Here is a 56,314-nt window from a genome sequence, read left to right as displayed (position 1 = left end):
GAAACTGAACTTCTGCCGTCACTACCTCTTTTAACTGAACAACCACCTCCATTTAAATCGAATAGACATTCATCTAAATGGTAATATTCCCAAAATTTAGAACCTAAATCTTTATCAAGTTCCTTTTTACGTTTTTCCCAAAAAGGGCCAGCCAGTTTTTCCATTTGGCCTTTCATAAGTTCTTCTGCTTCGCGTTGGCTTTTACCGCCTTTTCTGTAAGCATTTAAAACCGAACTATCAACGCCATAACATGCAACATCTTGCACTCTGTCGCTTTCATCTCTAACCCAAATACAATTTCTCGCAGGCCATTCTTTTAGGAATTCTTCGCTAGCTTCATTCCATTTGTAGCCTTCAAATTCAAGATCAGATTTAACAACTTGATAGGCATCATAAGCATATGAAGCAGCACCAACATAAGGAACAGCTTTTAGACCAAGTTTTGCGCCTGCTTTTACCAGGCCAAATGCGCCTGATAGGACGGCTTTTCGGGATACTCTAGCTTCTAACGTTACGGGGACAGTTGAGGCAGATCTAAAGCCAGTTGATACGTCACGGACAGCTAGGGATTTACTGGAATTTTCATGATAAAACATATTCCCACCCATACCACCACGACCATTATCTAAATACCGCCAAGTTCTAACGCCATTTTGATTAAAACCGCCAGTCGAAACACGTACTCTACCATTTGGTTCAACAACTAATTCAGCATGAGCTTTAAAATTAAATCCTAATAGAATAACGGCCATAATAATAAGCCGTAGAAATTTGACCATCATAGAACTCTTTGCATTCAAAGCCATGTTCTAAAAACTGAAATTTTAAAAACGAGCCATCTTCAAAAAAAACTAACATATCATCAAGATATGTTCGATTTAAGAAATATTGAGATGCACTTTTTACCATGTTCTTAAAATCAGAAATTGGATAAATTTCTTTAAGTCTGAACATTTCAGCTATAAACACATGACACAATTTTTCATTTAAATAATTGGGATTCGTATCTTTTTTAAATCTCAATTCTTCTTCTGAAATGTAAAACATAATACTAACTTTCATAATGGTTGCTGAAAGTTAGATTTTGCCATTACCCGAATAGGGTATCAATCCTTGAATAAAATCGCCCCTATCAAAACAGGTACTGCCAGTCCCAAGTAAAAATAGTAATCCATCATTTGAGAACCCTTTTTAAAATGGATACAAAATACACAGAGGCCATCACGCCGAATAAGAGCCATCCTGTATCCAAACCGCTTTTTAAATTGTCACTTGGATCGCATTTAGGTAAATCGGCTTTAATCGTCTGTCCGTTCAGTTTCCATACTGTGCCGTTGTATTCAGGTTTGATAATTTTGCCGTCTTGGGTTATTTGAGGTACTACCAAGCTGAAATAGACGTTTTCAGCTTGGCTTTGCTCAAGACATTTATTCCCGACTTGGTAGTACATCTTAATTACCTATTAACGTAACAAGCGTTTCACAATGGCAATTACGAACAGCGCTGCAAAAACGCCGACAACCAGCCATCCTGCTTCAAGGCCGTCAGCTTTGGCAGATTCAATACCTGTTTTTGCGCCTTCGGGCAAAGCGGCATAGGCTTGTGTAGCAAAAGCCAGAGGAGCAGCGGCAACAACGGCCAGTTTTGCGCCGTATTTACGGCAAGTGTTCATCAATTTCATGATGTTTTCCTTAACGAAATGTTTAAAAAAATGTGTTTGCGGGCTATGTGAAGGTTTTAGAGACCGCCCGCCGAGCCTCTTAAACTTAATCTTCTTTTGTATAAAAACTGAAAATTAAAAATTCTCCACCAATTTCTTCAATCGCCGAACTGAAAGCGTCTTCATAACTTTCATATTGACCGGCAGATTTAATGTTTGGCGTAAAGCCAATATCGCCGAATGGATCGGGATAGATGAATTCATGATTTTCGAGTTCTTGAACAATAAATTTTTGCTGATACTTACTCATGATTCAGCCTTTCTTAGGCTTTGGGCGTTGCGCCTTTAACTTGGAAATCAAGCAATTTAGGAACAAGGCCTTTACCTGTTGATTCCATTGCTACGGTTACATCAACCGCGCATGGGAATTTGAGATTTTTCAGCTTTTCGAAATTATGGCTATCGCCAAATTTCATGCTTGCCGCGGTAAAGCCCACAGCATTTCCGTTTGACGGCATGGGGCTGGCTACCAAAACAGTGCAAGAATCGATTTTGTTACCGTCAATTTCGCCTTTGAATTGTTTTGCTCCCAACAGGGTTGCTGAATACGTGGTTACTTGGCTTTGCTCAAACATTTTGAATTTCCTTTACTTGTTTAAAAAATTTGAAATAATTTTCTCTTCGAGTTCGATTTCTCGAATGTGTTGTTTTTCCCTGTCTTGTGGGAATGCGGTTTCTTTCTCATCAAGCAAATCATCAAGTAATGTTTGCATGTTCAAATCATCAATTGCTTTTTGCTCTTCGTGTATATACTGGATCTTTTGTGTCTGATCTCTACAGTCGTATTGTTCAGGTTGTAAACCTTTGGGATAACCTTCAATGCCTTTTACAAGTTCATCGACAATTTTTGTATCATCCCAGCCTATATCACGGAGGAAATTAACCATCTTTCCAACCTGATTACGCGCATGAAACAGTTTGTGATCGAAAGATAAATTTACTGTTTCTGTCTTGGCATCCATCCGCTTAGCTTCTGTTTTGAATATCGCCGAACATATCGGGTAAGCACCACCAAGATACGAACCGGGATAAAGCAAAACATCTAAGGGGATTTCTATATCGCCTGCCCGAAATTCAGTTTCAAACCTGACCCATGGACTGTTGACATCGCCAAATTGTTTTCCTTTCTCATAGACACGTGTAAATTTAGAATTTCCGCGTTTACCTACATAAAAGGTTTTGCCGCTACCATCATCATTGCGCCATGCAGTACCGCGGCATTCACTTTTTGGCCTCATGTTATGAACATCAAAATGACCGTTATCATGATCAAGTAATGCTTGATCGGGCGTGTATTCGCCGTTAAAAAAATCATGGGCCACATCAACACGGGTAATTTTTGGACGTATGCACTTACTTAAAAACTCGTACAATCGGTTTTCCCAACCGGGTATAGCAGCCTGACAACCTGTACCATTCAATTCAACCAGCATTGTTTCTCGCTGACCGCCGTAATGAACCTTGCCGTATTCAACGTTATCCGGGCCTAGTTGGTAACAGCTTTTATAGAAAAACTTTCCTTTAAACGGTAGTTTTTGGGTAATGCCAAAACCTAAAATTTCTTCTAACAGCTCGCTATACTTCACAACGAATTCCGTATCGGATACCAATCCTTTACCTGTTACTTTCGGCAAACTGTCTTCGTGAATTGTGAAAGTGATTTGGTCAATAAATGCGCCGTCATCCCTTCCTCTTCTTAACGGTATTTCAATGAATTTACCTTTTCCATCCGATACGAAATGGCTGAAATATTCAAATTCGAAGTCTTGGTTCTCCGATTTTTCCGCACCCTTCGGATTAGGGGTTTTATTTTGCTCCCCCCCCCTATTAGCCTAGGGGGGCAGCCTTCGGCGGTTGTCGCAGCCTTGCCGTCCGCTGACGCGTCCGCCATATCCGCGACCACCGCCACGGCTTTATCTTCCAAGGCTTTCACGGTTGCATTCCTTATCCATCAGTTCTTTTACAAACAATCTGCCGCATTCATACGCTTCGTTTTCGGTTTTTTGTTTCAAAGTCGGATTGCGGATAGGGAAACAAACTGTTTTGATGCATTGGGATTCGTTGTCTTTATCCTTGAACACTTTCAAGATGTATGCTTTCGGGAAAGATAAGGGTTCGGGATTGACGGTATAGAAAATAAACATGATTAAGCCCCTTCACTGGCTATAGTTAAGGGGCTTTACAAGAATTAAAAATATGCGCCCCTGATGGAACGCAATATATAAGGCCGTCTGAAACTGATTATTTCGTTTCAGACGGCCTTTTTCTGTTTTAATAAATAATGTTTTTTCCGTAGCTCTCTAATATTTCTTTGATTTTCAAAATGGTTTCTTTGGGCGGTGGATGTACGCCTTTTAACTTGTATTCGTCACCGCACAAAGCCCATTTATGTGCGCCCAATTCGTGATACGGCAAAAGCTCGACCATTTCGACATTATCCATATCACCGATAAACTCGCCCAATAAATGCGCCGATCGCTCATCATCGGTATAACCGGGAACAACCACATAACGCACACGCGTCGGCTGATTGCGTTCGGCAAGATAACGCGCAAATTTCAGCGTTTTGGTATTGGGAATACCGACGAGTACTTTATGAATTTCAGGATCGATTTGTTTTAAGTCGAGCATGACCAAATTGGTATGATCTAGCAAATCATCCAAAATCGAATCATAGTGCAAAGCATAGCCATTACTGTCGAGACAGGTATGGATATCGTGTTCCCGGCAGGCCGTAAACCAATCGCGTACAAACTCATATTGCAATAACGGCTCGCCGCCGGTTGCCGTTACACCTCCGCCTGTCGCACGCAGATAATGACGATAGGTCATGACCTGCTTCATCACGGTTGCCACATCCAATTCCTGCGCCTGCTCGGTATGCAAATCCCAAGTATCGCGATTATGACAATACAGGCAGCGCATCAGGCAACCTTGCAAAAAGAGCACGTAGCGCAAACCCGGACCATCGACAGCACCGCAAGATTCAATCGAATGAATAATACCTTTGCCGTTATAGTGACGGTGGCCAAGGTCTTTCAGTTCCGGCTCGGGGGTAATGGCAAAAGTCGTGGACATAGTGTTCGGCTCAAAAATGTTTTTGCTTATATGGATTGTACGATAATAAAGGCCGTCTGAACATTTCAGACGGCCTTGGAGCTTTGTTTCAAAACAAACCAAATGCAAATTTAGCTTCTGGTTTGTTTCGCCACCCGATTACATGGTTTCTGTGAATGTACGGGTAATCACGTCAAGCTGTTGTTCGCGGGTCAGCGAGTTGAAGCGAACCGCATAACCGGAAACACGAATGGTCAACTGCGGATATTTCTCCGGATTGTGCATCGCATCTTCCAAAGTCTCGCGATTCAATACGTTGACGTTCAAGTGTTGGCCGCCTTCCAAAATACCGTCTTCATGGTGGAAATAACCGTCCATCAAACCGGCAAGGTTGCGTTCGCGAGAATGCTCGTCTTTACCCAACGCGCCAGGAATAATGGAGAAGGTATAGGAAATACCGTCTTTAGCAAACTCAAATGGCAGTTTGGCTACAGAAGTCAATGAAGCGACTGCACCGTTGACATCACGACCGTGCATCGGGTTTGCACCCGGACCAAACGGAGCGCCAGCGCGGCGGCCATCCGGAGTATTACCGGTTTTCTTACCGTAAACAACGTTGGAAGTAATGGTCAGTACGGACTGAGTCGGAGTGGCGTTGCGGTAAGTTTTGTGGGTTGCCACTTTTTTCATGAAGCGTTCTACCAAGTCGCAGGCGATGTCGTCCACGCGGTCGTCGTTGTTACCGAATTGTGGGTATTCGCCTTCGATTTCGAAGTCAACAGCAATACCGTTTTCATCGCGAATCGGTTTCACTTTGGCGTATTTGATGGCGGACAGTGAGTCGGCAGCTACAGACAAACCGGCGATACCGCATGCCATCGTACGTTTCACGTCACGATCATGCAGCGCCATCAACGCGGCTTCGTAGCTGTATTTGTCGTGCATGTAGTGAATAATGTTCAGCGCAGTAACGTATTGGGTTGCCAACCAATCCATGAATTTGTCCATGCGCTCAAAGACAGTGTCGTAGTCCAAAACTTCGTCCATAATCGGCTCGGTTTTCGGACCAACTTGCTCTTTAGATTTTTCATCCACGCCGCCGTTGATTGCGTACAGCAGAGTTTTAGCTAAGTTAGCACGTGCGCCGAAGAACTGCATTTGTTTGCCGACCACCATCGGGCTGACGCAGCAGGCAATGGCGTAGTCGTCGCTATTGAAGTCAGGGCGCATCAAATCGTCGTTTTCGTATTGGATGGACGAAGTATCGATGGATACTTTGGCGCAGAATTCTTTAAAGCCTTGCGGCAGTTGTTCTGACCACAATACAGTGATGTTTGGCTCAGGAGACGGGCCCATGTTGTACAGGGTATGCAGCACGCGGAAGTTGGTGCGGGTTACCAAGGTACGGCCATCCAAGCCCATACCGCCGATGGATTCGGTTGCCCAAATCGGGTCGCCGGAGAAGAGTTGGTCGTATTCGGGCGTACGCAGGAAACGGACCATACGCAGTTTCATCACCAAGTGGTCAATGAATTCTTGAGCTTGGGTTTCGGTAATCACACCGTTTTTCAGGTCGCGTTCGATGTAAATATCCAAGAATGAAGATACACGGCCGAAGGACATCGCTGCGCCGTTTTGAGATTTAACGGCAGCGAGGTAGGCGAAGTAAGTCCATTGGATCGCTTCTTGTGCATTTTTTGCAGGGCCGGAAATATCGTAGCCGTAAGAAGCCGCCATTTCTTTCATTTGGTTCAATGCTTTATATTGCTCATTGATTTCTTCGCGGCGGCGGATCACTTCTTCCAAGTCCACACCGTTTTCCAAATCGGCTTGCAGTGAGTTGAACTGGTTGAGTTTGTCTTTCATCAAGAAGTCGATACCGTACAATGCCACACGACGGTAGTCACCGATAATACGGCCACGGCCATAAGCATCCGGCAGACCGGTAATCACGCCTGATTTACGGCAACGGCGGATATCGGGAGTGTAAACGTCAAACACGCCTTGGTTGTGGGTTTTGCGGTATTTGGTGAAAATTTCGCTGACTTCGGGATTCAATTCAACGTTGTACACTTTGCACGCGTCTTGCACCATTTTCAAACCGCCAAACGGCATGATAGAGCGTTTCAAAGGCTCGTCTGTTTGCAGGCCGACGATGGTTTCCAAATTTTTGTCGATATAGCCTGGAGCATGGCTGGTAATACCGGAGACGATTTGCGCGTCGATTTTATACGGCTCGTGCGTACGGTTTTCAACCTTGATGCCTTCCATCACTTCCGCCCACAGCTTGGTTGTGGCTTCGGTTGCTGGTGCCAAGAAAGAGGCATCGCCTTCATATGGCGTGTAGTTTTTTTGAATAAAATCGCGGACATCTACGTTGGTTTCCCAGTTGCCACCGACAAAACCTTCCCAAGCGGCTGGACGTTGCTGAACATCATTTGACATATCAAGCTCCTAATTTTATTGAAAATATAGACTGTAAATTTTCTGAAAGGATAACATCAATACCCATTTATTTACAGGGGTTTTTATGAAATAAAATTACAGATTTGGTTTTTCTTGATTTACGTCAATGAGAATAATTGTTACTTGGCACTACATCTCAGTTTCCAAACACTCGCGTTAAAAAACGGCGTAAAATACAAAATTCAGCCCTGAAGACAGACGTCCTTCAGGGCTGAATGTTTATTGCATTTATATAAAAGGCCGTCTGAAAATTCAGACGGCCTTTTATTCACTTAATCAATCAAGCAAACGGGTGATGCAAAACAATGGTTTCTTCGCGATCAGGACCGGTTGAAACAATAGCCACAGGCGCACCGCAAACTTCTTCAATCCGTTTCAGATAAGCTTTAGCGTTTTCAGGCAGCTTGTCGTACTCTTTCACGCCGAAAGTCGACTCGCTCCAACCCGGCATAGTTTCATAAATCGGTTTGCAGGTTTCTACCGCATCAGAGCCGCAAGGCAGAATGTCGGTTTTGCTGCCATCAGGCAATTCATAACCTACACAGATATTGATGTTTTCAATACCATCCATCACGTCCAGCTTGGTAATGCACATGCCGGAAATGCCGTTAACTTGAATAGAGCGTTTCAGAGCAGCCGCATCAAACCAGCCACAACGACGCGCACGACCGGTTACAGAACCGAATTCATGGCCGCGTTCAGCCAAGCCTGCGCCCACTTCGTCAAACAATTCAGTCGGGAATGGACCGGAACCCACGCGAGTGGTATAGGCTTTAACGATACCCAAAACGTAATCCAGCATTTGCGGACCTACGCCTGCACCGGCAGAAGCTGCACCAGCCAAGCAGTTGGAGGAAGTGACAAACGGATAAGTACCGTAGTCGATATCCAGCAACGTACCTTGAGCACCTTCAAACAACAGGCTTTCGCCTTTGCGGTTTTTCTCGTTCAAAACACGGGAAACATCGGTAATCATCGGCGTAATGCGCGGTGCAACTTTTTCAATGACCGCCATCACATCTTCAACTTTTACCGGCTCGGCATTGTGCAGGTGTTGCAACTGGACATTGTAATAAGCCAAAACAGCTTCCAGTTTTTCAACCAGTTTTTCAGGGTGTAACAAGTCCACCACGCGAATCGCGCGACGGGCAACTTTATCTTCATAAGCCGGGCCGATGCCGCGACCGGTTGTACCAATTTTGCTTTTACCGCGGGAAGCTTCGCGTGCTTGGTCAAGCGCAATGTGGTAAGGCAGAATCAATGGGCAGGTCGGCGCAATTTTCAGACGGCCTTTAACGTTTTTCACACCGGCAGAGTTCAATTCGTCGATTTCGCCCAACAATGCTTCAGGAGAAACGACAACACCCGAGCCGATGAAGCAGTCCAAAGTCTCATGCAAAATGCCGCTTGGAATCAGGCGCAAAATGGTTTTTTTGCCACCGACGACCAAAGTATGGCCGGCATTGTGGCCGCCTTGGAAACGTACTACACCGCTGGTTTCTTCCGCCAGCCAGTCAACAATCTTACCTTTGCCTTCATCACCCCATTGGGCACCGATTACGACAACATTTTTAGCCATAGCCATCTAACCTTATTTCAGATACAAAATTTCAAAATAAAACTCAATCGTTCAAAGCGATTACTTTCCAAACGCCGTTTACCTGTTTCAGACGGCCTGTAACCTCTTCTGAACCGTTATAGCCGATACCGTAATCGATAACGACACATTGTCCTTGTTCGCGCAAAGCATCTAACGCTTCTTGAGCCGCAGGCATGTCTTTTACATCGACAGCCACCACGGATTCTCGTCCGATAGCAGGAAGGCGGCCGATAAAGCTGCGCAAATCAAAACTGAATCCAGCAGCAGGACGCGCACGTCCGAAGTATCCGCCCAATCCGTCATAACGGCCGCCGCGTGCTACGGCATCATGACGGTTTGAACCATAAGCCGCGTAAAGCAAACCGGTGTGGTAATTGTCAACGCGCAGTTCCGACAAATCGATATGCACTTTTTGATTTGGGAACGCATCGCATACCGCCTGCAATTCATCCAAAGCCGCACTGACTGCGGACAATTCCGGTAATTTCTCACGAGCCACAGTCAGCACTTCACGACCGCCGTACAGTCGGGGCAACAGTGAAAACGCTTTTGCCCACATGCCGTCGAGTTTCCACTCTTTGACCAACTGGCTGACAGCCTCGGCATCTTTGTCCTGCATCGATGACAGCAGGATTGCCGATTGCTGCTCATCCAAATGCGCGGCATTTGCTAAAGCACGGAATACGCCGATATGACCCAATGAAAGCAAAACTTCGCCCATGTCGGCAATCTTCATGCTTTTCAGCATCAAATCAATCAATTCGATATCCGCTTCAATGCCTTCCAAGCCGTACATTTCCGCACCGGCCTGCAAAGGCTCGCGCATATTGAGCAATCCGTCAGGCCGCGCATGAAGCACCGAACCGGCATAGCATAAACGGTTGATACCTTGATTGGCGGAAAGCAAGTGGGCATCAATACGCGCCACCTGCGGCGTAATATCCGCGCGGATACCGAGCTGACGACCGCTGAGCTGATCGACGACCAAAATGGTTTTCAAAGACAAACCGGCATCGATATGCGTCAATAAGGAATGGCTGTATTCCATCAATGGCGGTTGCACCAATTCATAACCATGCACGCGGAACAAAGCCAATAGCCGCTCACGGGCGCTTTCCAGTTGTCGGGCATTGGTCGGTAACACGTCGGCGACGTGTTCAGGAAGCTGCCAAGACTTCATGAGAATCTACCTCTGTTTTTTTGTAAACATAAAGGGCTGATTAAATTTAAAACCAAATCAGCCTGACGACTGAAATTTTCCTGAATGCATCAACGGCAAATCCGATGCGGCTTCAACAAAACTGATTTTAAATTTAAACAGCCCCTGAGTAACGGCTTCAAACCGTCGAGTTATTAAAATCAGACTTTACCATATTAAAACGAATTTTGCACCCTGTTTACAGAGAGCGTAAAAAAACATTAAAAACAAAGGCCGTCTGAAAACCAAATGCATAGCTGCATCATTTTCAGACGGCCTTAATTCATGCCTGAACAACCCGACGCTTAGCGCCAGTAACGCCACCAAGGCATATCGTCAGATCGCCATTCGTGTTGCAAGAACGGGCTTTGCGGAAAGTTGGTTTCCAAAACGCGGCGTGTATCGGCAGCCAGTTGCGGCTTGTCCAGTTTTTTGTACGCCAATTCCATCATCGCCAAAGCTTCTTCGACGTAACGGGTATTTTGGTAACGGCTGACGATTTTTTGCGCACGGTTGGCTGCTGCGACATAAGCACCGCGTTTCATGTAATAACGCGCCACAGATATCTCGTTACCGCCCAACGCGTCCACCAGCTTGGCCATACGCTCGGTTGCATCGGCAGCGTATTTACTGTTTGGATAACGTTGAACCAACTCGGCAAACGCCTGATAAGCATCGCGGTTGGCTTTCGGGTCGCGGTCGGACCAGTCTTGAGAAGCCAGTTTGTTCAAGAAAGACTGGTCTTCGTTAAACAGGACCAAACCTTTCAAGTACAACGCGTAGTCCATATTCGGATGTTGCGGATGATGGCGTTGGAAACGCGCAATGGCAGCCAAGGCTTTTTCCGGCTCATCGTCTTTATAATAGGCATACGCCGTATCCAACTGGGACTGCTGTGCATAGCGGCCGTTTGGAAAACGGGACTCTAAAATTTCGTATAACTTGACAGCTCGCGTATAATTGTTGCTGTTCAATTCGTCTTGCGCTTCGGCATAAAGCTTTTCCACACTCCAATCTTGAGTAATTTGGGCGTCTTTATCGATTGTGCCTTTATTTGCGCAGGCACTCAGTGCCAAACCTAAAGAAACTACTAAAAGAATTTTTTTCATGCAGAATACTTCCTTTGATAACGAAGCCGATTATAGCGATGATTTAGACTTTCCGTCATCCCCTGAAACAGAAAGTTGTGTTAATTTGACCGTTCCGCTCGAAATGGCGGGCGGAAGGCTGGATGCCGTATTGGCCAAACTCATGCCCGACTACTCGCGCAGCCGCCTGAGTTCGTGGATTAAAGAGGGTGCAGTCATTGTAAACGATAAGCCCGCGCAATCCAAAGATAAAATGATAGGCGGTGAATTGATTGCCGTTACGGTACGTCCGAGCGAAGAAAACCTCGCGTTCACACCCGAACCGATGGATTTGGACATCATTTATGAAGACGATACCGTCATCGTCATCAACAAACCGGCCGGATTGGTCGTCCATCCTGCCGCAGGCAACTGGAGTGGCACCCTGCTCAACGGCCTGTTGGCGCACTGTCCCGAATTAAGCCAAGTGCCGCGTGCGGGCATCGTACACCGTTTGGACAAAGAAACCAGCGGTCTGATGGTGGTCGCTAAAACCCTGCCGGCGCAAAACTCATTGGTTCAGCAGCTTCAAGAGCGCACAGTCAAACGCATTTACCGCGCAGTCGCCAACGGCATTGTTCCTTTCGACGGCAAAATCGAAACCCAAATCGGCCGCGATCCGCACAACCGCCTGAAAATGGCAGTCGTCAAATTCGGCGGCAAACCTGCCATTACCCACGTCAAAGTGTTGGAACGTTATTTGGCACACAGCTACATCGAATGCTCGCTCGAAACCGGCCGCACACACCAAATCCGCGTTCATATGCGCGAAGCCAACCATCCGCTGGCCGCCGACCCTGTTTACGGCAACCTGCGCCATCCATGTAGCGACGCAGTTAAAGAAGCCATCAAAGCCCTCGGCGCGCGCCAAGCCCTGCATGCCTACCGCTTGAGCTTTGTCCATCCGAAAACCGGCGAAACCGTTTCCTTTGAAGCGCCTATACCTGACGATATGTACCACCTGCTTTCCGTCCTGCGTCTGGAAGCCGGTTTGGATTCGTCCCTAAGCAACGAGGAAGAATGGCAAGAAAAATTCGGCACAGACGATGACGACGATTGGAATGAAGACGACTACGATGTCGAAGTCGTTTATGTAAGGGATTAAACCCATATTTTTAGACGGCCTAAAATATTATTTCAGGCCGTCTGAAATCAATCCGTTCCAATATTCAGCGATTCAAAGATTATGAAAACCATCACAGATACCCTAAACCTCGCCCCGCAAGGCAAGAATTTTTTGACTGCCGACTGGCCTGCTCCTGCCAATGTTAAAACGCTTATTACCACGCGCAACGGCGGTGTCAGCGAAGGCGTGTACCGCAGCCTGAATGTCGGCTCACACGTCGGCGACGATCTGGAAGCCGTGCTTCGCAACCGCGAAATCGTACAGGAACAAGTCGGCCTACCCGTTGCCTACCTCAATCAAATCCACAGCACCATTGTTGTAAATGCCGCCGAAGCGTTAGGAAATACACCCGACGCCGATGCCTCGGTGGATACAACGGGAACAGTCGCTTGCGCTTCGATGACTGCCGATTGCCTGCCTGTCTTGTTTTGCGACAAAGCAGGTACAGTCGTTGCGGCGGCTCATGCAGGCTGGCGCGGTTTGGCCGGTGGTGTTTTGCAAAACACTATTGCAGCAATGAATATCGAGCCGTTGGAAATCATGGCCTATCTCGCCCCTGCCATCGGCCCTGATGCGTTTGAGGTGGGACAAGATGTATTTGATGCGTTTTGCACCCCTATGCCGGAAGCTGTCGATGCGTTTGAAGACATCGGCAGCGGCAAATACCTTGCCGACATTTACGCTTTGGCGCGCATGGTTCTGCACCGCGAAGGCGTGAACATGATTTATGGCGGCACCCATTGCACCGTCTTGGAGCGCGATACTTTCTTCTCCTACCGCCGCGACGGGCAAACCGGCCGCATGGTCAGCCTGATTTGGTTGGAAAAATAAGATTTGCGCCATCAAAAACAAGGCCGTCTGAAATACTTTCCGTTTACGGTTTCAGACGGCCTAAACATTATTCGTTATAATCCGACGATACCGTAACCGGTTTCAACGAAGGAATATCCAATGAAAAAAATCCTATTGCCTGCACTCGCTCTATTGCTTGCCTCTTGCGGTTTTCACCTGAAAGGCACAGGCGTGACTTCGCAGCCGCTGCCTTATCAAAACTGGCATGTAGAAGGCGGAGCCGTCATGCAAAAAGCGCTGGAAAATGCCTTACGCCGTGCCGACGGTCATCCGGTTAGCGAAGCCGAATCACAAATCACCCTGCGCGTTGTCGACTTCCAAAAACGTCGCGATATCTACACCATCACCCGCGCCGCCGCGATCAACGAATACCTGCTGGCCATGACCGTCAAAGTCCAAGCCTTCCGCAACGGCGAGCCGGTTGGCGAACCGATAGAAGTTAAGGTTCACCGCACCATGGACTATGCCGACAGCGAAGTTTTGGGCAAACAGGAAGAGGAAGAAACCATCTGGTCTGAAATGCGCATCGACGCCGCAGATCAAATCGTCCGCCGCCTGACTTTCCTGAAGGCGCAATAATGGCTGCCGCGCCCATTGAGAGCCTGCACTCCGATACGCCGCTCAAACCGTTGTACATCATCCACGGCGAAGAGGATTTGTTGCGCATCGAGGCTTTGGATACGCTGCGCGCAGCCGCAAAAAAACAAGGCTATCTCAACCGCGAAGTCTATACCGCCGAAAACAATTTTGACTGGACCGAGCTATTACAAAGTGCCGGCAGCGCAGGTTTGTTTGCCGATTTGAAACTGCTGGAAATCCACATTCCCAACGGCAAACCTGGCAAAAACGGAGGTGATGTCCTACAAGCCTTCGCCGAACGCCTGCCCGAAGATACGGTTACGCTCATCCTCCTACCCAAGCTTGAAAAAGCGCAAATCCAGTCCAAATGGTTTTCTGCATTGGCAGGCAAAGGCATCGTCTTAGAAGCCAAAGCCGTTGCGCCACATGCTTTGCCGCAATGGATACAGGGCCGTCTGAAACAGCAGGGTTTGGATATCGAACCTGAAGCACTCGCCCTTTTTGCCGAGCGCGTCGAAGGCAATCTTTTGGCCGCCCGTCAGGAAATCGAAAAACTCGCCCTGCTCCATCCCCAAGGCCATTTAATCAATATTGCCGACGCAGAAGCCGCAGTTGCCACCGTCGCCCGCTTCGACGTATTCCAACTGGCAGGCGCATGGATGAAAGGCGATGCTCTGCGCGTTTCCCGTTTGCTGGACGGTTTGGAAGAAGAAAGCGAAGAGCCGGTTTTGCTGTTGTGGGCAGTTGCCGAAGACATCCGCACCCTAATCCGCCTGACTGCCGCACTCAAGCAGGGCCAAAACATCCAAAGCCTGCGCAACAGCCTGCGCTTATGGGGCGACAAGCAGACTCTTGCACCGATGGCGGCTAAACGCATTTCCATCAACCGCCTGCTCGACGCGCTCAAAACCTGCGCCAAAATCGACCGCATCATCAAAGGCGCGGAAGAAGGCGATGCATGGACCGAGTTCAAACAGCTCGTTACCTCGCTGGCTGCTTGAAACCGTTGCCACGCGTCAAGAAACTTGCACGCAATACGCCCCAAAAACAGAAAATACTGTAAAATAGCGTAAACTCAAATTCAGGCCGTCTGAACCTCGCATTTCAGACGGCCTCTTCCAGCAAAAAACAAGGAAACATCAACCATATGGATAATAAAACCAAACTTCGCATCGGCGGTCTGGCCCTGCTGTCCACTGCCGTATTAAGCCTCATCATCGTTCTGATCGTCGATTCATGGCCGCTGGCCATCCTGTTGGCCGTCATCATCGTGGCCGCTGCCGCAGGCGGTTTTGTTTGGACTTCACGCCGTCAGCAACGCCAATTCCTCGAGCGCCTGAAAAAATTCGACATCGATCCGGAAAAAGGCCGTATCAACGAAGCTAACCTGCGCCGCATGTACCACAGCGGCGGCCAACATCAAAAAGACGCAATTACCTTGGTTTGCCTGTCACAAAAATGTTCCGTTGACGAAGCGCACGCCATCTTCAAAAAACGTCCGACCCGTCAGGAAATGAACCAAATGGCTGCCCAACAGGCACGCGGTCAAAAACGTCCACATCGCTAATCCCGACAGTAACAGGCCGTCTGAACATCCTATCCCGTTTCAGACGGCCTGTTTTTATTTCCATCAAACCCATTTCCGTTTCCATCGCATTATGACCCGTCTTCCTACCGCCCCACTCAAACGCCGCCTCGCCGCACTGGTTTACGAACTTCTGCTGACCGGTGCCGTTACCAGCATTGCCGCCCTTGCAGCCGGCATTGTCGCCATCTTTCTCAATCCCGTTTCCACGCGCCTGTCTATGCTGACAACCTGTCTGATTCTGTTCTACGCATGGTGGCTCTACTTCCGCGCCAACTGGCACAAAAAAGGCCAAACCCTTGCCATGCAGACATGGAAAATCGGCTTAGCCGATAAAAACGATACCCAGCCGCTCCTGCCGCAGCTGCGCCTGCGCTTTATTTGGGCAAGCATTTTTATTGTCTTTATTCCCCTGTTTGCCTACGCCGGATTGCGTCATCTGCTCAATATCCCGCCCAAAGGTGCATTCGGCGCCGCGCTCATTTGGCTCATCCTGCCATGGGGCTTCGCCCTGTTCCATCCCGACCGCCAGTTCCTCTATGACTTCTTGGCCGGAACAAGGCTGGTGGATTTAAATCAGAAGAAAACAAACGAATAAAATCCAAAAGCGGCTCAAGCTCTAAATAAAATAAAGGCCGTCTGAAACTCCAGATAAGTTTCAGACGGCCTTTAATCATAACATCAAGCAATGATTATTCTTGCCAACGTTTGAACACCAGCGAAGTATTGACGCCGCCAAAAGCAAAGTTATTGCTGACCACATAATCGGTTTGAATCTCACGTCCGCCAGTTTGGATGTAATCCACCTTGCCGCAACGCGGATCGATGTTTTCCAAATTGACAGTCGGCGCAAACCAACCATTGTTCATCATTTCGATGGTAAACCAGGCTTCCAATGCGCCGCACGCGCCGAGTGTATGTCCGAGATAGCTTTTTTGTGAACTCATCGGCACAAAACCAAACACTGCCTCAGTCGCCAATGTTTCGGCAATATCGCCTTTTTCGGTCGCTGTACCGTGGCCGCTGACATAGCCGACTTTATCAGGCGTAATACCGGCGTCTTTCAGCGCAAGCTCCATACATTTTTGCATGGTCTCTTTTTGCGGCTGGGTAACGTGGCTGCCGTCGCTGTTTGCACCATAGCCGACAAGCTCGGCATAGATTTTCGCACCGCGCGCACGGGCGTGTTCTAATTCTTCCAATACAAAAATGCCTGCACCTTCGCCGATGACCAAGCCGTCTCGAGCGTTGTCGTAAGGGCGCGGGGTCAACTCAGGTTCGCCGTTGCGGCGACTGGCGGCATAAAGCGAATCAAATACATACACTTCGGACGGACAAAACTCTTCGCCGCCGCCGGCCAGCATCATATCAATCAGGCCGTATTTAATCGCTTCGTAGGCATAACCAATGCCTTGGCTGCCGGAAGAACACGCGCTCGAAGTCGGGATAATGCGGCCTTTTAAGCCGAAGAAAATACCGATATTGGCGGCAGTCGTATGCGGCATCATACGCACATAAGTATTGGCGTTGAAATTACGCGATGTGCCGGTGAGCAAAAGTTCGCCCATATCGCCGATGTCTTTGGTACTGCCGACAGACGAACCGCACGCCACGCCCATACGGCCGTCTGTAATGCTTTCATCACCCAGCAAACCCGCATCCGTCAAGGCTTGTTCCGCCGCATCGACACACAAATGCGATACGCGACCCATGCTTCTAAGCTGCTTGCGCGTCCAGTGTTCGGGAGGAGAATAGCCTTCAATCGGAGCACCCAGTTGCGCTTCCAATTCAGGAAAGCGTCCGCTCCAGTCCATGTATTTGACCGCGTTTTTTTCGGCTTTAAAGGCCGTCTGAATACTTTGCCAATCACGGCCGAAAGCGGTAATACCGCCGATACCTGTTACTACGACTCTTCTGGTATTCAACACAAACCTCCGTTCACAGCAATCACTTGGCGCGTAATGTACGCCGCTTTTTCATCCATCAAAAAGCGCACCGCATGCGCCACTTCCTCGGGCAATCCCATACGCGCGGCAGGGACGGCCTTTAAGATTTCTTCAACAGGCACGTTCTCATCGATAATATCGGTATCGATAAGGCCCGGTGCCACGCAGTTGACGGTAATTTTGCGTTTTGCCAACTCAACCGCCAAGGCCTTTGCTGCGCCGATCAAGCCCGCTTTGGACGCGCTGTAATTGACCTGACCGCGGTTGCCCGTCAAACCGGATACCGACGCCATGCACACAATCCGTCCGGCTTTGCGGCGGCGGATCATCGGCATGGTCAAAGGGTGCAACACATTATAAAAACCGTCCAAATTGATACGCAGCACCAAGTCCCAATCATCATCAGTAAACGCAGGAAACGCATTGTCGCGCGTCAGGCCGGCATTCAGCACCACGCCGTAATATGTGCCGTTTGCCTCAATGTCGGCAGTCAGAATTTCACGGCAGGCTTCGCGGTCGGACACATCAAACTGCAACACGCGCGCATTTCTACCCAATGCACGGATTTCTTCCGCTACAGCTTCCGCTTCATCACGGCGGCTGCGGCAGTGGACGACAATATCAAAGCCGTCCTGCGCCAAACCAAGCGCGACGGCTTTACCGATACCGCGATTAGACCCTGTAATTAAAATAGTTTCACTCATACGTTTTCTCACTATATCGACAGGCCGTCTGAATCTTTGTCTTTTCAGACGGCCTTGTAAACGGTTTAAATGACTTGACCGTCTTTCGGACTGTACACATTTAAAGAAGCTTTTGCCAGTAAACCGTCCCGCGGCAACAGATGCTTCACATCTTCCGGCGCATCCGTCCAGCGCAACTCGCAATCAAACACGCCCATGCCGCCCAAATCCTGAATGGACACATGCGCCCTGACTTCCAGCTCAGTACCGACAGGCACAGAACCGGCAAACAAATCCAGCTTGCGCGTTCCCAATAAAAAACCCAAACGTACAGGCTCTCCGGCCTTTAAAGCCTCAATGCCTGCAAACGCGCCTATGCCCTGCGCCATCAATTCCATATAAGCCATAGACGGCAACACACCGTCCTGCAGCAAAATATGCTTGTCGCCAACCGGCGCACGGCAAACTGTGTAGTCATCGCCAAATTCTTTCACACAGTCGATAAGCACCATATGTCCGCTGTGCGGAAGCAGCGAAGCCACATCATAAATCGGGGCACTCGGTATTGAAGGCATAAAATGTCATCCGGGAATAAATTACGTTACAATATGCATTATAACAGAGCCTAGCTTTTACTAACTCATTTCATTACAATGTATGAGAATGTAAAACATTGAAAGACATCATGCCTCAAAACGTTTGCCGTTTCAGCTTCAATGTCGCCGCATGGCAGGCCTCCTCCAGCAAGATCAGTACGCCGGAGCAATGGCAGGACTGGGCGCAGGGAAAACTCGATACCGCATCCCTGCCGGAGTGCAAACCCGCGCTCTCCTTTTTGCCGCCTATGCAACGCCGCCGCTTGGGAAAAGCGGCACGCTTGGTTTGTGATGCCGCATGGAATCTGGCCGACCAATATCCCGAAAGCGTACCGGTTTACGTTTCGCACGATGGCGAAAGCAACCGCAGCTTTGAATTGTGGCAAGAGCTTTTGAACACGCATACCGTCTCGCCGACCTCATTCGGCCTGTCCGTTCACAACGCGACGATTGGGCAATGGTCGATGTTGCGTAAAGACATGAGCGAGCATACCGCGTTGGCCGTTGCCGCCGATTCCTTTGAAACCGCGCTGACCGAGGCATTCGCGCTTTTGCAAGACGGCGCGCCATCCGTTTTAGTAATTGTCGCTGATGATCCTTTGTCTGAAGACTATCCCGTCTTGGCTACACGTGCACCGTTTGCCTATGCATTGGCACTGGTCATCACCAAAGGCGAAAACTATACCTTAAGCTTGGAAACCACATCCGAAAGGCCGTCTGAAAACCCTAACGATACAACAGTCGAGCCCTATTGGAGCAGCTTGGAGTGGGTACGCTTCCTGCTTTCAGACGGCCGACAACACACGCAACACTATGCCGGTAGAAACTGGCACTGGCAGAAAAACGCATGAAGACTTTAGACTATTTCCGTCGCTTTTTTGCCACATTCTTCGGCTTCATCCTCTTCGGCGTTGCAGGCGTATTGTTCAAAATCGCACTTTTGCCCTATACGCTCAAATCGACCAAAGGCGACATCAAACGCCAACTTGAAGCAAGACGCATGATAGGCAGAGTTTGGCGTTTCTTTGTCGGCTACCTGCAATGGTCGGGCGTATTGAGCGTCCGTTTCAACGGCTTGGAAAAACTCGGCAAACCCGGTCAGCTCATTCTTGCCAACCATCCCTCGCTTTTGGATGTCGTCTTGCTGATCAGCCATTATTCGGAGCCGAACGTACTGGTTAAAAAAGACCTGTTGCACAACCCAAGCATGAAAAGCCAGATTATCGCTTCAGGCTACATCCCCAACGACGAAAGCATGGAAATGCTGGAAGAAATCGATGCCGTGTTCAAAAGCGGACAAAGTTTGCTGATTTTCCCCGAGGGCACGCGCACAGGTTGGGACGGACAGGTTAAAATGCACCGCGGCGCCGTATCACTCGGTTTGCGCAGTGCATCAGTCATCACGCCCGTGTGCATCAAGATGACGCCACCCAATTTTAAAAAAGGGCAACCGTGGTACAAAATCCCGCCACAAAAAATTCATTATGAAATTACCGTCGGCGACGACATCCTGCCGGAAGAATGGCTGGCAGAAAAACCCCTGCCCATCGCCGCACGCCGTTTAAACGAATACCTGCAAGACTATTTCACAAGGAAAACCACATGAGCAATTTAGAAAACCAAATCAAACAATTAATCATCGACAGCTTAGGTCTGGAAGACATTACCGTTGCTGACATCGGCAGCGAAGATCCGCTTTTCGGCGACGACGGCCTAGGTCTGGATTCGGTTGACGCATTGGAACTTGGTTTGGCCGTACAAAAAACCTTCGGCTTCCAGCTCGACGGCGAAAACGACAACCTGCGCGAAAACTTCGCCAACGTCAAAACTTTAGCCGAGTTCGTCAAGAGCCGCCAAGCATAAGGGAGAGAAAAGATGACCGAACAAGAAGTACGCACCCTGCTGACCGATGCACTGGTTAACCTGTTTGAAATCGAACCGGAACGCATCAAACCCGAAACCAACCTCTACGAAGATTTGGAAATCGACAGCATCGACGCCATCGACCTTATCGACCACATCAAACGCGAAACCGGTCGCAAACTGCAAGCCGAAGACTTCCGCAATGTGCGTACCGTAGAAGACGTGGTTCAAGCAGTTTTGAAAGTACAACAAGATTCCTGATTCCGCTTTGAATCAGCATATTTTCAGACGGCCTTTTGTGTCAAATATAGGGTAGAAAGGTCGTCTGCAAATGCTCTTATCCATCAAACTGTACAAATATTATATTTTTACAATTAATTTCCAACTTAACATCAAAAGGAAAAAATGTGAAAGCATTACTCCAAAAAAACGGATTCATTCATTATCAATCTGATATTGAATACTCTAATGAAGATTATTAAACATTAATTAACGAGATTAATTTCTTAATTGTTTCCATCAGGATGGAGAACCTTTTACTTTTGCACATTTAGTTCAACGTAACAGTAATGCAAGCGGAAGAAACAACTACATTGGGAAAATAAAATGCAGTAATAAAAAGCTAACAGAAATTTCAGAAAAAGATTTTATAGATACATTCGTTTTAAAAAATTTTTAAAAAGTTTTGCCGTTTACGACAACGCAGTAAGTCATTATGCTGACCATTTAACCAAAAGCGATCCTACTAGCGGACCTGCTCAAAGAACGATGATATTAATTGACTTTTCTCTCACAAAACAAAATATTTAATACGAATTTAATAATTTTTTAACTGGAGAGTTATTTATATGGAATCATCTTTATCATCGATCTTTATTGTTCTTGCATTGTTATCTACTGGTTTCCTATCTGGTAAATTTCTTGCACTCCCCCTTCGACAAATCCTACTCAAACCCTTGTCCTTTATTGTCCTGCTGCTGCTCTTTTTCATGGGCTATGAGTTTGGCGGCGTCTTTACCGACCCGAATCTGGGCGCGGACATCGTCAAATATGCCCTGCTGTTCGCACTGATTATCAGCGCGTTTACCTTGATTGCACTTTATCGCAAACCCGAAGCCTCGACTGCTTCCACGCCGTCGGGCAGCTTTATCAAACCCTTTTACGGCTGTTTCAAAGCCTTTGCTTTTTTTGGTTTGGGTGTCGCGGCATTTGCCTTTTTCGGGCGACAGGTCGGCAATCTGCCCATCGACAGCACCCATATCCTCTATCTGCTGATTTTCATGGTTGGCATGGACTTGGTTCATTTCCAGCTTGGCGGATTCGGACGTAGGATTTTCCTGCTGCCGCTTCTAACCGTTGCTGCAACCGCCGCCGCGTGTTTCGTTTTTTCGCTGTGTTCGCCCTATTCGTTTGCCCAAAGCCTGGTATTGTCGGGCGGTTTCGGCTGGTTCTCCCTTTCGGGTCCTATGGTTGGAAAAGCGGTATCGCCCGAAATGGGTGCGGCAGCGTTTATGACCGATTTTTTCCGCGAAATGATCAGCATCGTCTTCCTGTATTTCTACGGACGAAAGCAGCCTATGGCGGCAATCGGCATTTCCGGCGCAGCGGCAATGGACTCCGCCCTGCCCTTTGTCAAAGAAAACTGCCGCGCCGAATACATCAAATACGCCGTCGTCAGCGGCTTTATCTTGACCCTTGTCGCACCGTTTTTTCTGTCCGCCGCCATTGCCATGCTGAACTGACCCTACTATTTTTCCAAACAACTTTCAGACGACCTTTCCCTCTCCCTAAAACCCAAAAGTCGTCTGAAACCGAACACCATTATGAAAACATTAGGAAAACTCCTGCTGACCCTCGCCAGCCTTGCCTATCCGCTCCTATGGTATTACGGCAGGGAAAACGGCGCATTTTTTTGGCTTGCCGCCGCCATGTGCATCCTGTGGCTGATACGCGCCGCCATGCCGCAAACCACAGCCCAACGCATTACGGCGATTATCCTTGCCGCCTTTTTCGCCGCGATACTGGTTTTCAGACGACCCGACTCGATGTATTGGTATCCCGTCGCCGTCAACGCGCTGATGCTTGCCGTTTTCGGCGGCAGCCTGTTTGCCAAACAAACCGTTATCGAACGCCTCGCCCGACTGCAACACCCCGACCTGCCGCCCGAAGGTGTGCTGCATACCCGCCGTGTCACTAAAATCTGGTGCACGTTCTTTATCTTCAACGGCGCAACCGCCGCCATTTTGGCAGGCTTACAATATTACGACTGGTGGGCGGCTTATACAGGCATCGTGTCTTATGTGTTAATGGGAATCTTATTTGCCGGAGAGTGGATTTATCGGAAATTGGTTTTGAAGGTTTAATCCATTAAAAATATTTCATTAATTATCAGCCTTTTGTAGACAGACAAAACGGCAAAACCGATCGCTTACTCCATTGCTTCAAAAGAAGTGAAAGCCATTCATTGGAAGAATGGCAGGCAAATGATTACGAATTGGTACGCCAAACGACAAACAAACAATACGATGAATGCTTGAACCAATTCAAAGAAGATACCAAGGCAAATACATCAAAATTATAAAACCTTAGAACCATCATGCACCTAACCCGAATCCTATCCCCCGACTTACCCCAACACGACCTTATCGCCGCCCATCCGAATTGGACGCGTGCTGATTTCAACCGTGCGGTTTTCCGGCTGTCAGGCCGTCTGAAACAGGCAGGCATGCAAACGGCCACGTTGTGGTTTGACGATGCCGCGCTGTTTGCCTGTGCTGTGTTGGCAGTGTGGCATTCTGGCGGAAAGGTTTTATTGTTGCCCAATTTGGCGCAAGACAATTTGGAATGGGGGAAAACGGCAGAGGCATTTTTAACAGATTCAACAGATAAAAAGCTATCTTCAGACGGCCTGAACATCTGGCACTTGCCTGATGTATTGACCCAAACAGAATCGGAAGGACTGAGCACCTATCCTGAAAACCATCTGATTCCCGACCATGCCGAAGCATGGCTGAAAACATCGGGCTCCAGCGGCGAAGCGCAGATTATTGTGAAAACCGCCGCGCAAATGCAGGCAGAAGCCCTGACTTTGGCAAATACGCTGCCATTTGGACAACACAGTGAAACCGTGATCGGCAGCGTGATTCCGCAACATCTTTATGGCTTTACGTTCCGCTTCGCACTCGCACTGACAATGGGTTGGACTATGGAGCGACAGCAGGCGGTTTATCCGGAAAACCTGCTTTCCAGCACGGCCGCACACGATAAAGTGGTTTGGATTGCCAGTCCGGCCGTGCTCAACCGCTTGGGCAAAAACCGCAACTGGCAGAGTATCGGCCATAAAATTGCAGGCATTGTCTCGGCCGGCGGCGCATTGCCCGTAGCCACAGCGGATTTGCTTCAACAGGCTGCCGTGCGCCCGTTTGAAGTCTATGGCAGTACCGAAACCGGCGTGATTGCCTCACGTTGCGAACGCCAAGAATGGCAGCCTTTCGAAGGCGTGGAAATCGGGCAAAACGAAGAAGGCGCACTTTGGGCTTCTTCGCCTTGGTCGCCCGAACGCCGCCAAACCGCCGATTTGATCGAACCGCAAGATGACGGTTTTCTGTTACTCGGTCGCCAAGACCGCATTATTAAATTTGAGGACAAACGCGTGTCGCTGACCCAAATCGAACACGAACTTTTACAACACTCTTGGATTGCCGACGCCCATTGCGGCCGCCATCCGCAACATCAGCGCATCGCCATATGGGCGGCATTGAACGCAGACGGTATCGCCGCCTTGCGCGAGAAAGGCCGCGCTGCGGTTGCCGATACACTCAAACGCCATCTGGCCGCCACGCAGGACACCATCGCCCTGCCGCGTTACTGGCGTTTTACCGACAACCTGCCGCGCAATGCCCAAGCCAAAATCGCTGCGGCGGATTTTCAGACGGCCTTTACCGTTGCCCAAACTTCGCCCATTTGGTCGAAAACATCATCTGACAATGAAAACAATACCGAAACCTTCATCGGCCGCGTGCCTTTGGATTTGGTTTATTTCGGCGGCCATTTTGCCACCTTCCCGCTGGTTCCCGGCGTGGTCGAGCTGCAATGGGTGCGCAACCTGATCGCGCCCAAGCCATGGGGCAAACAGCGCGTCATCCGCATCGAAAATCTAAAATATCAGCAGTTCATCCGTCCTCATGATGAAGTGTCGGTGGAGCTGAAATACGATGAAGGTAAAAATAAACTGAGCTTTAAAATCAACAACGGAGAGCATCCGTGTGCATCAGGACGGATTGTGTTTGAGGCCGTCTGAATATACTTATTAACTTTTTAGTGGAAAACCAACAATATGCAACTCTTCCCTGCCCTAGAACAACGCTATTCCCACGAACACCAGTCTGCAGGCGAGGCTCAACGTCTGGCTCAAGAAATCGCTTTTGCACCGATTGTGTTCCAAGTTTCCCGCCTGATGGTGAAATTTGGCATTCTGGATTTGCTGAACGACCATCCAGACGGCCTCACTCAAGCCGAAATCGCTGAAAAAGCGAAAATCAGCAACTACGCGGCACAAGTCCTGCTGGAAGCTTCGCTGTCTATCGGCACTGTTTTGACTCGCGACGACCGCTATTTCATCAGCAAGGCCGGTTGGTTTGTCCTCAAAGACAAAATGGCCCGCGTCAACATGGATTTCACGCAGGAAATCTGCTACCAAGGCATGTTTGATCTGGAAAAAACCCTGCAAACCGGCAAGCCCGAAGGCCTGAAAGTATTCGGCGACTGGCCGACCATTTACGAAGGCTTGTCTTCATTGCCAAGCATCGCGCAGGAAAAATGGTTTGCATTCGACCATTATTATTCCGACAACTCCTTCTCCGAAGCACTCAACACCGTGTTCGCCAAACCGGTCAAAAAACTGCTCGATGTAGGCGGCAATACCGGCCGCTGGGCGGAGCAATGCGTCAACCACAATGCCGAAGTCGAAGTAACCATCATGGATCTGCCGCAACAAATCGGCTTGATGCGCGAAGCGACTAAAGGCAAAAACAGCGCAGACCGTATCCACGCTCATCCGGCCAACCTGCTTGATCCTGAGATTCCGTTCCCGACCGGTTTTGACGCGATCTGGATGAGCCAATTCCTAGACTGTTTCACCGAAGAACAAGCCACCAGCATTCTTCAACGCGCCGCTGCATCTATGAGCGAAAACACCAGTCTCTACATCATGGAGCCTTTCTGGGACAGACAACGCTACGAAACCGCCGCCTACTGCCTGACCATGACCAGCCTGTATTTCACTGCCATGGCCAACGGCAACAGCAAAATCTTCCATTCTGAAGACCTGATCCGTTGCGTTGAAAAAGCCGGATTGAAAGTAGCGGAAATTTCAGACGGCATCGGCCGCGGACACAGCATCCTGCGCTGCGTTAAGGCCGTCTGAACAATCATCTTTTAAACCCTAAAAAGCAACCGACCCCAACAGCCATTGCAGCTATCGGGGTCGGTTTGTTTTTGGGTGTCCGCCTTAAAACATCAGCCGCGCAACATCCATACTGCGCACACTAAAGCAATCGCCACCAACAAAGCGGCAAGCAGTTGTCCCATTCCGGCCAATTTAGGCTGCTTAGCATCAATGGTTTTAAAGCCGCTCATCATCGGCGTAATCAAATCCTGTTTTTTCACAAAGCGATACAGCAAAACAGCCGCGATATGTACAGCCGCCAAAACGGCCAAAATATTAAAGAAATTGACATGGATTTTTCGCGCCAGCGTACCGGCGTGTTCGCTGACCAAATGATTCAAAAAACCGGAATTGGTAAACGTATTTTCATCGGCGGCAAATAAGCCTGTGGCCGTCTGAAAAACCAAGGCGGCCAATAAAGCGATGACCATCAGCGCGCCCAAAGGATTGTGGCCGACCAATTCGTCTTCAGACATTTGACCTTGCGTATAGCGGCGGATTTCGGAAAAAGGACGCACAAAACGGCTGAATCTTGCCGTATCGCTGCCCCATATCCCCCAGCACAAGCGGAAAACCACCAAAGCCAGCATCAACAAGCCGCCGCGCAAGTGCCATACCAGCATATCGCCGCCTCGGGTGGCGCTGTACCACATGAATCCCATCAATAACACCAAGAGCCAATGGAACAGGCGCGTAGGTGCGTCCCAAACTTTTATTTTTTGCTTCATTACCTTTTACTTTCTGATTTAAAATTAAATTTCTTATCTTGGAAGATTACGCCATGCAGCCCATCTACACGCTTCCCGAATCGCTTCAGGCCTTTCAGACGGCCTTAGTATTTCCCGACGTATTCCGCCCTCGTGCCCAAGAGTCGCACAAAGGCACATACGGCACGCTTACCATTATCGGCGGCGCAACGGGAATGAGCGGTGCGGTAGTTTTGGCAGCTACAGCCGCCATATATCAAGGATGCGGCAAGGTTTGGGCAGGTTTCAACCAAGCCGCGCTGCCTTTTGCCATCATTCCCGAACGCCCTGAAATCATGCTTGCCACTGCGACCCAACTGATGGAGCGCAACGATGTCAGCGCACGGGTAATCGGCTGCGGATTCGGTCTGGACGGATTATCGGAGCAGCTGCTACCCAAAATCCTGTCGACACACCATGACCGGCCTTTATTGATCGATGCAGATGCCTTGACACTGCTGGCCCGTTCTCCCGAATTGGCCGAACGCCTCAAATCGTACAAACATATCGTCCTGACACCCCATCCGGCCGAAGCCGCCCGCCTACTCGGTACCGATACTCAATCAGTTCAAGCCGACAGGCAAAAAGCCGTAACCGAAATCAGCCGTAAATATGGCGCGACCGTCGTGTTGAAAGACCATCATACATTGGTGGCCACGGCAGACGGCATAGTCTATACCAACACCAGCGGCAATGCCGGTTTGGCCACCGCCGGCAGCGGCGATGTCTTGAGCGGCATTATCGGCAGCCTGATGGCACAAGACATTCCGGCATTCCAGGCCGCTTGTGCCGGCGTATGGCTACACGGAGCGGCAGCCGATGTCATCAAACACAGCAGCCAAATCGAAACCGGCATGCTCGCCGGAGAAATCGCACCTGCCGCCCGATGGCTGCGCAATATTTTATCAAAAGAGTAATACTGTCTATATCATAAATACAAATTGCAGGCCGTCTGAAAATCAATCTCTATTTTCAGACGGCCTGGTCTATTTTTAAGTCATTTTGCAAATTAAGGTTAAGGCGTGTATCCTTGACTTCCCTTAAAAACAACTTCACAACATATTATCATGAGTATCCTCAATAAAATCAGCAACTTTATTGGAAAAACATTTTCCCTTTGGGCGGCGCTCTTTGCCGGCATCGCTTTTTCCGCACCTGAAACCTTCAAATGGGTCGGTCCTTACATTCCTTGGCTTCTGGGCATCATCATGTTCGGCATGGGCTTGACCCTTAAACCCTCCGACTTCGATATTTTGTTTAAACGCCCCAAAGCCGTCATCATCGGCGTGATTGCACAATTCGCCATCATGCCGGCAACCGCCTATCTACTGGCCAAGCTGTTGAACCTGCCTGCCGAAATCGCAGTCGGTGTAATTTTGGTCGGCTGCTGCCCTGGCGGTACGGCTTCCAACGTAATGACTTATCTGGCGCGCGGCAATGTGGCTTTGTCGGTTGCCGTTACATCGGTTTCTACTCTGATTTCTCCATTGCTGACCCCCGCCATCTTCCTGATGCTTGCCGGTGAAATGCTGGAAATCCAAGCGGGCAGTATGTTGATGTCCATCGTCAAAATGGTTTTGTTCCCCATCGTTTTGGGCTTGATTGTCCATAAAGCCTTGGGCAACAAAACTGAAAAACTGACCGATGCGCTGCCGCTGGTTTCCGTTGCCGCCATCGTGCTGATTATCGGCGCGGTTGTCGGTGCCAGCAAAGGCAAGATTATTGAAAGCGGCCTGCTGATTTTTGCCGTTGTCGTACTTCACAACGGCATCGGCTATCTGCTCGGCTTCTTTGCCGCCAAATGGACCGGCCTGCCTTATGATGCACAAAAAACGCTGGCCATCGAAGTCGGTATGCAAAACTCAGGCTTAGGCGCAGCCCTCGCCGCTGCACACTTTGCCGCCGCGCCGGTTGTTGCCGTTCCCAGCGCATTGTTCAGCGTGTGGCACAATATCTCTGGCTCGCTTCTGGCAACTTATTGGGCAGCCAAAGCCGATAAAAATAAAGAATCCTAAACGTCTTTAATCATCAGGCCGTCTGAACAGGGATAAACGAAATCAACGATTTCTGCCTTACCTGTTCAGACGGCCTTTATTTTGAAATCAAGCAGGATTATTGTTTGGCTGCTTCGATTTGGATATTGATGTTTACTTTTTTGCTCATACCGGCACTCACCAAATAATCCAAGCCCCATTTGGTACGGTCGATGGTGGTGCTGAAGTCGCCGCCGCATACTTCTGCTTTTAACATCGGGCTTTGGTAGCAGTTGAATTTGTCGGCTTTGAGTTTTACCGGCGCAGTTTTGCCGTTCATGGTCAGGTTGCCGTCAACAGACAGCAGTTTTTTGCCGTTGAAATTGAATTTGGTGGATACAAAACGGATTTCAGGGTATTTGTCTGCATTGAAAATATCGGCAGATTTCAAATGTTGGGTAAAGTGATCAGAACCGGTTTGCAGTTTGGACAAAGGCAATACGATATCGATATAGCCTTGGCGTTTGGCACGGTCAAATTCCAAATTGCCGGTCAAACCATAAATACCGCCGACGTTGGTGCTGGTGTTGAAATGGTCGATGGCAAAGCGGGCATTGGCATGAAATTCGTCCACTTTATAAACAGCGGCAGACGCAGCGGAAGCCAACATGGCCGAACACAATGCAAACATGATTTTTTTCATCGTCTTATCCTTAGAAATGTGAGAAGTTCCCTATCATATCACTTTTTGATGCCAACATCTTTTGCAACTGGGAAAGACAACGTTTCATCTTAAGAAAACTTCAGGCCGTCTGAAAGAATGAGCAGCAAATTCAGGTGAAGCAAACACAGTTTAGTTTTATTACAAAATAGCGTGCTTCATCGCTCGTAATTGGTATAAAATACCGAGTTATTTCTACAACGGGCCGCCAATTAACCAGCCTATTTCAGACGGCCTCAGCATAAAATAAAGGAACAAAAATGCCTGAATACCGCTCCAAAACCTCCACCCACGGCCGCAATATGGCGGGCGCGCGCGCATTGTGGCGCGCCACCGGCGTGATGGAAACCGACTTCGGCAAACCCATCATCGCCGTTGCCAACTCGTTCACCCAATTCGTCCCCGGTCATGTCCACCTGCACAACATGGGTCAACTGGTTGCCCGTGAAATCGAAAAAGCGGGCGCAATCGCTAAAGAATTCAACACCATCGCCATCGACGACGGCATCGCCATGGGACACAGCGGCATGTTGTACTCCCTGCCCAGCCGCGATTTGATTGCCGACTCCATCGAATACATGGTCAACGCCCACTGCGCCGACGCGCTGGTGTGCATTTCCAACTGCGACAAAATCACTCCGGGAATGCTGATTGCCGCCATGCGCCTGAACATCCCGACCATCTTCGTTTCCGGTGGTCCGATGGAAGCGGGCAAAGTCATCGGCGTAGCAAACATCCAGCCCGAACGCCGCTTGGACTTGATTGACGCCATGATTGAATCGGCGGACGACAATGTCAGCAACCAACAGGTTGAAGAAGTCGAACAAAACGCCTGCCCGACCTGCGGCTCCTGCTCCGGCATGTTCACCGCCAACTCCATGAACTGCCTGACCGAAGCGCTCGGCCTGTCCCTGCCCGGCAACGGTTCTTATCTGGCTACCCACGCAGGCCGCAAAGAATTGTTCCTCGAAGCCGGCCGCATGATTGTCGAAATCACCAAACGCTATTACGAGCAAGACGACGAAACCGTATTGCCGCGCAGCATTGCCACTAAAAAAGCGTTTGAAAACGCCATGACCATGGACATCGCCATGGGCGGCTCTACCAATACCATTTTGCACCTGTTGGCCGTTGCCAACGAAGCCGGTGTCGATTTCAAAATGGCCGACATCGACCGCCTGAGCCGCGTTGTGCCTTGCATCTGCAAAACCGCGCCAAACAACCACGACTACTATATGGAAGACGTGCATCGCGCCGGCGGTATTTTCGCCATTCTGAAAGAATTGGACAAAGCAGGCAAACTGCACACCGACGTGTACACCATCCACGCGCCGACACTGAAAGACGCGATTGAAAAATGGGACGTGACCAACCCTGAAAACACCCATGCTATCGAGCGTTTCAAAGCAGCTCCCGGCGGCGTGCGCACTACTCAGGCGTTCTCGCAAAACCGTATGTGGAAAACCCTCGACCTTGACCGCGAAAAAGGCTGTATCCGCGATGTTGAACATGCCTACTCGCAAGACGGTGGCTTGGCAGTATTGTTCGGCAATATCGCCGAGCGCGGTTGCGTCGTGAAAACCGCAGGCGTGGACGAGAGCATCCTCAAATTTACCGGCCGTGCCCGCGTGTTTGAAAGCCAAGAAGATGCAGTAGAAGGCATTTTGGGCAACCAAATCGTGGCTGGCGATATCGTCATCATCCGCTACGAAGGCCCTAAAGGCGGCCCGGGCATGCAAGAAATGCTGTACCCGACTTCTTACCTGAAATCCAAAGGTTTGGGCAAAGCCTGTGCCCTGCTGACCGACGGACGCTTCTCCGGCGGTACTTCCGGCCTGTCCATCGGCCACGCTTCGCCTGAAGCGGCAGAAGGCGGCGCCATCGGTTTGGTACACGAAGGCGACACCATCGAAATAGATATTCCAAACCGCAGCATCCACCTTGTCATTTCCGATGAAGAGCTTGCCGCACGCCGTACCGAAATGGAAGCACGCGGTAGCAAAGCGTGGAAACCGGAAAACCGCAACCGCTATGTCTCCGCAGCCCTGCGTGCCTACGGCGCGATGGCGACTTCCGCCGACAAAGGCGCAGTACGCGACGTATCGCAAATCGAACGTTAATTAACCTGACTTAAGGCCGTCTGAACGCTTTCAAGTGTTTCAGACGGCCTTCATTCAAACGGACAAATATGGACAAATTCATTTTAGCGATGATCGGCATGGCCATTGCCCTCTTGATTATTATTGGCGGCGGATTTATCGCTGTCGAATATTTCAAATCCCATCCTGAAGCATTCCAAGTCAAGCCGCTATCAAAATAATCATTTAACGACATGAGTTTCAAAGGAAAAGAGCCGTAGCTCAAGGCCGTCTGAACGCAGTACATATAATGAAACACATTCTTTACTGGCTGGGTGGTTTTGCCGTCGCCCTCGGCATATTCCAATACTACGAAACCCATCGCTATTCCGAAGACCAGCTCATCTACGCCCAACCGCCGCAAAATCGTTCTGCCGTTGCCGATTTTGACGCTTTGGCGTATTTAAATTTCCTCCGCGACTCAGCCAATTTACCCGCACTGGCGCACTCAGACACACTCGAACGCGCCGCGCGCAATCATGCCCGCTATCTGCTGCAAAACCCTGACGACGGCCATGATGAACACAATACGCGCAATCCCTTTTATACAGGCCCACGCCCATCAGACCGCACGCGCAAAGCCGGTTATGCCTATAAAGGCGTGCATGAAAACGTCAGTACCGGCCAGCATCCGCCAAACGAAAAAATCAACGACCATCTACCTGCCCAACATCAGCTGGACAATCTGATGACGGCGATTTACCACCGCCTCTCCTTGCTCGATCAAAATATCGACGAGGCCGGAGCGGCATTTGAATCACAAGGCAAACAAATCGCGCTCAGCATCAATCAAGGCGACAGCAGATTCAACAGCCTCTGCCAAAAAAACCGCCCTCTCTCCGACCTCAGCCGCTCGTTTTATCAAGATGCCTGTCATGGTCATGCCATTGTTTATGCTGATGAAATTTCCAACCGCAAAACCCAGCCTTACATCACCTATCCGCAAGGCAACTTCGCTTCGCCGGTTTTCCACGGCGAACGTCCCGACCCTATGCCGCATCATGAAATGACCGGCAATCCGGTCAGCATTGCGTTCTCAGAACAATCGCCTCCGGTCAAAATGCGTTCGTTCAAACTGTATCAGGACACAAAAGAAATCAGAGACGTCAAAATCTTAGATAAAGATAATGACCCAAACCGCCTCCTGACCGAACGCCAATTTGCGCTGTTCCCTTTACAGCCATTGGAATACGACACCGACTACCGTGCCGTGTTCGAATACCGTCAAAACGGAAAAGACAAAACGGCCGAATGGACATTCAGCACGCAAAAACCCGATTACCCTTACTTCATCGTCAAAGGCGGAGAAACGCTGGCCATCGAATCCGGACAAAAATATTTTATCCATTGGCAGGATTTTTGGTGCTTGAAGCAATGCGAACGCTACAACTACCGCATGAACCGCGACACCCAAATCGACATTATCGAGCGGCAGGCGGGCGGCATCATTATCCGTGTCAACGGAAGCAAAGGCAGCAGCATCCGCTTAATGCCCGAAGGCGAAGACGGGCGCGCCATTACACTTTATTTATGGAAATAAAGCCGTTTTCAGACGGCATGAAGCACCAAAAAGCTGATAAAATACCGCCTCACCACCCTACGGCAAGCTATCTAATATGACCAAACATCCGCAAACAGCAGCCAATACCCGCTATGCCTTTACCAGCATTGCCGCCATGTTGGTCGCGTTTTTACTGTTCGTGGCCGTGATGTTGCTGCCTTTGGGGCTGACGGCGGACACGCAAGTGATCCTGATACGGTTTTCACTCTACGCAATCGTGCTGTTTGCCGTACTTGGCGGTATTTTTTCTGTACGCGTTGACTATTTGCGTAAAAAGAACGGAGCATGACATGACCCAAGCCGATAAAATTCCACAAGAAATCCGCCTCCAGCAAGAGCGGCGTGTACTGACTTTGGTCTATGTTGACGGTGCCAAGAGCCTTCCTGCCGAATACCTGCGCGTGTACTCACCCAGCGCGGAAGTGCGCGGACACGGTCCAGGTCAGGATGTTTTACAAACAGGCAAAGCCGAAGTCAGCATTACCGATTTAGACCCCGTCGGCCAATACGCATTGAAAATTACTTTTTCAGACGGCCACGACAGCGGCCTTTACGATTGGGACTATCTCTACCGACTAGCTCACAATCAAGACGCGCTTTGGCAAGACTATCTCGACCGCCTCGAAAAAGCCGGCGCGTCCAGAACGCCAAGTGCAGAAGATTTAAAACCCAAACGCACACATTCCTGCGGTAGCGGAGGTTGCGGCGGAAAGGCCGTCTGAAAAAAGGCGAAGCCGACATTGGACGACGGCAGGATCATTGACGGCAAAGCATTCCTCTCCCCGCCTAAAAAAGGACGGGTAGTGGCCATCTTCAGCGATACCAAAGCCTGTCCGCAGGCAATGCGCGCCGCGCAAAACGCAGACGTTTTGGTGCATGAAGCAACCTTTGCCGCAGGCGATGAAGAGACAGTGGAGCGAGTGTTCCATTCAACCGTAGCCGATGCAGCCAAGCTGGCTTTGCAAGCCAATGTGAAACAACTTTACCTGACCCACATCAGCGCACGTTATACCGAAGAAGTGCACCGCCTGATGCTGGATCGGCAGGCACAAACTATATTTCCCGCGTCGAAAGTGGTTGGCGATTTCGACGTATTCGATATCTGAATCCGTATTATTTTAAGAAGGCAGACACTATGAGCGACCACAAAACCCATTTCGGCTTCTCTACCGTTGACGAAGACGAAAAAGCAGGCAAAGTTGCCGAAGTCTTCCACTCCGTGGCAAAAAACTACGACATTATGAATGACGTAATGTCCGGCGGTCTGCACCGCGTTTGGAAACATTTCACCATCAATACCGCCCGCCTGAAAAAAGGCGACAAAGTATTGGACATCGCCGGCGGTACAGGCGATTTGTCCCGAGGCTGGGCGAAACGTGTGGGCAAAGAAGGCGAAGTTTGGCTGACCGACATCAACTCCTCTATGCTGACAGTCGGCCGCGACCGCCTGCTCAACGAAGGCATGATTCTGCCCGTATCGTTGGCAGACGCTGAAAAATTGCCGTTCCCCGACAACTATTTCAATCTGGTTTCCGTCGCATTCGGCCTGCGCAACATGACGCACAAAGATGCCGCGCTGAAAGAAATGTACCGCGTATTGAAACCGGGCGGCACCCTGCTGGTGTTGGAATTCTCCAAAGTGTACAAACCTTTGGAAGGCGTGTACGACCTCTACTCTTTCAAACTGTTGCCGATTATGGGCAAACTGATTGCCAAAGATGCCGACAGTTACCAATACCTTGCCGAGTCCATCCGTATGCACCCCGACCAAGAAACTTTGAAGCAAATGATGCTGGATGCAGGCTTCGACAGCGTGGATTACCACAACATGAGCGCAGGCATCGTCGCCCTGCATAAAGGCGTGAAATTCTAAGGCCGTCTGAAACGAACAAAAGGGCGTGATTGATAGACACGCCCTTTGTTTTTAAACCTTATCCAAGCCAATCTGACACAAACCAAAGGCCGTCTGAACAGCCGTAAAACGAAATCAAACATTTCGGTTACACCATTCAGACGGCCTTAATACGTTCAAATCAGCTTATGTACCTGCTTTCACACTTTGCCATTGACGGACCATAAATTTCAACGCCGCCGGTTGGATAGGCACCATGATAAAGCTGTTTTTCAAATCCTCATCGGTCGGGAAAATCGTATTGTCGTTTCTAAACTCTTCATCCATCAGCTCTTGAGCCGGTTTGCTAGACGGCGCATAAGTAACAAAATTGCCGTTTTTCGCCGCAACTTCAGGATCTAAGAAATCATTGATATACGCATGGGCATTGGCCACATGTTTGGCATCTTTCGGAATCACAAACGAATCCACCCAAATCCCCACGCCTTCTTTCGGCATCATCACACGGATTTTTTCCTTGCCGCCTGCTTCTTCGGCACGACGTTTGGCAATGTTCAAATCACCGCCAAAGCCAATCGTTACGCAAGTATCGCCGCGCGCCAAATCATCGATAAAACCGGACGAGGTAAAACGCTTGATGTACGGACGGTTTTTCTTCAAAACTTCCGTAGCCGCCTTAATATCCGCCGTTTCGCTGCTGTTTGGATTTTTACCCATATAGTTCAACACCATAGGATAAATTTCCGCCGCGCTATCCAAATAGCTGATGCCGCATTGTTTGAGTTTGGACGTGTATTCAGGGTTAAACACCAAATCCCATTGATTGTCCGGCAGCTGATCCGTGCCCAACGCCTTTTTCACACGCTCGGTATTGATGGCGAAAGTATTGGTACCCCAATAAAACGGCACTGCATATTCATGCCCCGGATCGACACCTTCCATCAGTTTCATCAACTGCGGATTCAAGTTTTTATAGTTGGGAATCAGAGACTTGTCGATTTTTTGATACGCACCTGCCTTAATCTGCCTACCGACAAACGCATTGGAAGGACCCACGATGTCGTAACCCGACTTGCCGGTCAATACCTTGCTCTCCAGCGTTTCATCGCTGTCATATACATCGTAAGTTACTGCGATACCGTGTTTTTTCTCAAACGCGGCAACCGTCTCGGGATCGACATATTCCGACCAATTGTAAATGCTCAATACCTTTTGATTATCGGTTTGAGCCGCCTTGTCGGCAGAAGTTTTGTCCGAGCCGCCGCAGCCGGCCAGTGCCAGCGCAGTCAGTACGATGAGGGGCAGATGTTTGGTCATTATCATTCCTTGCGTATCCGGTTGAAAATAGAGAGGCATTATAAAGCAGGCAAGCCCGAGCGGATAGGCTTCATTGTTAAAAGATATCGTCCCGCTTGAGGCCGTCTGAAAGACGGATTGCAGCCAACTTAAAACCTTTCTGCCGATAGCTTGAAATATGGTTTTGCGGTAAGATAACGCCCATTCGTTTTTAATCGCAACGCGCCGTCCGGGCCGTCTGAAATCCTTGTAAAAAATTTATCGAGACATTATGAAAACCACCGAACTACGCCAAAAATTCCTGAAATTTTTCGAATCCAAAGGCCACACCATCGTCCGCTCCTCCTCGCTCGTACCACACGACGACCCGACCCTGCTGTTTACCAACGCAGGCATGAACCAATTTAAAGACGTATTCCTCGGCTTTGACAAACGCCCCTACAACCGCGCCACTACCGCGCAAAAATGCGTACGCGCAGGCGGCAAACACAACGACTTGGAAAACGTCGGCTACACCGCCCGTCACCACACCTTCTTTGAAATGATGGGCAACTTCTCCTTCGGCGACTACTTCAAACGCGACGCCATCCACTTCGCTTGGGAGTTCCTGACTTCCCCGGAATGGTTGAACATCCCTAAAGACAAACTCTTGGCGACCGTTTACGCAGAAGACGACGAAGCCTACAACATCTGGCTGAACGAAATCGGCATGCCTGCCGAGCGCATCGTCCGCATCGGCGACAACAAAGGCGCGAAATACGCGTCTGACAACTTCTGGCAAATGGGCGACACCGGCCCTTGCGGCCCTTGCTCCGAAATTTTCTACGACCACGGCGAAGAAATCTGGGGTGGCATTCCGGGCAGCCCTGAAGAAGACGGCGACCGCTGGATCGAAATTTGGAACTGCGTATTTATGCAGTTCAACCGCGACGAACAAGGCAATATGAATCCGCTGCCTAAACCATCCGTTGATACCGGCATGGGCTTGGAACGTATGGCCGCCGTCATGCAGCATGTCCACAGCAACTACGAAATCGACCTGTTCCAAGACCTGCTCAAAGCCGTTGCCCGCGAAACCGGCGCGCCGTTCAGCATGGAAGAACCAAGCCTGAAAGTCATCGCCGACCACATCCGCTCCTGCTCCTTCCTGATTGCAGACGGCGTGATGCCGTCCAACGAAGGCCGCGGCTATGTACTGCGTCGCATCGTCCGCCGCGCCGTACGCCACGGTTACAAACTCGGTCAGAAACAAGCGTTTTTCTACAAACTCGTGCCCGACTTGGTGAAAGTAATGGGTGATGCTTATCCTGAGTTGAAAGAGAAGCAGACGCAGATTATGGAAGCCCTGCGCGCGGAAGAGAGCCGTTTCGGCGAAACGCTGGAAAAAGGCATGGGCTTGTTCAATCAAGTGTTCAACGGCATGAAATTCTTGAAACTGGAAAGCCTGCTGCCGCAAGATGGTGCGGGCAAACCACTGGCATTGAAAACCGCAGAGGGTGTGGAATTCACCGCCGCCTCCCGTGCCGCTTCAGGCAAAAAGCAAATCGTTATCCGTCCCCAAGTTTCAGGTAGCCTGAACGAAGGCATGTATATCGATTTGCAGGCTGCTTTGGAAACCGCCCATATTCCCGACGCGGAAAAACCGTTTGCCGAAGCCTTAAATGCCTATTTGATGGACAACATCGCCAACAGCAAACTCGTTATCGGTGGTGAACACATCTTCAAACTCTACGACACCTACGGCTTCCCTTACGACCTGACTGCCGACATGGCGCGCGAATTGGGCATCGATTTGGATGAAGAAGGCTTCAACCGCGAAATGGATGCACAACGCGCACGCGCACGCGCCGCACAAAGCTTCAAAGCCAACGCCCAACTGCCTTACGAAGGTCAAGACACCGAGTTTAAAGGTTATAGCGAACGCCAAACCGAATCCAAAGTCCTCGCCCTCTACAAAGACGGCGAGCAAGTCAACGAATTGAACGAAGGCGAAGAAGGTGCCATCGTTATCGACTTTACCCCGTTCTATGCAGAATCCGGCGGCCAAGTCGGCGACGTCGGCTATATCTTCGCAGGCGAAAACCGCTTTGAAGTACACGATACCCAAAAAATCAAAGCGGCCGTATTCGGCCAATTCGGCATACAAACTTCAGGCCGTCTGAAAGTCGGCGACAGCGTTACCGCCAAAGTGGATGACGAAATCCGCAATGCCAATATGCGCAACCACAGCGCGACCCACTTAATGCACAAAGCCCTGCGCGATGTATTGGGCGAACACGTTGAACAAAAAGGCTCTTTGGTTACCGCCGAATCCACCCGTTTCGACATTTCCCATCCTCAAGCAGTAACTGCCGAAGAAATCGCCGAAGTCGAACGCCGCGTCAACGAAGCCATTTTGGCCAACGTTGCCGTCAACGCCGCCATTATGAGCATGGAAGATGCCCAAAAAACCGGCGCCATGATGCTCTTCGGCGAAAAATACGGCGACGAAGTGCGCGTATTGCAAATGGGCGGTTTCTCTACCGAATTGTGCGGCGGTACACACGTTTCACGCACCGGCGACATCGGCCTCTTCAAAATCATCAGCGAAGGCGGTATTGCCGCAGGCGTGCGCCGTATCGAAGCCATCACCGGCCTGAACGCACTCAAATGGGCGCAAGATCAAGAGCGTTTGGTTAAAGACATTATTGCCGAAACCAAAGCCCAAACCGAAAAAGACGTACTGGCGAAAATCCAAGCAGGTGCGGCACACGCCAAAGCATTGGAAAAAGAATTGGCACGCGCCAAAGCCGAACTCGCCGTCCATGCAGGCGCCAAACTCTTGGACGATGCAAAAGACTTGGGTTCAGCCAAACTCGTTGCCGCACAAATCGAAGCCGATGCCGCCGCCCTGCGCGAAATCGTGACCGACTTGACCGGCAAATCAGAACAAGCCATCGTATTGCTCGCCGCAGTCAACGACGGCAAAGTCTCCCTATGCGCCGGCGTATCCAAACCGTTGACTGCTAAAGTCAAAGCAGGCGATCTGGTTAAATTTGCAGCCGAACAAGTCGGCGGCAAAGGCGGCGGCCGTCCTGACTTGGCGCAAGCCGGTGGTACAGATGCCGACAAATTGCCTGAAATGTTGGCAAGCGTGGAAGGTTGGGTGAACAGTAAGCTGGTTTAATAGGAGTATGTAGATGTAAAGAAGGTCGTCTGAAAAATTTTCAGACGACCTTCTTTGTACTGTCATAAAAAGTTATTTTGCCATTTAGCCTGATTTTAAGCGTAGTAGTAGTCAGTTTCAATTTTTATCATCAGCTTTCAGACAACCTTTGAGGTCGTCTAAAAATACAAAACGGCAAACCGCCAATTAGATGACCGTGTGCGTGCGTACCGCACATACCCTCTACGTCAGGTAGGGTGTGTGGCATAGCCACGCACGCGGTCGGTTGGCTATGCAGGCTACGGCTTGCTACTCTCAAACATATCATATATTTCTTTAGACATTTTTTTGTTTCTGTTATCAATATCAGAAATTCCCCAACTTTCATGTTTGCTAAATATTTCTTTTGCTAAGAATAGGTTACTTTCTTTCAAAATAATTTCTCTCTTCTCTGAATAATCATTAGGAATTTTTGAATTAATAGTTTTTTCTAATAAAACTAGATTGCCAATAGTTTTTATTTTATCTATATCTGATGTATTTTTTAAGGAGCTAGCTGTATCATTTGAATAGATGTGTTCAATGCTAATGTCAATAATATTAAAATTATTATTCTGCCTTCGCCATTCCAATCTTTCCAAACAGTATCTTGCTAGTCTCTTAGCAATTTTATCCTCTTCTTTTTTAGAGTTTCTATCATAATAAATTCTTTTACTAATATTTCTATCAATAATTTCTTCATTATATGGCTCAACTTTATTTCTCATTTGATTAATAAAATCATTTATTACATCATGAACCTCTGTTTTTTTCTTTGCAGAGAATAATTTTAAAGCATACTTTGGAAAAACTTTATTAAGACCCGCAGTGCCTTTTAAATACAATATATTATTAATAAATACATACTTCTCAAGAATATTAAGAGCAGATAATAGTTTATCAATATTAATTAATTTATTATTAAAACATCTTAATAAAGCAAGTAAAAATGGATAGCTTAACTTTGTAGCATCTAAAAAATTTATAAGATATCTTAAATGGAAATATATTTTGATTTTCTTAGGACAATTTGTATCAATCCAATCATCCATATTTGGATTGGTGATTTTACAAAAAATATTTGAATCATTATATAAGTTTTCAACAAAAGCATTTATATCAAATTTCTCCTGTTTATTCCCTGTCAATTGCATATATTCTTTATAAAATTTTTCTCTACTAACTGTTGGAGTATATCTAGATTTCCAAAAGGCTAAAAAGAACTCCTCTCTGCCACCAGACTGAATATTTAAAAATATCTCCTTCCAAATTTCTTCCAAATATTTTGGTTGAGCAGGTTTCTTTGTTTTATCATATTTACTGAAAATATGATTTTTAATTAAATCTATAAATGTTAAATCTTTACCTTTTGCATTTAATGTCATAAAAACTGAGTGAGCACTTACAAGATCTTCCACTTCAACAAATACCACCTCGAGAGCAAGAATTGTATCTCTAACTTTCTTTAATCTATCTAAATCAAAGTCCTTTAGGCTGCTATAAAAATAGTTATATGCGTTTAATAATTTTAACTCAGACTCATTTTTTATATCTATGTTACTTATAAAATTTTTAAATTTATTATTCACTATGCTGTTAATTAAATCTTCTTTTTCTGGCTCTTGGGCATAAGTCTGAATATATTGTTGAAAAATTGGATATGGAACCTCTGTTTCTAAAACAGGCAATTCATTATTATCATTATCCCAAGTATATAAATATCTATTAATTGCTTCCTTTAATTCTTGATTTTTATGTCTGTGATGCATGATATCGCGAATCACGCACAGTAAGATTGTAATAGTAGTAAACCTTTGCTGTCCATCGATGATGCTGTAGCATGTCAGTCCAGAGTATTTATTTTTGTGTTCTGGATAAGTTAATACCATATGACCAATAAAATAGTTTTGATCAATATTTTCATTAATATCGTCTAAAAATTCAGATACTTGCTCTATATCCCAATCAAAAGGGCGTTGAAAATTTGGAATTGTAAAGATACCTTGTTTAAGAATATTACTAAATAATCTTCCATTGGCAGTAACTTGCATAAATATCCCTTGTCTTTAGAAACATACATTCTTCAAATATCGAGCAGTATAACTAATTTCCAGCATATCAACCACCTACTCAGGGCTACCTGAAGCAATAATTCTGCCTCCGCCATCGCCGCCTTCCGGCCCAAGCAAGCCGTAGCCATGCACATGTTTTTTGTTGTTACCAAATGATTCCAAACCATGCCGTAATACAGTCGGTAGCAAACGCAGCTTGAGTCATGACCCAACGAAATCCTCATATCACCTGTAATATCAAAGCTGTCTGAGCAAGCCGTAGCCTGCATTTCCTCTAACCGCGTGCGTGGCTACGCCACACACCCTACCACTGCGGGCGGGGCAAATCTTAAGATTGAGGTGTAGGGTGTGTGCGGTACGCACGCACGCGGTTTTTGTTGCTACCGAATGATTCCAAACCATGCCGTAATCCAGTCAGAAGCAAACGCAGCTTGGGTCATGTACCAACAAAACTCAATATCAAAGGCCGTCTGAATTTCAGACAGCCTTTCTGTTTTCGTTTCAAGCTGATATTTAAGCTTTTTATTCAATCATCTAACAATCAATCTTTCTCAACCGTAAAAAACAGTTCTTCCTGTTTCAAAGCATTACCGTCTGCATCGGTCAATGCTGCTTCTGCTGCGGAAAACTTGATAACGGCGAGGCTAAGGCTGCCTTGTTCAGTCAGTGCTGTGTTGAGGATGACTCCTGCTTCTTCTTCGCCGACTTTGACGGCAATACCGGCGGCTTCTAAAGAATCGCCGCTCAATACGGCCAGGCCGCGTTTCACTTGGCCTCGGTATTGGGCGCGGGCGATGATTTCTTGACCTGGGTAGCAGCCTTTACGGAAATGGACTGCGCCGATGATGTGTTGGTTGAGCATTTGGGCAACAGCCGCTTCTTTGGTTGCGGCGCAAATCCACGGATAGCCGCTGCGGATTTCGTGCAGGTTCCACGCGTTTTCGGCTCCTGCTTGATATTCGGCTGCGTTTTCGGCTGCTGAAATTTTCAGACGGCCTGTGTGCGGCAGGGCAATTTCTACGGTGTTTTCTTGAATTTGGGCTGGGAAAGACAGTTGCGGTTCGGTAGCAGGATGAGGTTCTGCATTGTCTGCCAACTCGCCGCTGACTGCTAAATCGGGCATCAGCTCGAAGACGACTTTTGCACGCAAGACAAACATTCTCAGGCGTTTGACGATGGCTTCGGTCAAATCTTGCGCCATGACCAACAGTAAATCTTCTCCGCGATTGACGACCAGCATATTCGCCAACACACGGCCTTTAGGCGTATTGTATGTGGCGTAACATGCCTGACCGGAAGCTAAATTATTAATATCGTTGGATAATTGACCATGAAGAAATGAAGCTCTGTCTTCTCCGCTGACACGGACAACGCCGAAAAAAGGCAGGCGGGTTTGCATAATCGACTCCTTAAATGGTAGATGCTGAATTATCGCCCAAATTGCTACTTATTATCAAATAAATAAATTCAGGCCGTCTGAATGTTTCAGACGGCCTGTTGTTTGGGTTCAAACAATCAGAATTATTTGATGCTGACTTTGCGGATAATCACGGCTTCGGTTGGAACGTCTTGATGATAGCCGCGTGTCGCTGTTTTCACTTTGCTGATTTTACGGACCACGTCCATACCGGAAGTAACTTTACCGAAAACGGCATAACCGTAGCCTTGAGGGGTTTTGCTTTTGAAATTCAAAAAGTCGTTGTCGGCTGTGTTGATAAAGAACTGGCTGGTTGCTGAATTCGGATCGCCGGTGCGCGCCATGGCGATGGTGCCGACGTTATTTTTCAAGCCGTTGTATGCTTCATTAGTGATGGCTTTATCGGTGGATTTTTGAACCATTTTCTCGGTAAATCCGCCGCCTTGAATCATAAAATTGTCGATAACGCGGTGAAAAATCGTGTTGTCGTAAAAACCTTTTTTGGCGTAATTGACAAAGTTTGCCACGGTTTTCGGCGCTTTGACTTCATCCAGCTCCAGTTGGATGTTGCCCATATTGGTTTCAATCACGGCATGGGTAACCGCTTGCGCTTGCACGGAAAGTGAGAGTGCGAGGGCGCACAGGGTCAGTTTGATGGATTTTTTCATATGTCTTCTCGAATGATGTATTGTGAAAATGGAATATTAACCTTGTTTCGCGTGAAATCCATAAAAAACATGTAAGATTTTTCAAGCAAAAAACATAAGGCAATCAAATCAGGCCGTCTGAAAAGGGATAAAAACCAAATTCTTGCTTTTTATCATTCCCTTTCAGACGGCCTGTTATTACGGTCAAATCGAAATCAGATTAAAAATCCAATTCCGCTTTCAGCCAATAAGTGCGCGGCATACCGACGACGGCGAAGCTGCGGTCGTATTGGCCGCGTTGCACCTGCCAGTAGTTTTTGTTGAACAGGTTTTCTACCGAGCTGCTGACGGTTAAAGTATTTTTGCCGAGCTTGGTTTTGTAGCGCGCGCCTACGTCAACCAAAGTGTAGGATGGGAAGGCGTATTGTTTTTGCGTGTCTTGGTAAGACTTGCCGAAATACGAAACGTTGCCGTTCAAGGTCAAGCCTTTGGCAAACGGGGTATCCCACTCAACACCTGCTTTGGCAATTACGCGCGGATTGGCGACTTGTACGCCGCTGACCAGCATATCGCGTGAATTTGGATAGTCTTTCACGGTCGATTGCAGATACATCAGACCCAAAGTCGGACGCAAAGTATTGTTGAGCAAGTTCGCGTAGGTGTTGAACTCGATACCGCGGCTGCGTTCTATGCCTTGCTCCGAACCGCTATAAGCCAAGCCTGCATTTTTGCGCGCTGCGAAATCAGTTCCTGAGGTCGTGTTGCCACGCCAATAGCCCGGGCGTTTGATTTGGAACGCGTTTAAAGTAGTGACAAAGTCACCCCAGTTTTTGCGTACGCCGACTTCAAATTGACGGCTGACGCGTGGATCTGCCATCGTTACATGACCGTCATCATCAGTACGGATGTCGGACGGCTCCAAATCTTCCATATAGTTGCCGTAAACCACCAAATCAGGCTGCGGAACCCATGCCGCCATCAACATCGGGCTGAAACGGCTCGCATCTGCTTTGCGGCCGTTTAATTTGTTTTTCTGCTCGACGGCTTGGAAACGCCCGCCTAAAGTGAGGCGATATTTGTTGTCGGCAAAACCAAGCGTGTCAGATACCGCCAAACTGTTTACTTTGATCACGGTATCCAATGAAGGGGTTGGGTTCCACGCGCTGCCTAAGTTGGAATCCAATTTCGCTAGTTGAATCGGAATATCAAGGCTCGGATCAATAACGCGGTTTTGAGTCTGGCGTGCGCCTTGATAAGTAGTACGTTTGCGGTCGATTCGGTCAAATGCGGTACTCCAGTTGTGGCTTACCGGACCGGTTTCAAATTCGCCGCGTGCAGTCAGATTCATACTGAGCGTTTTAAAACGCTGGTCGGTCAAACGCGCGCGACCGGAATTGTAGGTTAAACCGCTGTCTGTAACGGTAGGAGAGGCGAAATTGCCATAATAGCGCGCATTGTTATAACCAATACCGCCTGTAATTTGGGCATTTTCAAACGCATCCCATTCAAAAGTCAGCATATTGGTCTGACCGCGCGTGTTTTGAGCCTGCCAGCTCGGCGCCAAATTCACTTTGCCTTCAGGTGCGTCAAACAAGCGGCCGTTGGCGTTTTGAATGTCCTGCATACGCGCGCGACCGCCGTTGGTTTTGCGTTTTGCGTAGATGGAATCGAACGCCACGCGCACTTTTTCGCCGCGATAGTCGGCATTCAAAGCAAATTCTTTGTTGTCTTCGCTGTAACCGTGACGCGGAGTGTCGCCGTGGCGTAGTTTACCATTGGCGCGCACGCCGAATTCTTTGTTTTCGCCGAAGCGTTGACCCAAGTCGAACGTACCTTGGGCGCGGTTGTTGCTGAACCAGCCCAAACCAATTTTATGGTTGCCTTCGTCGGCGGCTTTTTTGGTTTCGATATTGACGGAACCGGATACCGCGCCTTCAGGGTCCATGCCGTTTACGGCAGTGGAGGCGCCTTTAATCAGTTGCGCAGAACCGACTTGCACGCTGGCCGTGCCTTGCGTGCCGTACATACCTGCCAAACCGTTGACGCTGAATTGGCGCGCATCAAGCTGATAACCGCGGAAATACAGGCCGGTCAATGTGTTGCTTTCGCCGCCGAACTGCCAAACGGAAGCGTCTTTTTTCGCTACGGCATCCACCAAAGTACGCGCTTCGGTATTGTTGAGGGCTTGTTCGTCGTAATTGACCACAGTAATCGGAGCGGTAAAGGCATTCGCTTTACCCAACACACCCAAGTTCACACGGTCGCGCAAGTCGCCGTCGCTGGCGATGGAATAAGAACGGGCGGCTTTGACGCGTTTGGCGTCGGCGCGGACATTGACTTCCTGCAACTGCTGTTGCACGGGGGTTTCGGGTGTCGTTTCATCGGCGGCGTAGGCGAATGCGCTTGCAACCACAAGCGGCATCAGGGCTAATTTGCTGTTCATAAAATACCTTCTGGTTTGAAATATTAATAATTCTTATTTCTTATATCGAGTAAAAAATTACAAAGTAATTTGGTTTTGCGATTATATTTGATAAGATTTCTGCTTTCCACAAAAACAAATAAGAACCGTTTGTAAATACAAAAAATACAACAGTTCAGAAAACTATTATTACAGTTACCATAGTCAAATAAATTTGCCGTCCTTTCAGACGACCTTTACTTCCTTTCAGAGAACACCCCATGCAAAAATGGCAAATCGAGCTTTATTCCACGCCGTCTTGGCTGTTGCAGACCTTATTGATGGTCGCCGCAGCCTCGGCGGTCATTCTGTTTTTTGCACGCAACACACGCTTCGGGCGCGAGTTTAGCTATATCCTGCGCCTTTGCCTGACGCCGAAAAGTGCAGTTAAAGTATTGCTGCTGATTACGGCGATGATTACGTTGCTGTTAACCGAAGTACGGCTGAATGTGTTGAGTACCTTTATGTCCAAAGGGCTTTACGACTCGATGCAGGATTTGAATGCCTCCGCGTTTTGGATGTTTGCAGCGATGAATGCAGGCGTGGTGTTGATACGGGCGTTTAACAACGTCGTCAACGACTTTCTCGATCAAGGTTTGGCGATTAAATGGTCGGAGCGGCTCAATGAAGTTTTGACTTCGCGCTGGTTTGCCGACAAAAACTACTACCGCCTGCAAATGCGCCGCCACGCGCCGGACAACATCGACCAACGTATCCAACAGGACGCGCAGGATTTCATCGCTTCGACCATAGAATTTGTGCGCGGCATGGTCAATTCGGTCGTTACCTCGTTGGAATTTGCCGTTGTTTTGTGGGGCTTGGCGGGCATCCTGACCGTGTTCGGCTTCGATATTCCGCACGGCATCGTTTGGTTTGTCTATATGTTTGTGATTTTGGCGACCTTTATCGCCATGTGGATAGGCAACCCGTTGATTCGTTACAACTATGAAAACGAAAAGCTCAACGGCGACTACCGTTACTCTCTTATCCGCGTGCGCGACCACGCCGAAAGCGTGGCGTTTTACAGCGGCGAAAAACACGAACACGACCAGCTTTCCGACCGCTTTAAAGCCATTATCCGCAACCGTTGGCGCATTGCGCGACAAAGTGTTTGCCTGAGCGGCTTTAACGATATGTTCACTAACGGCATCAAACTCTTCCCCATTATTTTACAAGCCCCGCGTCTGTTTGCCGGACAAATCAAAATCGGCGACATCCAGCAGACCGTCCAAGCCTTCGCACGACTGCAAAACGCGCTGTCTTTCTTCCGGATGTTCTACAACAAATTCACCGCCTACCGCGCCCGACTGGAGCGTCTGTACGGATTCTTGCTGAGTACGGAAGAACAACACAGCGCACAACAACCCGACATTACCGAAGTTTCAGACGACCTCTCACTGGAAAACGTCGCCCTGTTCCGCCACAACGGCGAAATCCTGTTGAGCGGCATCAACGTCAACCTCAAAAGCGGCGATTCCCTGCTGATACGCGGTCCGAGCGGTTGCGGCAAAACTTCGTTGCTGCGCGCGCTGGCAGGGCTTTGGCCTTTCGGCAGCAGTGGCAAGGTCAGCCATCCGCCGCATCACGACATCCTCTTCCTGCCGCAACGCCCGTACACGGCACAAGGCAGTCTGCGCGATGCGATTTGTTACCCTAACATCGACAAACAGCATCCGGAACTAATCGAAGCTATGAATACCTGCCGCTTAGGTTATCTCGTTGATAAATTGGATAAACCCGACGACTGGCAACACATACTCTCCCCAGGCGAACTGCAACGCGTCGCCTTCGTCCGCGCCCTGCTCTCGCAGCCCAAAGTCATCCTGCTCGACGAAGCCACCGCTGCCTTGGACGAACCGACCGAAGCCATGCTCTACCGCGCCTTAAAGCACAAACTGCCCGACAGCATCATCATCAGCATCGGCCACCGCAGCACGCTCAATGAATTCCATGATTTATGCCTCGATGTCGGTCATGTACAATGCTGAATTAATGGCATATAAAAGGCCGTCTGAAACAGTGAAAAACGAAATCAAACGATTTTGTCCTCGCCGTTTCAGACGGCCTTTTCAAACGCCATGGCATGTTTATTTGCTATACTCTGCATTGTGTTAACGTCGTCTAAAAAATATTTATGAAAACCCTGGCCCTTATTCCACATTACAACCACCCGACCACCATCAGCCACGTTGCCCAAACCATGGGTGGCTTTGGTTTAAACGTTTTAATTGTGGACGACGGTTCACGCGAAGAATGCAAACCTGTATTGCAGGCTTTGGTTTCAGAAGGCATTGATGTCCTTTACCGTCCCATCAACGGCGGCAAAGGCGCAGCGGTCAAAACCGGTTTGGAATACGCTGAAGAACATGGCTATACCCACGTTTTGCAGGTTGATGCAGACAGCCAGCATTGCTTAAGCGACACACCCAAACTCCTCGCCGCAGCAGAACAAAATCCCGAAGCCGTTGTTTGCGGCTGGCCGCAATACGGTAATGACGCGCCCAAAGCACGACTTTACGGACGCAAAATTACCGACTTTTGGAATATGCTGCACACTTGGTCATGCGACATCAAAGACGGCATGTGCGGCTTCCGCCTCTATCCGCTTACACCCGCGCTATCCGTTGTCCGCGAAGAAACTGTAGGCGACCGCATGGACTTCGATACAGAAATCCTTATCCGCCTCTACTGGCGCGATGTCAAACCGGTTTGGATTAAAACGCCCGTCCAATACGCCGCCGACGGCGTGTCCCACTTCGATGCCTTTGCCGACAATGTCCGCATCAGCAAAATGCACACACGGCTGTTTTTCGGTATGTTGAAACACCGATTGGGTAAAGTTTTCGGAAAGGCCGTCTGAAACCATGACCGACAATAAACAAACCCATTGGGCGGCGCAGCCCGAACGCGGCAACCGCCTGTTTCTCGCTCTGACCACATTGATGGTGCGCTATCTGCCGGCTTTTTTCATGAGGCCGTGCATTTGGTTTGTGGTGCTGTATTTTTATGCAACCGCGCCCAAACCGCGCCGTCATGTCTTACGCTATCAAACCCGTCTTCAGATGGCCTTTCCCCATACTGTCCTGCCGAAACACAGCGTATTCAAACAATTCGTCGCATTTGGCGAAGCGGTTTGCGACCGTTTTGCCGTGTGGCAACGCAAAATCCGTTATGAAGATTTGGTAATTGAAGACCCGGACGACATCTATTCGCAAGTCAAGCGCAACGAACGCGGCCAGATTTTTGCTTGCTCACACTTGGGCAATACCGAAGTTTGCCGTGCGCTGGTGTCACACCATAAAAATTTCAGACTCAACGTATTGGTGCACAGCAAACACGCGCAGGCATTTAACGAGGCATTGCAAAAAGCCGGTGCAGATCATATCCGTCTGATTCAGGTGACAGATTTGGACACCACCCTGATGATGGAATTAAACCACCGTATCGAAAACGGCGAATGGATTGCCATCGCGGCCGACCGCGTGCCTGTACGCGGTGAGAAAACCGCCGACATTAATTTCTTAGGCCACACTGCCCCTATGCCGCAAGGCGCATGGCTATTGGCTTCGCTTTTAAAAACACAGGTAAACACGCTGTTTTGCGTCAAACAAAACGGCCGCTATCATTTGAAACTGCGCCGCTTTACCGACACTTCCAGCTGGAAACGCGGCAACCGCGAGGCTGCCGTCAAAGACGCGATGCAGCGTTTTGCCGACATTTTGGCGCAAGAATGTGCGCAAAATCCGCTACAATGGTTCAATTTTTATGATTTTTGGGGCGAAGACGCCGTCTGAAACCATCACACTCACTCTTTTAAACCATGAAAAAACACATCTACTGCCAACACAGCTTTGAAACCGAAGTTCCTTTTTTTGACGTAGATGCCATGCACATCGTGTGGCACGGCAACTATGTCAAATACCTTGAAACCGCACGTTGTGCTTTTTTGTCTTCCATCGGTTACGACTACAACGAGATGGGACGGCAGGGGTACAGCTGGCCGATTGTGCAGATGAACCTCAAATACATCCGCCCTGCCCGTTTCGGCCAAAAGATCCGCGTTGATATGGACATCGTCGAGATCGAAAGCTGCCTGCGTATCGATTACACCATTTACGATGCCGAAACCAACGAAAAAATGACCCGCGCTTCGACTACCCAAGCCGCAGTATCGCTTTCAGACGGCCTGATGCAGTTTCAAACGCCGGACAGCTGGTTGGAAGCAGTAAAAAGACATCCGACATTTAAGGCCGTCTGAAAAATTTAGCGATTAAACAACATATTGCCTGCTTATCAGCATTACCCTTTATAATTTTACGTTTCCGTTTCAGACGGCCTTTATCCTCAATCCACGCACACACTTATGCTACTGAACCTCAACCGCTTTGCCTTTCCTGTTTTCTTAAAAGAAACCCGTCTGCTTACTGCCCTCGCCCTGCCTATGCTGTTGGCGCAAGTGGCGCAAGTGGGTATTGGTTTTGTCGATACGGTAATGGCTGGTGGCGCAGGTAAGGAAGATTTGGCCGCGGTGGCTTTGGGCAGCAGCGCATTTTCCACGATTTACATTACCTTTATGGGCGTGATGGCGGCGTTGAACCCGATGATTGCCCAGTTGTACGGCGCAGGTAAAACCGAAGAAGTCGGCAAAACAGGAATGCAGGGCATTTGGTTTGGCTTGTGTTTGGGCGTATTCGGCATGCTGTTGATGTGGGCGATGATTACGCCGTTCCGTCATTGGCTGACATTGAACGATTATGTCGAGGACACGATGGCGCAATATATGTTCTTTACCAGCTTGGCAATGCCTGCCGCCATGATACACCGCGCCCTGCACGCTTATGCCTCCAGCTTGAACCGTCCGCGCGTGATTATGTTGGTCAGCTTCGCGGCATTTGTATTGAATGTGCCGCTGAACTATGTGTTTGTTTACGGCAAATTCGGTATGCCTGCTTTGGGCGGCGCAGGTTGCGGCGTGGCAACGGCGGCGGTATTTTGGTTCAGCGCATTGGCTTTGTGGCTTTATATCGCCAAAGAAAAATTCTTCCGTCCGTTTGGCTTGACAGCAAAAATCGGCAAACCCGATTTGGCGGCCTTTAAACAGATTTGGAAAATCGGCGCACCCATCGGCTTGTCTTATTTTCTAGAAGCCAGCGCGTTTTCGTTTATCGTCTTTTTGGTGGCGCCATTCGGCGAAGATTATGTCGCCGCCCAACAAGTCGTCATCAGCCTGTCGGGCATTTTGTATATGGTTCCGCAAAGCGTCGGCTCGGCAAGCACGGTACGCGTTGGCTTTTCGCTCGGACGACGCGATTTTTTGCGGGCGCGTTATATTTCAGGCGTGTCGCTGGTGTTGGGCTGGGTACTTGCCACCTGTACCGCACTGCTCTTGGTCATCTTTCGCTTTCAGTTGGCCGGTATGTACACCAACGATGCGGCAGTATTAGGCATTGCTGTAACCGTTTTATTTTTCGCCTCCCTATTCCAACTGGCAGATGCTACCCAATGTATCGCTTCATATGCGCTGCGCGGCTATAAAGTGACCAAAATGCCAATGTTCATCCATGCCGCCGCTTTCTGGGGCTGCGGCCTGTTGCCCGGCTACTTGCTTGCCTATCATGTCGATATGGGTATTTACGGCTTCTGGACCGCGCTGACCGTTTCGCTGACGATTGCCGCCATCGCGTTGGTATGGTGCTTGGAGCTTTGCAGTAAAGAGATGGTCAAATCGCATAAGGCCGTCTGAAAAATACAAGCAGTCTTTCTCCAATGATTACGCTATTTAATCAACGAATTCCTATTTTAAAGTTAAACCCATGCAACCCATCCAATACCAAACCGACCTCACCCCCTACAACACTTTCGGTCTTCGCGCCAAAGCCCAAGCCTTTATCGCGCTCAAACATGCCGATGAGTTGCGCGATATCGTCCGGCTGCCCGAGTTCAACCGAGATACTGTTTTATGGCTCGGCGGCGGCAGCAATATCCTTTTGATGAAAGACTATGCCGGTCTGGTTGTGCATATGGAAAACAAGGGAATACGCGAAATTGAGCGTTCAGACGGCCTGGTTTATATCGAGGCTCAGGCTGGGGAAATTTGGCATGATTTTGTTCTGCATACGGTTGAACTGGGTTTAAGCGGGCTGGAAAACCTTAGCCTGATCCCGGGCACGGTCGGCGCGTCTCCGGTACAAAATATCGGTGCATACGGTGTTGAAGCGAAAGATGTTATCCATAGCGTACGCTGCTTTGATTTGGATACGGAAACCTTTGTCGAGCTTTCCAATGCCGACTGTGACTTTGCCTATCGTGAAAGCCTGTTCAAACAGGGAGGCAAAGGCCGTTATGTGATTGTTTCGGTTGTATTCGCGTTAAAAGAGCATTTTGTGCCGAACTTGGGCTATGGCGATTTGGCGGCAGCGGTTGCCGAACTGAGCCAAGGCCGAGAGGCGACGGCCAAAGATGTTTCCGATGCAGTGTGTTCAATCCGCAACAGTAAACTGCCTAATCCTAACATACTTGGTAATGTCGGAAGTTTCTTTAAAAACCCAGTTGTCAGCGCCGAAAAAGCTGCCGATTTGTTGCAGCAATACCCTAATATGCCACGCTATCCGCAGCCTGACGGTTCGGTCAAACTCGCGGCCGGCTGGCTGATTGACCAATGCCGTCTGAAAGGCCATCAGATCGGCGGTGCGGCAGTGCATGACAGACAGGCTTTGGTTTTGGTGAATAAAAACAATGCATCCGCGCAAGATGTCCACCAGCTGGCACAATATGTTTGTAATACAGTATTTACTCAATTTCAGGTAGAATTACACGCAGAACCCAACTGGCTGCCTACTTCATACAGCCTATAAAACAAAGGAGTGTATTCCATGCCGCGCATTGCTAAAGTCAACACTTACACACGAATCATCAATGCCAGCCTTGCCTTGTTCAACGAAGAAGGCGAGCGCAATATTAGCACCAACCATATTGCCGCCCACTTAGGCATCAGCCCGGGCAACCTCTACTACCATTTTCGCAACAAAGACGAAATCATCGTCCAATTGTTCAAACGTTACAGCGAGGCCCTGCTTGTCTACCTTAACGAAGCTGTGTTGCCGTCTAATGTTGAAGACTCCATCAACTACATGGCCGGTATTTATGATGTGATGTGGGAATACCGTTTCCTTTTCAGCGATGTGAATACCCTGCTTGCCCGCAGTGCCGAATTATTGGGCGAGCACAATACCTTTACCCAAGCCAAAGTGTCCCCGCTGTTGGTCAACCTGCTGACCCAGCTCAACGGTCTGAACATCATCAGCGCAGACCAAACCGCGATGAACGACCTCGCCGTCAATATGTGGATGGTAACGAAATACTGGTTCGACTTTGACAGCTCCCTGCGCGGCCGCGCCAAGTTGACCGAAGATTCCAAAGTACGGGGCATCAGCCGCACACTCAGCCTGTTGCGCCCTTACCTCCTGCCGGAACACCGTGCCGAATTCGACCAAAAAATCGGCAGCAACCATTAATTTTTCCATACAAAGGCCGTCTGAAAACGTGGCTTTAACCAAGTTAAAGCTATTTTCAGGCGGCCTGTTAATTTTCGGATGCTTTATTTATGCACCTTCCCGATATTTCCATTCTCGGCTTAGGCTATCTCGGCCTGCCGCTGGCGCAAAAATGTTATGAGCAAGGCAGTCAGGTAGCCGCCGTCAAACGCAATCTGACTTCCGATGATATCAATCTGCCGATTGAACTCGACATTATCGATTTAAACCAAAACGATATTTTTCACAGTTCGACCTTATGGCAAAACCATATCAACAAACCGACATGGTTTTGCCTGCTTCCGCCTTCGTCATTAAACCATTACGCCGATACCCTGAAAAAATGGATTCAACTTGCCGAGCAATCTAAGGTACAACACATCATCTTTACCAGCAGCACCAGCGTGTATGGCGACCAAGCACGCATATGCAATGAAACCACGCCGCCCGATCCGCAAACCGAATCCGCCCGTCAAATCCTCACAGTCGAGCAAGCCTTGCTTGAAAGTACCGTCCCCCATATCGACATACTGCGACTGGGCGGACTTTATTCTGCCGACCGTCATCCCATTACCAAGCTGGTTCAAAAAACACGCATTCAAGGCGGCAATCAACCCGTCAATATTCTTCATAAGGATCTTGCCGTCCAAGTCCTTTTTCAGACGGCCTGCCAAGCTGACGGCAAGCGTATCCGCAATATTGTCGAACCCCGCCACCCAAGCCGGGCCGAATTTTATACCGCCGAAGCGGCCAAACTCGGCCTGCCGGCTCCTGATTTCATCGTTGATGACAAAAGCAACGGCAAAATTGTAAATACCGTTTGCGCAGACGGGCTAAGCCTGTAAAATTGCGACTCAACCCATTAATCCGTTTCAGACGGCATTTAGAGTAAACCATGTCCGCCCTATTTCCCCTTATCAACCACCTGATACAGCAAAATCCAGAGCAACAGCGCGAGCTGTCTGAATTTGCAGGCAGCATCATCTGCATCAGCCTGACCGGTTTCAGACTGACCGGACGCATCAGCGAACAAGGTTTTCTTGAAACCGCAAACGAAACCGCCGACACCAACATCACATTCCACAACAGCGCCATCCAAAAAATCCTCCAAGGCGGCCAGCCCGGAGTGGGCGACATCAGCCTCGAAGGCGACTTGGTATTGGGCATGTCCGTCCTTCCTATTTTGGGTGGACTGCGCTATTATCCAAGCGACGATTTGGCGCGTGTATTCGGTCATGTGGCCGCAGAAAGTATCAGCTCGCGCGCCGGCGATATCGGCCGCACCATGAAAAAAATCGGCAAAAGCATTGCCGAACAAATCAGCGACTTCTCACGCGAACCCGAATCTCCTGTTATCGACCAAGCCACGCTTGCCGCATGGTTGGAAGAAGTGGACAAACTGCGTGACGACGTTGCTCGCCTAAACGAACGCCTCGACCGCCTCGAGCGCGATATCTGGATAGATTAAATACTTAATTTCAGACGGCCTATTACATGAAAAGCCCATTTAAAAACATCGGTATCGTTACGCGTCCCAATACGCCCGAAATTCAAGATACCGTCCACACATTGGTTTCTTTTCTGCGCGAAAACGGCTTCACCATCTATCTGGATGAATTGAGCGTAGAAGAACACTGCGTCTATATCCAAGATTCCGCCTACTGCGAAACCGTAAACAAAGCCCAGCTGGGCAAATACTGCGACCTCGTCGTTGTACTCGGCGGCGACGGTACCTTTCTCTCCGCCGCCCGCGAAGTCGCCCCGCGCGCCGTACCCATCATCGGCATCAATCAAGGCCACTTGGGCTTCCTCACCCAAATCTCACGCGATACCATGGTTGAGGGCATCCGCCCCGTACTGGAAGGCAAATATCTGCCCGAAGAGCGCATCCTCATCGAAGCCAGCATCATTCGTGACGGCGAAACCATCGAACGCGCCCTCGCCCTCAACGACACCGTACTGTCTCGTGGCGGAGCAGGCCAAATGATTGAATTTGAAGTATTTATCAATCAGGAATTTGTCTATACCCAACGTTCGGACGGCCTGATTATTTCCACGCCGACAGGTTCGACCGCCTACGCGCTTGCCGCCGGCGGCCCTATCATGCAGGCCGGTCTGCACGCCTTCACGCTCGTGCCCATCTGCCCGCAATCCATGACCAACCGTCCGATTGCCATCTCCGACACCAGCGTAATCGAAATCCTCATTACCAAAAGCGGCGACGCACGCGCACATTTTGACGGACAATCCCATATCGACGTGCAAAACTTCGACCGCATCATCATCCGCCGCTATCACAACCCCTTGCGCGTCCTCCATCCCACCGATTACCAATACTTCAAAACCCTGCGCCAAAAGCTGCATTGGGGCGAACAATTGATTTAAACACCACTTCAATAAATAGGCTTACCATGAAAACCATTTTCCAAACCTTAATCATCGCGCTGTGCGCCCTTTCCTCCCTCTCCGTCTCCGCACACGGCATGCACAAAAGCAAACCCTTGTCCTTTGAAGAATTGCCGAAAATCTGCCAGCAATACTTTACCCGAGCGGATGCGTGTTACCAAAAAGCAGGCGATAAAGCATCGTTCCAACGCGACAACACAAAATACCTGCGTCAAATCCTGCCTGCCGCCGACGTAGGACAACGTGAACGCATGTGCCAAATTGCCATGGATACATTCGCCGAAAAAACAAAAAACTTGAGCTGCGAATAAAGACTTCTGTCTTAGCTCTAGCAATTTCTGATTTCATAAAAAGGCCGTCTGAAACATTGGATTGTTTCAGACGGCCTGAGACCTTTGCAAAATTCCCCAAAATCCCCTAAATTCCCACCAAGACATTTAGGAGATTTTCCATGAGCACCTTCT

The 56,314-nt window shown here is 48.9% G+C and carries 58 protein-coding genes and 1 pseudogene (1 of these 59 cut by a window edge); 35 read left to right on the top strand and 24 right to left on the bottom strand.

From position 1 onward, the window contains the following. From ACTHRE_RS08070 to ACTHRE_RS08010, 13 genes and pseudogenes are all read right to left on the bottom strand, one after another. Positions 1 to 782 carry the 5' end (the start) of an IgG-binding virulence factor TspB family protein gene (locus tag ACTHRE_RS08070; RefSeq protein ID WP_377073814.1) on the bottom strand. 805 nt of this gene lie to the left of the window's left edge, so 782 of the gene's 1,587 nt are visible here — the first part of the coding sequence; it begins with the start codon at positions 780 to 782; the stop codon falls past the left edge of the window. After that, on the bottom strand, positions 727 to 1,062 hold the full coding sequence (locus ACTHRE_RS08065; protein WP_283120644.1) for a hypothetical protein: 336 nt from the start codon (positions 1,060 to 1,062) through the stop codon (positions 727 to 729). The genes ACTHRE_RS08070 and ACTHRE_RS08065 overlap by 56 nt, the downstream gene beginning before the upstream one ends. A 112-nt stretch (positions 1,063 to 1,174) precedes the next feature. Continuing rightward, positions 1,175 to 1,450 (bottom strand): hypothetical protein, encoded by a 276-nt coding sequence (locus ACTHRE_RS08060; RefSeq protein ID WP_070646341.1) that lies wholly within the window; start codon positions 1,448 to 1,450, stop codon positions 1,175 to 1,177. Between the two features lie 12 nt (positions 1,451 to 1,462). Continuing rightward, positions 1,463 to 1,681, bottom strand: a complete 219-nt coding sequence (locus tag ACTHRE_RS08055) for a major capsid protein (RefSeq protein ID WP_070646338.1) — start codon at positions 1,679 to 1,681, stop codon at positions 1,463 to 1,465. Between the two features lie 85 nt (positions 1,682 to 1,766). Continuing rightward, complete coding sequence (locus ACTHRE_RS08050; RefSeq protein ID WP_049336678.1) at positions 1,767 to 1,970, bottom strand: hypothetical protein; 204 nt, start codon at positions 1,968 to 1,970, stop codon at positions 1,767 to 1,769. Positions 1,971 to 1,983: 13 nt separating this feature from the next. Beyond that, complete coding sequence (locus ACTHRE_RS08045; RefSeq protein WP_070646585.1) at positions 1,984 to 2,295, bottom strand: hypothetical protein; 312 nt, start codon at positions 2,293 to 2,295, stop codon at positions 1,984 to 1,986. A gap of 12 nt (positions 2,296 to 2,307) precedes the next feature. Beyond that, positions 2,308 to 3,611, bottom strand: a pseudogene (locus ACTHRE_RS08040) (replication initiation factor domain-containing protein). Positions 3,612 to 3,633: 22 nt separating this feature from the next. Beyond that, positions 3,634 to 3,864 carry a hypothetical protein gene (locus ACTHRE_RS08035; protein WP_377073815.1) on the bottom strand — a complete coding sequence of 77 codons (231 nt, stop codon included), beginning with the start codon at positions 3,862 to 3,864 and terminating at the stop codon, positions 3,634 to 3,636. A 127-nt stretch (positions 3,865 to 3,991) separates the two neighbouring features. Continuing rightward, positions 3,992 to 4,798, bottom strand: coding sequence for a pyruvate formate lyase 1-activating protein (pflA, locus tag ACTHRE_RS08030; RefSeq protein WP_039864035.1), 807 nt, complete (start codon positions 4,796 to 4,798; stop codon positions 3,992 to 3,994). Between the two features lie 138 nt (positions 4,799 to 4,936). Beyond that, entirely contained in the window at positions 4,937 to 7,222 is a 2,286-nt protein-coding gene (gene pflB, locus ACTHRE_RS08025; RefSeq protein ID WP_377073816.1) for a formate C-acetyltransferase, read from the bottom strand. Positions 7,223 to 7,523: 301 nt separating this feature from the next. Next, positions 7,524 to 8,822, bottom strand: coding sequence for an adenylosuccinate synthase (locus tag ACTHRE_RS08020; protein ID WP_377073817.1), 1,299 nt, complete (start codon positions 8,820 to 8,822; stop codon positions 7,524 to 7,526). Between the two features lie 43 nt (positions 8,823 to 8,865). Continuing rightward, positions 8,866 to 10,023 carry an ATP phosphoribosyltransferase regulatory subunit gene (locus ACTHRE_RS08015; RefSeq protein WP_377073818.1) on the bottom strand — a complete coding sequence of 386 codons (1,158 nt, stop codon included), beginning with the start codon at positions 10,021 to 10,023 and terminating at the stop codon, positions 8,866 to 8,868. A 323-nt stretch (positions 10,024 to 10,346) separates the two neighbouring features. Beyond that, the gene (locus tag ACTHRE_RS08010; RefSeq protein ID WP_003680807.1) at positions 10,347 to 11,150 is read right to left on the bottom strand and encodes an outer membrane protein assembly factor BamD; all 804 of its coding nucleotides are present in this window, start codon (positions 11,148 to 11,150) and stop codon (positions 10,347 to 10,349) included. On the opposite strand from ACTHRE_RS08010, the gene rluD reads away from it, so the two are divergent. The 6 genes from rluD (at position 11,149) to ACTHRE_RS07980 (ending at position 15,908) form a co-directional block, all read left to right on the top strand. Then, positions 11,149 to 12,273, top strand: coding sequence for a 23S rRNA pseudouridine(1911/1915/1917) synthase RluD (gene rluD / locus ACTHRE_RS08005; RefSeq protein WP_377073819.1), 1,125 nt, complete (start codon positions 11,149 to 11,151; stop codon positions 12,271 to 12,273). The two genes, ACTHRE_RS08010 and rluD, sit on opposite strands and share 2 nt — an antisense overlap. 81 nt (positions 12,274 to 12,354) lie before the next feature. Next, entirely contained in the window at positions 12,355 to 13,125 is a 771-nt protein-coding gene (gene pgeF / locus ACTHRE_RS08000; protein ID WP_377073820.1) for a peptidoglycan editing factor PgeF, read from the top strand. A gap of 120 nt (positions 13,126 to 13,245) precedes the next feature. Beyond that, on the top strand, positions 13,246 to 13,725 hold the full coding sequence (locus ACTHRE_RS07995; RefSeq protein WP_003685752.1) for an LPS-assembly lipoprotein LptE: 480 nt from the start codon (positions 13,246 to 13,248) through the stop codon (positions 13,723 to 13,725). Beyond that, positions 13,725 to 14,726, top strand: coding sequence for a DNA polymerase III subunit delta (gene holA / locus ACTHRE_RS07990; protein WP_440344986.1), 1,002 nt, complete (start codon positions 13,725 to 13,727; stop codon positions 14,724 to 14,726). Before ACTHRE_RS07995 ends, holA begins: the two co-directional genes overlap by 1 nt. A gap of 146 nt (positions 14,727 to 14,872) precedes the next feature. Then, the gene (locus tag ACTHRE_RS07985) at positions 14,873 to 15,292 is read left to right on the top strand and encodes a hypothetical protein (RefSeq protein WP_377073822.1); all 420 of its coding nucleotides are present in this window, start codon (positions 14,873 to 14,875) and stop codon (positions 15,290 to 15,292) included. A 91-nt stretch (positions 15,293 to 15,383) separates the two neighbouring features. Next, on the top strand, positions 15,384 to 15,908 hold the full coding sequence (locus ACTHRE_RS07980; RefSeq protein ID WP_377073823.1) for an RDD family protein: 525 nt from the start codon (positions 15,384 to 15,386) through the stop codon (positions 15,906 to 15,908). Positions 15,909 to 16,002: 94 nt separating this feature from the next. Here the strand turns inward: ACTHRE_RS07980 and ACTHRE_RS07975 are convergent, their stop codons facing one another. The 3 genes from ACTHRE_RS07975 to ACTHRE_RS07965 all read right to left on the bottom strand — a co-directional run bounded on the left by ACTHRE_RS07975 (position 16,003) and on the right by ACTHRE_RS07965 (position 18,514). Then, the gene (locus ACTHRE_RS07975; protein ID WP_377073824.1) at positions 16,003 to 17,238 is read right to left on the bottom strand and encodes a beta-ketoacyl-ACP synthase; all 1,236 of its coding nucleotides are present in this window, start codon (positions 17,236 to 17,238) and stop codon (positions 16,003 to 16,005) included. After that, a complete protein-coding gene (gene fabG / locus ACTHRE_RS07970) occupies positions 17,232 to 17,960 on the bottom strand; it encodes a 3-oxoacyl-ACP reductase FabG (RefSeq protein ID WP_377073825.1) in 729 nt (242 codons plus the stop codon). Before fabG ends, ACTHRE_RS07975 begins: the two co-directional genes overlap by 7 nt. A 65-nt stretch (positions 17,961 to 18,025) precedes the next feature. Further along, positions 18,026 to 18,514: an ApeP family dehydratase gene (locus ACTHRE_RS07965; protein WP_377073826.1), complete on the bottom strand. Its 489-nt coding sequence runs from the start codon at positions 18,512 to 18,514 to the stop codon at positions 18,026 to 18,028. 110 nt (positions 18,515 to 18,624) lie between these two features. Between ACTHRE_RS07965 and ACTHRE_RS07960 the strand changes: the two genes are divergently transcribed. The 8 genes from ACTHRE_RS07960 to ACTHRE_RS07925 all read left to right on the top strand — a co-directional run bounded on the left by ACTHRE_RS07960 (position 18,625) and on the right by ACTHRE_RS07925 (position 25,823). After that, on the top strand, positions 18,625 to 19,386 hold the full coding sequence (locus tag ACTHRE_RS07960) for a beta-ketoacyl synthase chain length factor (protein WP_377073827.1): 762 nt from the start codon (positions 18,625 to 18,627) through the stop codon (positions 19,384 to 19,386). Beyond that, the gene (locus ACTHRE_RS07955; RefSeq protein WP_377073828.1) at positions 19,383 to 20,141 is read left to right on the top strand and encodes a lysophospholipid acyltransferase family protein; all 759 of its coding nucleotides are present in this window, start codon (positions 19,383 to 19,385) and stop codon (positions 20,139 to 20,141) included. Before ACTHRE_RS07960 ends, ACTHRE_RS07955 begins: the two co-directional genes overlap by 4 nt. After that, the gene (locus tag ACTHRE_RS07950; protein WP_003680822.1) at positions 20,138 to 20,398 is read left to right on the top strand and encodes a phosphopantetheine-binding protein; all 261 of its coding nucleotides are present in this window, start codon (positions 20,138 to 20,140) and stop codon (positions 20,396 to 20,398) included. Before ACTHRE_RS07955 ends, ACTHRE_RS07950 begins: the two co-directional genes overlap by 4 nt. A gap of 12 nt (positions 20,399 to 20,410) precedes the next feature. Next, positions 20,411 to 20,659, top strand: coding sequence for an acyl carrier protein (locus ACTHRE_RS07945; protein WP_003680823.1), 249 nt, complete (start codon positions 20,411 to 20,413; stop codon positions 20,657 to 20,659). Between the two features lie 695 nt (positions 20,660 to 21,354). Beyond that, entirely contained in the window at positions 21,355 to 22,140 is a 786-nt protein-coding gene (locus ACTHRE_RS07940; protein ID WP_377073829.1) for a lysine exporter LysO family protein, read from the top strand. Between the two features lie 81 nt (positions 22,141 to 22,221). Then, entirely contained in the window at positions 22,222 to 22,761 is a 540-nt protein-coding gene (locus tag ACTHRE_RS07935; RefSeq protein WP_377073830.1) for a hypothetical protein, read from the top strand. 233 nt (positions 22,762 to 22,994) lie between these two features. Next, entirely contained in the window at positions 22,995 to 24,698 is a 1,704-nt protein-coding gene (locus ACTHRE_RS07930; protein WP_377073831.1) for an AMP-binding protein, read from the top strand. 36 nt (positions 24,699 to 24,734) lie between these two features. After that, positions 24,735 to 25,823: a methyltransferase gene (locus ACTHRE_RS07925; protein WP_070588429.1), complete on the top strand. Its 1,089-nt coding sequence runs from the start codon at positions 24,735 to 24,737 to the stop codon at positions 25,821 to 25,823. 92 nt (positions 25,824 to 25,915) lie between these two features. Here the strand turns inward: ACTHRE_RS07925 and ACTHRE_RS07920 are convergent, their stop codons facing one another. After that, the gene (locus tag ACTHRE_RS07920; RefSeq protein ID WP_070588428.1) at positions 25,916 to 26,572 is read right to left on the bottom strand and encodes a cytochrome b/b6 domain-containing protein; all 657 of its coding nucleotides are present in this window, start codon (positions 26,570 to 26,572) and stop codon (positions 25,916 to 25,918) included. Positions 26,573 to 26,625: 53 nt separating this feature from the next. Here ACTHRE_RS07920 and ACTHRE_RS07915 point away from each other — a divergent pair, with 53 nt between their 5' ends. Next, complete coding sequence (locus ACTHRE_RS07915; protein ID WP_377073832.1) at positions 26,626 to 27,507, top strand: NAD(P)H-hydrate dehydratase; 882 nt, start codon at positions 26,626 to 26,628, stop codon at positions 27,505 to 27,507. A 150-nt stretch (positions 27,508 to 27,657) separates the two neighbouring features. Beyond that, positions 27,658 to 28,605: a bile acid:sodium symporter family protein gene (locus tag ACTHRE_RS07910; RefSeq protein WP_377073833.1), complete on the top strand. Its 948-nt coding sequence runs from the start codon at positions 27,658 to 27,660 to the stop codon at positions 28,603 to 28,605. A 97-nt stretch (positions 28,606 to 28,702) separates the two neighbouring features. Here the strand turns inward: ACTHRE_RS07910 and ACTHRE_RS07905 are convergent, their stop codons facing one another. Beyond that, positions 28,703 to 29,266, bottom strand: a complete 564-nt coding sequence (locus ACTHRE_RS07905; RefSeq protein WP_377073834.1) for a YceI family protein — start codon at positions 29,264 to 29,266, stop codon at positions 28,703 to 28,705. A 278-nt stretch (positions 29,267 to 29,544) separates the two neighbouring features. Between ACTHRE_RS07905 and ilvD the strand changes: the two genes are divergently transcribed. The 7 genes from ilvD to ubiE all read left to right on the top strand — a co-directional run bounded on the left by ilvD (position 29,545) and on the right by ubiE (position 34,856). Next, complete coding sequence (gene ilvD / locus ACTHRE_RS07900; protein ID WP_377073835.1) at positions 29,545 to 31,404, top strand: dihydroxy-acid dehydratase; 1,860 nt, start codon at positions 29,545 to 29,547, stop codon at positions 31,402 to 31,404. A gap of 68 nt (positions 31,405 to 31,472) precedes the next feature. Beyond that, entirely contained in the window at positions 31,473 to 31,604 is a 132-nt protein-coding gene (locus ACTHRE_RS07895; protein ID WP_256388404.1) for a hypothetical protein, read from the top strand. Positions 31,605 to 31,672: 68 nt separating this feature from the next. Continuing rightward, positions 31,673 to 32,962: a CAP domain-containing protein gene (locus ACTHRE_RS07890; protein ID WP_377073836.1), complete on the top strand. Its 1,290-nt coding sequence runs from the start codon at positions 31,673 to 31,675 to the stop codon at positions 32,960 to 32,962. Positions 32,963 to 33,038: 76 nt separating this feature from the next. Further along, positions 33,039 to 33,272 carry a cytochrome b6 gene (locus tag ACTHRE_RS07885; protein ID WP_377073837.1) on the top strand — a complete coding sequence of 78 codons (234 nt, stop codon included), beginning with the start codon at positions 33,039 to 33,041 and terminating at the stop codon, positions 33,270 to 33,272. 1 nt (position 33,273) lies between these two features. Next, positions 33,274 to 33,705, top strand: a complete 432-nt coding sequence (locus ACTHRE_RS07880) for a gamma-butyrobetaine hydroxylase-like domain-containing protein (RefSeq protein WP_150537749.1) — start codon at positions 33,274 to 33,276, stop codon at positions 33,703 to 33,705. Between the two features lie 18 nt (positions 33,706 to 33,723). Next, positions 33,724 to 34,089, top strand: a complete 366-nt coding sequence (locus ACTHRE_RS07875) for an MBL fold metallo-hydrolase (RefSeq protein WP_377073838.1) — start codon at positions 33,724 to 33,726, stop codon at positions 34,087 to 34,089. Positions 34,090 to 34,118: 29 nt separating this feature from the next. Beyond that, the gene (ubiE, locus tag ACTHRE_RS07870; protein ID WP_004519946.1) at positions 34,119 to 34,856 is read left to right on the top strand and encodes a bifunctional demethylmenaquinone methyltransferase/2-methoxy-6-polyprenyl-1,4-benzoquinol methylase UbiE; all 738 of its coding nucleotides are present in this window, start codon (positions 34,119 to 34,121) and stop codon (positions 34,854 to 34,856) included. Positions 34,857 to 35,021: 165 nt separating this feature from the next. On the opposite strand, the gene ACTHRE_RS07865 is transcribed toward ubiE, so the two are convergent. After that, positions 35,022 to 36,152, bottom strand: a complete 1,131-nt coding sequence (locus ACTHRE_RS07865; RefSeq protein ID WP_003685623.1) for a polyamine ABC transporter substrate-binding protein — start codon at positions 36,150 to 36,152, stop codon at positions 35,022 to 35,024. 250 nt (positions 36,153 to 36,402) lie between these two features. Here ACTHRE_RS07865 and alaS point away from each other — a divergent pair, with 250 nt between their 5' ends. Further along, positions 36,403 to 39,297: an alanine--tRNA ligase gene (gene alaS, locus ACTHRE_RS07860; RefSeq protein ID WP_377073839.1), complete on the top strand. Its 2,895-nt coding sequence runs from the start codon at positions 36,403 to 36,405 to the stop codon at positions 39,295 to 39,297. A gap of 278 nt (positions 39,298 to 39,575) precedes the next feature. Here the strand turns inward: alaS and ACTHRE_RS07855 are convergent, their stop codons facing one another. The 5 genes from ACTHRE_RS07855 to ACTHRE_RS07835 all read right to left on the bottom strand — a co-directional run bounded on the left by ACTHRE_RS07855 (position 39,576) and on the right by ACTHRE_RS07835 (position 45,894). Then, positions 39,576 to 41,366: a DUF262 domain-containing protein gene (locus ACTHRE_RS07855; protein ID WP_377073840.1), complete on the bottom strand. Its 1,791-nt coding sequence runs from the start codon at positions 41,364 to 41,366 to the stop codon at positions 39,576 to 39,578. A gap of 258 nt (positions 41,367 to 41,624) precedes the next feature. Beyond that, a complete protein-coding gene (locus ACTHRE_RS07850; protein WP_377073841.1) occupies positions 41,625 to 41,789 on the bottom strand; it encodes a hypothetical protein in 165 nt (54 codons plus the stop codon). Positions 41,790 to 41,928: 139 nt separating this feature from the next. Further along, complete coding sequence (ygfZ, locus tag ACTHRE_RS07845; RefSeq protein ID WP_377073842.1) at positions 41,929 to 42,786, bottom strand: CAF17-like 4Fe-4S cluster assembly/insertion protein YgfZ; 858 nt, start codon at positions 42,784 to 42,786, stop codon at positions 41,929 to 41,931. 122 nt (positions 42,787 to 42,908) lie between these two features. Further along, positions 42,909 to 43,472, bottom strand: coding sequence for a peptidylprolyl isomerase (locus ACTHRE_RS07840; protein WP_049332503.1), 564 nt, complete (start codon positions 43,470 to 43,472; stop codon positions 42,909 to 42,911). 199 nt (positions 43,473 to 43,671) lie between these two features. Then, a complete protein-coding gene (locus ACTHRE_RS07835; protein WP_377073843.1) occupies positions 43,672 to 45,894 on the bottom strand; it encodes a TonB-dependent receptor in 2,223 nt (740 codons plus the stop codon). A 239-nt stretch (positions 45,895 to 46,133) separates the two neighbouring features. Between ACTHRE_RS07835 and ACTHRE_RS07830 the strand changes: the two genes are divergently transcribed. The 11 genes from ACTHRE_RS07830 (at position 46,134) to ACTHRE_RS07780 (ending at position 56,161) form a co-directional block, all read left to right on the top strand. After that, a complete protein-coding gene (locus ACTHRE_RS07830; protein ID WP_377073844.1) occupies positions 46,134 to 47,900 on the top strand; it encodes an ABC transporter ATP-binding protein/permease in 1,767 nt (588 codons plus the stop codon). A 146-nt stretch (positions 47,901 to 48,046) separates the two neighbouring features. After that, positions 48,047 to 48,772, top strand: coding sequence for a glycosyltransferase family 2 protein (locus ACTHRE_RS07825; RefSeq protein ID WP_440344987.1), 726 nt, complete (start codon positions 48,047 to 48,049; stop codon positions 48,770 to 48,772). Between the two features lie 4 nt (positions 48,773 to 48,776). After that, positions 48,777 to 49,706, top strand: coding sequence for an LpxL/LpxP family acyltransferase (locus ACTHRE_RS07820; RefSeq protein WP_107696909.1), 930 nt, complete (start codon positions 48,777 to 48,779; stop codon positions 49,704 to 49,706). A 26-nt stretch (positions 49,707 to 49,732) separates the two neighbouring features. Further along, positions 49,733 to 50,170 carry an acyl-CoA thioesterase gene (locus ACTHRE_RS07815; RefSeq protein ID WP_107696910.1) on the top strand — a complete coding sequence of 146 codons (438 nt, stop codon included), beginning with the start codon at positions 49,733 to 49,735 and terminating at the stop codon, positions 50,168 to 50,170. A gap of 105 nt (positions 50,171 to 50,275) precedes the next feature. After that, positions 50,276 to 51,655 (top strand): MATE family efflux transporter, encoded by a 1,380-nt coding sequence (locus ACTHRE_RS07810; protein ID WP_440344988.1) that lies wholly within the window; start codon positions 50,276 to 50,278, stop codon positions 51,653 to 51,655. A 70-nt stretch (positions 51,656 to 51,725) separates the two neighbouring features. Continuing rightward, a complete protein-coding gene (murB, locus tag ACTHRE_RS07805; protein ID WP_377073848.1) occupies positions 51,726 to 52,766 on the top strand; it encodes a UDP-N-acetylmuramate dehydrogenase in 1,041 nt (346 codons plus the stop codon). Between the two features lie 18 nt (positions 52,767 to 52,784). Next, positions 52,785 to 53,426, top strand: coding sequence for a TetR/AcrR family transcriptional regulator (locus ACTHRE_RS07800; RefSeq protein ID WP_004519965.1), 642 nt, complete (start codon positions 52,785 to 52,787; stop codon positions 53,424 to 53,426). 89 nt (positions 53,427 to 53,515) lie between these two features. After that, positions 53,516 to 54,289 carry an NAD(P)-dependent oxidoreductase gene (locus tag ACTHRE_RS07795; protein ID WP_107723394.1) on the top strand — a complete coding sequence of 258 codons (774 nt, stop codon included), beginning with the start codon at positions 53,516 to 53,518 and terminating at the stop codon, positions 54,287 to 54,289. Between the two features lie 50 nt (positions 54,290 to 54,339). Then, positions 54,340 to 54,912: a ubiquinone biosynthesis accessory factor UbiJ gene (locus ACTHRE_RS07790; protein ID WP_003685523.1), complete on the top strand. Its 573-nt coding sequence runs from the start codon at positions 54,340 to 54,342 to the stop codon at positions 54,910 to 54,912. A gap of 26 nt (positions 54,913 to 54,938) precedes the next feature. Continuing rightward, the gene (locus ACTHRE_RS07785; RefSeq protein ID WP_039863638.1) at positions 54,939 to 55,829 is read left to right on the top strand and encodes an NAD(+) kinase; all 891 of its coding nucleotides are present in this window, start codon (positions 54,939 to 54,941) and stop codon (positions 55,827 to 55,829) included. A 26-nt stretch (positions 55,830 to 55,855) separates the two neighbouring features. Next, complete coding sequence (locus ACTHRE_RS07780; protein WP_377073849.1) at positions 55,856 to 56,161, top strand: hypothetical protein; 306 nt, start codon at positions 55,856 to 55,858, stop codon at positions 56,159 to 56,161. The last annotated feature ends 153 nt before the right edge of the window (positions 56,162 to 56,314 follow it).

It is taken from the genome of Neisseria sp. P0001.S007, from assembly GCF_051963655.1.
Lineage (GTDB): Bacteria > Pseudomonadota > Gammaproteobacteria > Burkholderiales > Neisseriaceae > Neisseria > Neisseria subflava_A.
The sequence above is the reverse complement of the archived record's forward strand: the minus strand, read 5'-3'. Positions and strand labels throughout refer to the sequence as shown.

What these genes read in the sequence shown, in the direction of transcription:
- ACTHRE_RS07910 (WP_377073833.1), top strand. Translation starts at nt 27,658, where the DNA reads ATGAGTATCCTCAATAAAATCAGCAACTTTATTGGAAAAACATTTTCC.
- ACTHRE_RS07780 (WP_377073849.1), top strand. Translation starts at nt 55,856, where the DNA reads ATGAAAACCATTTTCCAAACCTTAATCATCGCGCTGTGCGCCCTTTCC.
- holA (WP_440344986.1), top strand. Translation starts at nt 13,725, where the DNA reads ATGGCTGCCGCGCCCATTGAGAGCCTGCACTCCGATACGCCGCTCAAA.
- ACTHRE_RS07785 (WP_039863638.1), top strand. Translation starts at nt 54,939, where the DNA reads ATGAAAAGCCCATTTAAAAACATCGGTATCGTTACGCGTCCCAATACG.
- ACTHRE_RS07965 (WP_377073826.1), bottom strand. Translation starts at nt 18,514, where the DNA reads ATGCCTTCAATACCGAGTGCCCCGATTTATGATGTGGCTTCGCTGCTT.
- ACTHRE_RS07915 (WP_377073832.1), top strand. Translation starts at nt 26,626, where the DNA reads ATGCAGCCCATCTACACGCTTCCCGAATCGCTTCAGGCCTTTCAGACG.
- ACTHRE_RS07825 (WP_440344987.1), top strand. Translation starts at nt 48,047, where the DNA reads ATGAAAACCCTGGCCCTTATTCCACATTACAACCACCCGACCACCATC.
- ACTHRE_RS08015 (WP_377073818.1), bottom strand. Translation starts at nt 10,023, where the DNA reads ATGAAGTCTTGGCAGCTTCCTGAACACGTCGCCGACGTGTTACCGACC.
- ACTHRE_RS07885 (WP_377073837.1), top strand. Translation starts at nt 33,039, where the DNA reads ATGACCAAACATCCGCAAACAGCAGCCAATACCCGCTATGCCTTTACC.
- ACTHRE_RS07960 (WP_377073827.1), top strand. Translation starts at nt 18,625, where the DNA reads ATGCCTCAAAACGTTTGCCGTTTCAGCTTCAATGTCGCCGCATGGCAG.
- ubiE (WP_004519946.1), top strand. Translation starts at nt 34,119, where the DNA reads ATGAGCGACCACAAAACCCATTTCGGCTTCTCTACCGTTGACGAAGAC.
- ACTHRE_RS07865 (WP_003685623.1), bottom strand. Translation starts at nt 36,152, where the DNA reads ATGACCAAACATCTGCCCCTCATCGTACTGACTGCGCTGGCACTGGCC.
- ACTHRE_RS07925 (WP_070588429.1), top strand. Translation starts at nt 24,735, where the DNA reads ATGCAACTCTTCCCTGCCCTAGAACAACGCTATTCCCACGAACACCAG.
- ACTHRE_RS07950 (WP_003680822.1), top strand. Translation starts at nt 20,138, where the DNA reads ATGAGCAATTTAGAAAACCAAATCAAACAATTAATCATCGACAGCTTA.
- ACTHRE_RS08045 (WP_070646585.1), bottom strand. Translation starts at nt 2,295, where the DNA reads ATGTTTGAGCAAAGCCAAGTAACCACGTATTCAGCAACCCTGTTGGGA.
- ACTHRE_RS07840 (WP_049332503.1), bottom strand. Translation starts at nt 43,472, where the DNA reads ATGAAAAAATCCATCAAACTGACCCTGTGCGCCCTCGCACTCTCACTT.
- pgeF (WP_377073820.1), top strand. Translation starts at nt 12,355, where the DNA reads ATGAAAACCATCACAGATACCCTAAACCTCGCCCCGCAAGGCAAGAAT.
- ACTHRE_RS07955 (WP_377073828.1), top strand. Translation starts at nt 19,383, where the DNA reads ATGAAGACTTTAGACTATTTCCGTCGCTTTTTTGCCACATTCTTCGGC.
- ACTHRE_RS07810 (WP_440344988.1), top strand. Translation starts at nt 50,276, where the DNA reads ATGCTACTGAACCTCAACCGCTTTGCCTTTCCTGTTTTCTTAAAAGAA.
- ACTHRE_RS07890 (WP_377073836.1), top strand. Translation starts at nt 31,673, where the DNA reads ATGAAACACATTCTTTACTGGCTGGGTGGTTTTGCCGTCGCCCTCGGC.
- alaS (WP_377073839.1), top strand. Translation starts at nt 36,403, where the DNA reads ATGAAAACCACCGAACTACGCCAAAAATTCCTGAAATTTTTCGAATCC.
- ACTHRE_RS08060 (WP_070646341.1), bottom strand. Translation starts at nt 1,450, where the DNA reads ATGTACTACCAAGTCGGGAATAAATGTCTTGAGCAAAGCCAAGCTGAA.
- ACTHRE_RS07820 (WP_107696909.1), top strand. Translation starts at nt 48,777, where the DNA reads ATGACCGACAATAAACAAACCCATTGGGCGGCGCAGCCCGAACGCGGC.
- murB (WP_377073848.1), top strand. Translation starts at nt 51,726, where the DNA reads ATGCAACCCATCCAATACCAAACCGACCTCACCCCCTACAACACTTTC.
- ACTHRE_RS08050 (WP_049336678.1), bottom strand. Translation starts at nt 1,970, where the DNA reads ATGAGTAAGTATCAGCAAAAATTTATTGTTCAAGAACTCGAAAATCAT.
- ilvD (WP_377073835.1), top strand. Translation starts at nt 29,545, where the DNA reads ATGCCTGAATACCGCTCCAAAACCTCCACCCACGGCCGCAATATGGCG.
- ACTHRE_RS08055 (WP_070646338.1), bottom strand. Translation starts at nt 1,681, where the DNA reads ATGAAATTGATGAACACTTGCCGTAAATACGGCGCAAAACTGGCCGTT.
- ACTHRE_RS07945 (WP_003680823.1), top strand. Translation starts at nt 20,411, where the DNA reads ATGACCGAACAAGAAGTACGCACCCTGCTGACCGATGCACTGGTTAAC.
- ACTHRE_RS07800 (WP_004519965.1), top strand. Translation starts at nt 52,785, where the DNA reads ATGCCGCGCATTGCTAAAGTCAACACTTACACACGAATCATCAATGCC.
- ACTHRE_RS07920 (WP_070588428.1), bottom strand. Translation starts at nt 26,572, where the DNA reads ATGAAGCAAAAAATAAAAGTTTGGGACGCACCTACGCGCCTGTTCCAT.
- ACTHRE_RS08065 (WP_283120644.1), bottom strand. Translation starts at nt 1,062, where the DNA reads ATGAAAGTTAGTATTATGTTTTACATTTCAGAAGAAGAATTGAGATTT.
- ACTHRE_RS07855 (WP_377073840.1), bottom strand. Translation starts at nt 41,366, where the DNA reads ATGCAAGTTACTGCCAATGGAAGATTATTTAGTAATATTCTTAAACAA.
- ACTHRE_RS07790 (WP_003685523.1), top strand. Translation starts at nt 54,340, where the DNA reads ATGTCCGCCCTATTTCCCCTTATCAACCACCTGATACAGCAAAATCCA.
- ACTHRE_RS07880 (WP_150537749.1), top strand. Translation starts at nt 33,274, where the DNA reads ATGACCCAAGCCGATAAAATTCCACAAGAAATCCGCCTCCAGCAAGAG.
- ACTHRE_RS07995 (WP_003685752.1), top strand. Translation starts at nt 13,246, where the DNA reads ATGAAAAAAATCCTATTGCCTGCACTCGCTCTATTGCTTGCCTCTTGC.
- ygfZ (WP_377073842.1), bottom strand. Translation starts at nt 42,786, where the DNA reads ATGCAAACCCGCCTGCCTTTTTTCGGCGTTGTCCGTGTCAGCGGAGAA.
- fabG (WP_377073825.1), bottom strand. Translation starts at nt 17,960, where the DNA reads ATGAGTGAAACTATTTTAATTACAGGGTCTAATCGCGGTATCGGTAAA.
- ACTHRE_RS08010 (WP_003680807.1), bottom strand. Translation starts at nt 11,150, where the DNA reads ATGAAAAAAATTCTTTTAGTAGTTTCTTTAGGTTTGGCACTGAGTGCC.
- ACTHRE_RS07985 (WP_377073822.1), top strand. Translation starts at nt 14,873, where the DNA reads ATGGATAATAAAACCAAACTTCGCATCGGCGGTCTGGCCCTGCTGTCC.
- ACTHRE_RS07935 (WP_377073830.1), top strand. Translation starts at nt 22,222, where the DNA reads ATGAAAACATTAGGAAAACTCCTGCTGACCCTCGCCAGCCTTGCCTAT.
- ACTHRE_RS07930 (WP_377073831.1), top strand. Translation starts at nt 22,995, where the DNA reads ATGCACCTAACCCGAATCCTATCCCCCGACTTACCCCAACACGACCTT.
- ACTHRE_RS07895 (WP_256388404.1), top strand. Translation starts at nt 31,473, where the DNA reads ATGGACAAATTCATTTTAGCGATGATCGGCATGGCCATTGCCCTCTTG.
- ACTHRE_RS08035 (WP_377073815.1), bottom strand. Translation starts at nt 3,864, where the DNA reads ATGTTTATTTTCTATACCGTCAATCCCGAACCCTTATCTTTCCCGAAA.
- ACTHRE_RS07815 (WP_107696910.1), top strand. Translation starts at nt 49,733, where the DNA reads ATGAAAAAACACATCTACTGCCAACACAGCTTTGAAACCGAAGTTCCT.
- pflB (WP_377073816.1), bottom strand. Translation starts at nt 7,222, where the DNA reads ATGTCAAATGATGTTCAGCAACGTCCAGCCGCTTGGGAAGGTTTTGTC.
- pflA (WP_039864035.1), bottom strand. Translation starts at nt 4,798, where the DNA reads ATGTCCACGACTTTTGCCATTACCCCCGAGCCGGAACTGAAAGACCTT.
- ACTHRE_RS07795 (WP_107723394.1), top strand. Translation starts at nt 53,516, where the DNA reads ATGCACCTTCCCGATATTTCCATTCTCGGCTTAGGCTATCTCGGCCTG.
- ACTHRE_RS08020 (WP_377073817.1), bottom strand. Translation starts at nt 8,822, where the DNA reads ATGGCTAAAAATGTTGTCGTAATCGGTGCCCAATGGGGTGATGAAGGC.
- ACTHRE_RS07830 (WP_377073844.1), top strand. Translation starts at nt 46,134, where the DNA reads ATGCAAAAATGGCAAATCGAGCTTTATTCCACGCCGTCTTGGCTGTTG.
- rluD (WP_377073819.1), top strand. Translation starts at nt 11,149, where the DNA reads ATGCAGAATACTTCCTTTGATAACGAAGCCGATTATAGCGATGATTTA.
- ACTHRE_RS07980 (WP_377073823.1), top strand. Translation starts at nt 15,384, where the DNA reads ATGACCCGTCTTCCTACCGCCCCACTCAAACGCCGCCTCGCCGCACTG.
- ACTHRE_RS07835 (WP_377073843.1), bottom strand. Translation starts at nt 45,894, where the DNA reads ATGAACAGCAAATTAGCCCTGATGCCGCTTGTGGTTGCAAGCGCATTC.
- ACTHRE_RS07905 (WP_377073834.1), bottom strand. Translation starts at nt 29,266, where the DNA reads ATGAAAAAAATCATGTTTGCATTGTGTTCGGCCATGTTGGCTTCCGCT.
- ACTHRE_RS07850 (WP_377073841.1), bottom strand. Translation starts at nt 41,789, where the DNA reads ATGGTTTGGAATCATTCGGTAGCAACAAAAACCGCGTGCGTGCGTACC.